Below are 55,146 nucleotides of genomic sequence, written 5' to 3' on the forward strand. Positions count from 1 at the left end.
CTCGCAGCGCCGATGGTACTGCAGGGGCGACCCTGTGGGAGAGTAGGACACCGCCGGACAACCTTCACAGAAGAGCCGCCCAGAGCTGGGCGGCTCTTCTGCATTTAACGCACCACCCGACGGACCGGGTGCATAGGCTGGATCGATGGCGAATCGACTTGCCGACGCCCTGAGCCCGTACCTGCGTGCGCACGCCGACAACCCGGTCGACTGGTACCCGTGGGGCGAGGACGCCTTCGCCGAGGCGCTGCGCCGCGACGTCCCGGTCATGGTGTCGATCGGCTACGCCACGTGCCATTGGTGCCACGTCATGGCGCGCGAGAGCTTCAGCGACCCGGCCATCGCGGAGATCCTCAGTCGAGACTTCGTGGCCGTCAAGGTCGACCGGGAGGAGCATCCGGAGGTCGACGCGAGCTACCTCGCCGCGGCATCCGCCTTCACCAGGCAGCTGGGCTGGCCGCTCACCGTCTTCGCGCGACCCGACGGGCGCGCGTTCTACGCGGGCACGTACTTCCCGCCGCGGGCGCAGCAGGGCATCCCGTCCTTCCGCGAGGTGCTCGCGGCCGTCGGCGAGGCGTGGAACGAGCGTCGCGAGGACCTCGATCGCACCGCGGATGCCGTCGGGGAGGCGATCGCCGCGGCATCCGTGGCCCGGACCGACGCCGACCTGCCGGATCGTGCGGCGCTCGACGAGGCGGTCCACCGGCTCGCCGGCGACGAGGACGCGCTGCACGGCGGATTCGGCGCGGCGCCCAAGTTCCCGGTCGCGCCCGTGCTCGGCTTCCTGGCCGCGGCCGGCGGCGACGGGCGCGAACTCGCGACACGCACGCTGCGGAAGATGGGCGCGTCGCCGCTCCGCGACCCGGTTGAGGGCGGCTTCTTCCGCTACGCGACGCGGGCGGACTGGAGCGAGCCGCACTACGAGCGCATGCTCACCGACAACGCGCTGCTCCTCGACGTCGCCGCTGACCTCGCGACGGGCGACGATCGGCCCGCGTTCCTCGATGCGCTCGCGTCGGGCGCCGTCTCCTTCCTCACCGAGCGGATGCAGCTGCCCGACGGCGGCTTCGCCGCGGCGCAGGACTCCGAGAGCACCATCGACGGCCGTCGCGACGAGGGCGGCTACTACCGGCGGGATGCGGCCGGGCGAGCCGAGCTCGAACCGCCCGCTCTCGACGCGAAGCTCCTCACCGGGTGGAACGGCCTCGCCGTCGGCGCACTCGCGCGCGGCGGGCAGGTGCTCGGCGACCGCCGCGCGATCGAGTCCGCGAGACGCGCGGCCGATCGGCTGCTCGCCGAGCACGTACGCCCCGACGGTGCGCTCGTTCGGGCCTCGCTCGACGGTCGGGCGTCGAGCGCACCCGCGACCCTCGAGGACACCGGCATGCTCGCCGGCGGGCTCGTGCGGCTCGCCGCGGCCACCGGTGAGGTGGACTACGCGGTCGCGGCCCGTGCACTCGTGGACGCCGCAGCCGAGGCCGCCACGGCGGCGCGGTCGCGGCCCGGCGAGCCGGGCAGCCGGTCAACCGGATCGTCCGACGACGACGGCGACGACGACGGCGGTGCCCGCGCACCGTTCGCGGCCCCCGGCGGTGGCGACCCGGTGCTCGCCGCGCGCGGACTCGGCTTCGCCGACGACCCCGCCGAAGGGGCGGCACCGTCGGGGCTCACCGCGTGCGCGGATGCCGCGTGGCGGCTCGCCGCGCTCGGCGCGGGCGATCGGTACCGCGAACTCGCCGTAGCGGCCGTGCGCGTGGTCGCCGGCATCGCGCCGGCGCGGCCGATCGCGTTCGGCGGGGCGCTGGGCGTCATGGCGCGGCTCGCCGGACCGCTCGTCCAGCTCGTCGTCGTCATCCCCGACGATGAGGCCTCCGATGGCCGTGCCGGCGACGACGACCGGCAGGAGCTCATCGAGGTGGCGCGTCGGCAGGAGGCATCCGTCACCGCCGTCGTGACCGAGTCGCAGGCGGCGGCGTTCGCCGACGCCGGGTTCGAGCTCTTCGAGGGCCGCCTCGCGCGGAACGGCCGCGCGACCGCCTACCGGTGCCGGTCATTCGTGTGCGCGCTGCCCGTGACCACGGCGGCCGACCTGCGGCAGCTCGCCGTCGGGTGACGCGCGCGCGGCGACCTACGATGGACGCATGCCCGCCCCCGCATCCGTCCCGCGCGCGACGGCGATCCTCGCCGGTGCGGTCGACGTCGTCCTGGTCATCGTCTTCGCAGGGATCGGACGCGCGAGCCACGGCGTCGTCGATGCCGCCGGCGTGTGGGAGACGGCGTGGCCGTTCCTCGTCGGCCTGGCGGTCGGATGGCTCGTGGTGCGCGGGTGGCGCCATCCGCTCGCCGTCTGGCCGACGGGTATCGTCGCGTGGGTGTCGGCCGTCGTCGTCGGAATGCTGCTCCGGCTCGCGACGGGATCCGGCGCGGCGCTCGCCTTCGTGGTCGTCGCGACGGCGACCCTCGCGCTCTTCCTGCTTGGCTGGCGCGCCGTCGTCGCGCTGATCCGGCGCATGCGGCGGGCGCGATCGACCGAGCACGGGGACCCGGCGGTCGCACCGTGAACCCCATCGCGTGGCTCTTCGACGCGCAGCTGGTGATCGGCGACCAGGTGATCCTGTGGCGCGAGATCGTCGGCAACGCGTTCGGCCTCGCGTCGGCGCTCGGCGGGCTCCGTCGCAAGGTGTGGGCGTGGCCGGTCGGCATCATCGGCAATGCGCTGCTCTTCACGGTCTTCCTCGGTGCCGTGTTCGGCACGCCGAACCCGGTGAACCTGCTCGGGCAAGCGGCCAGGCAGGTCATGTTCATCATCGTGTCGATCTACGGGTGGATCCAGTGGTCGCGCAACCGCCACGGCGACGCGTCGGCGCCCGCCGTGACACCGCGTTGGGCGACGGGGCGCGAGCGCGTGCTCCTCGTCGTGCTCCTCGTCGGCGGAACGCTCGCGCTGACCCCGATCTTCCGAGCGCTCGGATCGTTCGAGCCGGTCTGGGCGGACGCGTGGATCTTCGTCGGCTCGCTCCTCGCCACATGGGGCATGGCGCGCGGCTGGACGGAGTTCTGGCTGATCTGGGTCGCGGTCGACATCGTCGGCGTGCCGCTGCTCGTCAGCGCCGGCTACTACGCCTCCGCGCTGCTGTACCTGTTCTACGGCGTGTTCACGCTCATCGGCTTCGTGACCTGGATGCGCGTGCAGCGGCGAGCGGATGCCGCGAGCGAACCGACCGCGACCTGACGCGGTCACGTCGGGCCATGACGGCCCGGGCAGCGGTCACCAGGCGGTCGGGACCCGGCCGAGCAGGCTCCACACGGCGGTGCTCAGCTCGGGGTGGTCGAGCGCGATGTCGCGGAGGACCTCGAACTCGAACCGTTCCGCGGCGCCGCGGCGCGCGGTCGGGTGATAGGCCCGGGCGCGAGCGGGGCTCCAGCGCTCGGAGTGCAGGCGCTCCTCGCGGAGCGTCGCGACGACCTGCTCGTCGACCGACGGGAGCTCGGGCAGGAAGGCCCACGGGTCTTCGCCGAGGCGGCACCGCAGTTCGATGAGTGCGGCGAGCTCGTCTCGCGCGTCCTGTCGCAGGCGCTCGAGCGTGGTCGGTTCTGCCATGTGCGACCTCCCCTCGCTCGTCCGATCGTAACCGACGGTACTTGGCGCGTGTGTCGTCCGGGTTACACGCGCCCGCGGTGCATGGACGGCCGGTGACGGGCGGGTGTCGAACGGACGACGCGGCGGCGGCACGGCGGCGACGCGGCTGGTTGAATACCACCGTGAGCACCGCAGCCGAGCCCGAGGACACCCACGACGCCGAGTCGATCGATGCGCTCGCGGCCGATCTCGACGCCGCCGGGTACGCGGTCGCCCGCATCGAGGCGCTGTGGGAGCGCGGCGCCGCCGCGACGTCCACCCACCCGGGAGCGGCGCTCCGCCGCGGGCACCGCGTTCCCGCGCTGCAGGCGCTCGCGCGCGTCGAGCCCGACGAGCGCCCGCTCGCGACCCTCGTGCGGTGCTTCGTGCTCGGCGTGCCCGTGGCATCCGCCGACCTCGCCGAAGCGCTGCCGGTCCTCGGAATCGAGCGCGCCGACGCGCTCGGCCTGGTGCGCCTCGACGGCGACCGCGCGGTACCGCGCATGGACCTGCGACCGTACGCGTTCACCGATGCCGCAGGTCCGGGGGAGTGGTGGATCGCGTCCGACCCGGGCGAGCTGGCGACCGGCGGGGCGCTCCCCGAGGAGTACGTGCTCGGGGTCGGCGGCGCGTCGCTGACGCTCAGCGGACTGCTGCTGCAGCGGCCGATCGCGACCGCCTTCGACCTCGGCACCGGCTGCGGGATCCAGGCGATGCACGCGTCACGGTTCAGCGAGCGCGTCATCGCCAGCGACATCTCCGAACGCGCGCTGCGGTTCGCCCGGCTCAACGCCCGGCTCAACCGCATCGACGGCGTGGAGTTCCGCCTCGGCAGCCTGTACGAGCCGCTCGCCGACGAGCGCGTGGACCGCGTGGTCTCGAACCCGCCGTTCGTGATCACGCCTCGCCGCGACGGCGTCCCGGCGTACGACTACCGCGACGGCGGCATGGTGGGCGACGCCATCGTCGAGGCGGTCGTGCGCGGCGCGGCCGATCGCCTGACGCCGGGCGGCATCGCACAGTTGCTCGGCAACTGGGAGTACCGGCGGGAGGGCGACGACCTCGCCGACGGCATCGAGCGCGTCGCCGGGTGGGCCGCCGAGGCGGGCCTCGAGTACTGGGTCGTCGAGCGCGAGCGCCAGGACCCGAGCGAGTACGCCGAGACGTGGATCCGCGACGGCGGGACCAGGCCCGGCACGCTGGAGTTCGAGGCGCTGCACGGTGCGTGGCTCGAGGACTTCGCCGACCGCGGGGTCGAGTCGGTGGGCTTCGGCTACGTGCTCCTGCGCCGCCCGGTCGGCGGGAGTGCGCCGGTGCTCGCGCGCGCCGAACGACTGCACGGGCCGCTGGGTGACGTGGCGGGGGGCCTCGCCGCGCACCTCGAGGCGTGCCTCGCGGCATCCGACCTCGTCGGCGCGCTCGACGACGACGCGCTCCGAGCCACCCGCCTCGCGGTCGCCGGGGACGTGACCGAGGAACGCCACCACTGGCCCGGCGCCGAGCAGCCGACGGTGATCCTCCTCCGGCAGGGCGGCGGATTCGGCCGGGTCGTCGACGCGGGCACCGGGCTCGCCGCGCTCGTCGGGGCATCGGACGGCGAACTGCCGCTCGGCGTGCTCGTCGACGCGATCGCCGACCTGCTCGAGGTCGATCGCGCCGAACTCTGGGACGAACTCGCACCGGCGACGCGCGAGCTCGTCGCGGGCGGCCTGCTCCACCCCGTCGGCGACTGACCGGCAGGCTCTGAGGCCGCGCACGGCGAGATCCCCGATGGCGACGGTATCCTCGTGGCTGCCACCGAAAGCGAGCCCATGCCCGACTCCCCACTGTCCGATTCGCCCTACGAGGTGCTCGACGTCTCCTCCGACGCGGATGCCGCGGCGCTGCGCCTCGCGTATCGTCGGGCGCTCCGGCACGCGCACCCCGACACGGGTGGGGATGCCACGCGGTTCCACGCCGTCCAGCGGGCCTGGGAACTCGTCGGAACGCCGGAGGCACGCGCGGCGTTCGATCGCGGGGCGGGCGGAGGGATGGCCGAACCCCAGCACGAGGCGTGGGCGCCCGCCGCACCCCGGCCGCGACGCGATTCGCGGCCGATGGCGCGCGCCTACGGGCACCCGGGCGGCTGGACGCGCGAGCGCTACCTCGATCTCATCCGCGAATGGGCGGGCCGCGGCGTGACCGTGGACGACCCGTACGACCCGTCGCTCGTGCGGTCGGCGCCGCGCGACATCCGTCACGTGCTCGCCGACGCGCTCGCCGAGGAGGAGACCGCCCGCGCGCTCGCGACGCTCGGCATCGCCTACACGGTCTGGCACGACATCGCGACGGATGCCGGAGGCCCCGGCTTCCCGCCCAAGCTCGACCACCTCGTGCTCGGCCCGACCGGCCTCATCGCCATCCAGTCCGAGGACTGGGGCGGTCCCGTCGCCTTCAAGCGGGGCGAGCTGATCGGCGAGGCGCTCGCGGGGGAGCGGCCCATCCGGTTGCTCGCGGCGCGCGCGAAGGCCGTCACCCGGCCGGCGCGCGTGAAGCCGACCGCCCTCGTCGTGGTCGTGCCCGACGAGGACGCGAGCGTGCCGCTCGAGGTCGGCGGCTCGGTGCGCGGCGCCGCGGCCGTGCTCGTGCGGCGGTCGCGGCTCGCGAGCGCGATCCGCGAGGGCATCCCGGGCTCGCCCGTGCTCGGCGGCGCGGACGTCATGGAGATCCGCGCCCGACTGCAGGCGACCATCCGGTTCGCCTGAGGTCCCGAGCCGCGGTGCGGGGCCGCGCCGGACGTGGGCGGCGGTCCGGGGGAACCGCCGGGGTTTGCCAAGATGGAGGGATGGGCACCCCTGACGTCGACGCGTACATCGAGGACTTCACCGCGTTCGTGACGGCATCGCCGTCGTCGTACCACGCGGCCGAGGAGGCGGCCCGCCGCCTCGAGGCGGCCGGGTTCGAACGCCTCGACGAGCGCGACGCCTGGCCGACCGGGCCGGGCCGCCGGGTCGTCGTGCGCGACGGCGCGGTGATCGCGTGGGTCCAGCCCGAGGGAGCGGAGGCGACGACGCCGTTCCGGATCCTCGGCGCGCACACCGACTCGCCGTCGTTCAAGCTCAAGCCGAACCCGTCGAGCGCCGCCGCCGGGCTCTCGCAGGCGAACGTCGAGGTCTACGGCGGCCCGCTGCTGAACTCGTGGCTCGACCGCGAGCTGCGACTCGCCGGCCGCCTCGCGACGCGCGACGGCGCAACCCACCTCGTCGCCACCGGACCGCTCCTGCGGATCCCGCAGCTCGCGGTGCACCTCGACCGCGGGGTGAACAACGACGGCCTCACACTCGACAAGCAGCGTCACGTGCAGCCGATCTGGGGTGTCGAGACGATGGGCGAGCCGGCCGACGTCGTCGCCCACCTCGCCGGGATCGCCGGCATCGACGCCGAGGAGGTGGTCGGCCACGACGTGCACGTGGTCGACGCCGCGGCGCCCGCCCGATTCGGCCGGGGCGATGTCTTCCTCGCCTCCGGCCGGATGGACAACCTCACCTCGGTGCACGCGGGGCTCACTGCGATCCTCGAGGCGCCCGCGGAGGCCGGCCACGTCAGCGTGCTCGCCGCGTTCGACCACGAGGAGCTCGGCTCCGAGTCGCGGTCGGGCGCGAGCGGGCCGTTCCTCGCGGACGTGCTGGCCCGCATCGGCGCCGGGCTCGGCGCGGGCGTCGAGGATCGCCGCCGCGCGTTCGCCGCGTCGTGGCACGTCTCAAGCGACGCCGGCCACGCCGTGCACCCCAACTACCCCGAGCGGCACGACCCCGTGAACCGTCCGGTGCTCGGTGGCGGGCCGTTGCTCAAGCTGAACGCGAACCAGCGCTATGCGACGGATGCCGCGGGCGCGGCGCTCTGGGCCGCCGCGTGCCGTGCGGCCGGCGTGCCGACCCAGGAGTTCGTCTCGAACAACGCGATCCCCTGCGGCTCGACCATCGGGCCGCTCACCGCGACCCGGCTCGGTATCCGCACCGTCGACGTCGGGCCGCCGCTGCTGTCGATGCACTCGGCTCGCGAGCTCGCGCACGTCGAGGACCTCGCCGCGCTCGGCGCGGCGATCGGGGCGTTCTTCCGCGGCGCCTGAGCTCGGTGCCGACGGGCGGTCGCGTCCGAGCCGTCGTCCCGGCCCGGCGTTCCGATCCGGCGCGTTCCACTCCGGCATCCGATCCGGTGCTCCGATCCGGCGCTCCGATCTGGCGGGATGTCGCGCATCGTGGTCCGGATTCGCGCCCGCCACCCGGCGCACCCGGTGCGAGCATCGGAGCATGACGAACGCGACCGCTCCCGTGCCCGCCGCTGCCGCGGCATCCGTCGACGGGCTCTTCGCCCACGTCGCCTCGCCGGAGGAGGCCGTGCGCCACTTCCGCGCACGACTCGGGTTCGAGACCGACGTGTCCGACGTCGCGGCCGCACTCGGGTCAGCCGACCCCGGCTTCGTGCTCGTCGACACGCGCAGCGAGGCCGCGTGGGCGGCCGGCCGCATTCCCGGCGCAGTGCACCTGCCGGGGCGACGCATCGCGGAGGTCGCGCCGGCGCGGTTCGCGCCGGGCACGCCCGTCGTCGTGTACTGCTGGGGTCCGGGGTGCAACGGGGCCACGCGCGCGGCGCTCGCGTTCGCGAGCCTGGGGCACCCAGTGAAGGAGATGCTCGGCGGGTTCGAGTACTGGGTGCGCGAGGGGTTCGAGCTCGAGCGCGACGGCGGTCGCGAGCGGCTGGCGGTCGACACGCTGACCAACGTCGAGACCGGTGCGCCGGTCGTCGAGTGCGCCTGTTAGGGGGACACGGGCATCGGGGGACGCGGCGCGAACGAGCGAGCTCGCCACCGCTGCGTCGGTCGCGCCGACCGGCTCAGCGCAGCGGCCCGCGCCGCTGCTCGAGCCAGAGCGTGTGCTCGCGGAGGCCGTTGCGCACCGCCGCCTTGATGATCAGGTAGCCGATCCAGAGGCTCAGCGCGATGAGCGCCAGGTAGATGAGCGAGCCGATGATGAGGGCTGCGGCGCTCAGGCCGCCCAGCATTCCGGGGTCGATGTTCGGGTCCACCCGGCTACCTTCCCAGAATCGCGGGTCGCGCCGGAAGCGACCCATCCGGGGGACACGGCCCGGTTCAGCACTCGATGACGTTCACCGCGAGACCGCCCTCGCTCGTCTCCTTGTACTTCGACATCATGTCGATCCCGGTCTGGCGCATCGTCTCGATGACGGTGTCGAGCGAGACGACGTGCGTGCCGTCGCCGTGCAGGGCGAGCCGCGCGGCCGAGACCGCGGTCGAGGCCGCGATGGCGTTGCGCTCGATGCACGGCACCTGCACGAGCCCGGCGACCGGGTCGCACGTGAGCCCGAGATGGTGCTCCATTGCGATCTCCGCAGCGTTCTCGATCTGCGCCGGCGTGCCGCCGAGCACCGCGCACAGCGCACCCGCGGCCATCGCGCACGCGGAACCGACCTCGGCCTGGCATCCGCCCTCGGCACCTGAGATCGACGCGTTCTTCTTGACGAGGCTCGCGATGGCCGACGCGGTGAGCAGGTAGCGGCGGATGCCCTCGCGGTCGGCGCCCGGCACGTACTTGAGGTAGTAGTGGCCGACCGCGGGGATGATGCCGGCCGCACCGTTCGTCGGCGCAGTGACCACGCGGCCGCCCGACGCGTTCTCCTCGTTGACGGCGAGCGCGAACGCGTGCAGCCACTCGGTCGAGGTGTCGCGCACGTGCTCGTCGCGGTCGTACTCCTCGAGGCGGCGTCGCACCTCGGGCGCGCGCCGCTTCACGCGGAGGCCCCCGGGCAGCGTGCCCTCGGTCGCGAGGCCGTGCGCCACGCACTCGGCCATGGCGTCCCAGATCGCGTCGAGACCCGCGACGATGCCGTCTTCGCCGTGCACCGCGACCTCGTTGCGCCACGAGATGTCGCAGAGGCTCACGCCGTGCTCCTCGCAGAGGGCGAGCAGCTCGGCCGCGCTCGAGTAGGGCAGCGGATGGCGCAGCGCCTCCGCCTGCTCGGGAGCATCGCCGTCGCGGCGGATGAACCCGCCGCCGACCGAGTAGTACGTCTCCTCGGCGAGGGGGAGGGCGTCGTCGTCGCCCCACGCCTGGAGCGTGAGTGCGTTGGGGTGTCCGGGGAGCCGCGTGCGCGGCTCGAGGCTGACGTCGGCCTGCGACATCCGGACCGGGTGGCGACCGGCGAGGAGGACCTCGGCGCCGTCGCCGAGCCGGGTCCACGCACTGCGGACGTCGTCGGGATCGCAGTCGTGCGGTGCGAGCCCGCCGAGGCCGGCGACCACGGCGTCGGGCGTGCCGTGACCGAGCCCGGTCGCGCCGAGCGAGCCGTAGAGCGAACAGGTGATGCGGCGCACGCGATCGAGGCGGCCGTCGTCGGCCAGTCCGTCGACGAACATCCGTGCGGCCCGCATGGGTCCGACCGTGTGCGAACTCGAGGGGCCGACGCCGATCGAGAACAGGTCGAGGGCTGAGACGAACGCTGTCACCCTTCAAGGCTACGTCGCAGCACGCGCAGGCATTCGCCGTCGCGTCGAAGGATCGTGCGCGTGACCGGCCCCCGCCCGCCGGAATGCACCGCTTCGGCCGGCTTCGGCGCTTTTAACGGCTGATTTGCAAAAGATGCACGTGCCGCGCGCAAGTATCAACGAAAGGGATTGACAACCTCCGGCCTCGGCGCCTAGTGTCGGACACGCAATATGTCGCCCATCGCAACATATTCGACGCGGTGCGGCGCACCTGAACGGTCCACTCGAAGGGGAGAACGACCCATGAAGCAACCTGCCAAGCTCGCCGTCACGGGGCTCTGCGCCGCCGGCCTCACGCTCGGCCTCGGCATCGCCGCGGCACCCGCCCAGGCGGACGACGACTACGAGGTGCTCGTCGTCGGCGAGACCCTCGGGTTCCGCCACTCGCACATCGACGACACCACCAACGCCATCATCGCCCTCGGCGCCGAGCACGGCTTCGCCGTGGACGTGTGGGACCCGCCGCAGGGCAACTCGCCCGGCCAGCCCGCGCTGACGCTCCCGACCTCGCCCTTCACCACCGCCGATGATCTGTCGAAGTACGCCACGATCATCTTCGCCTCGCCGGTCGACGCGACGAACAACCTCGACCCGACCCGCCCGCGCCTGCTGAACGACACCGAGCTCGCGGCGTTCCAGGGCTACATCCGCGGCGGGGGTGGCTACGTGGGCCTGCACGCGGCCACCGACTCGATGCACACCGTGCCCTGGTACAGCGAGCTGACCGGAGGCAGCGCCCGGTTCCGCAACCACCCCGCCCAGCAGACGGCGACCATGCGGGTCGAGAGCCCGACGCATCCGTCGACCGAGATGCTGCCGACGGAGTGGGTGCGCTTCGACGAGTGGTACAACTTCACGACCAACCCGCGCGACGACGTGCACGTGCTGCTCACGCTCGACGAGTCCACGTACAACCCCGGCAGCGGAGCCATGGGCGCCGACCACCCCATCGCGTGGTGCCACAACTTCGAAGGCGGCCGCTCCTGGTACGAGGGCGCCGGGCACGTGGATGCCGCGTGGTCCGACCCGCTCTTCCTCAGCCACATCCTCGGCGGCATCGAGTGGACCGCCGGCGTCGTCGAGGGCGGCGGCGACTGCGTGACGTTCGGCGAGGTCGGGGGCGTCCTCGACGGGCTCGCGGACGGCTCGATGCGGGCGCAGATGCTCGGCGGCGACATGAGCGAGTACCTCGCCGACGCCGAAGCCGCGGCCGACGCCGGCGACCACGCCGGGGCGGCGGCCATCCTCCGCCAGGCCCAGGGGAAGGCCCACGGCCTGCAGGACGACGTGCTCGTCGCGAAGATCGGCGACCTCATCGAGTGGCAGGTCGGCCTGACCGGCTGACCTCGTCGCAACGTGCGACGGCCGGGGATGGCACCATCCCCGGCCGTCGCCGTGCGCGCCATTCGGCGGGGGCACAGCCGGCGACGCGTAGGCTGGCTCGGATGCCCACCACCGAATCGATCCCGACGTTCCGCATGCCCGCCTCGACCGCCGACGGGGTGGCGATGCGACGCATGCGCGACGACGAGATCCCGCTGGTCGGACGACTCGTGCGCAACGCGTACTCGGGCGACTACGAGCTGACCGAGGCCTACCTCGACGAGATCGAGGCCGTCGGCGAGCGTGCGCGCGAGCACGAGGTCTGGGTCGCCGCCGACACGGTGACCGGCGAACTGCTCGGCACCGTGACGCTCCCGCGACCGGGCCGGCGCATGTCCGCCGTCGCGCGGCACGAGGACGAACTCGACTTCCGGTTCCTCGGCGTCGCGGCGGCCGCGCGCGGGCGCGGCGTCGGCGAGGCCATGGTGCGGCACGTGCTCGCGCTCGCCGCGAGCCGCGGCATCCGTCGCGTCGTGCTCAACACGGGCGAGCAGATGCGCCCGGCCCGCCGGCTCTACGAGCGGATGGGCTTCGAGCGGCTCGCGGACCGCGAGTTCACGTTCGAGCGGCCGGACGGCACGCCCGTGCACATCCTCGCCTACGGGATCGACGTGCCCGGCTCGAGCAGCGGCCCGGGCGTCGCCACCGCGCCCGCGGCCTGACGGGCGTCGGTCCGCCTGACGGTGGGGCGGCGTAGCGTCGTGACGTGGCCACCCTCGACGACCTCCGACACGTTGCCGCAGCGCTGCCCGGCAGTGAGGAGCGCGCGATGACCGGCGGCGCCGCCTGGTTCGTCCGCCGCAAGCCCTACGCGTGGGAGTGCCATCCGTGGCCCAGCATCCCGGCCGACATGCGCGAGATCATCGCGGCCGAGCTCGTCGTCGGGGTCAAGGTCGCCGACCGTGTCGATGCGCTCGCGCTCGTGCAGATGGCGCCCGACGTGTTCCTCCGCACGACCACGAGTTGGGGCGAGCCCAAGGTCGCGTTCCGGATGGCTCGGATCGATCGCGACCATCTCGACGAGCTCGTCACCGAGGCGTGGCGCGTGCAGGCGCCGAAGTACCTGCGCGCCGAGTTCGATGCGGGCGGGAGCCCCGCGCGGGCGGAGAGCCCGGCCGGCCTCAGCGACCGCCGCGACGGCTCGTGATCTGGCCGGTGTCGAAGCCGAGCAGGTGCAGCCCGCCGTGGAAGCGCGCGTGCTCCACCTTGATGCAGCGGTCCATGACGACCGTGAGGCCCTGCTCCTCGCCGTAGTACGCGGCCTGCTCGTTCCAGATGCCGAGCTGCACCCAGATGGTCTTCGCGCCTGCCGCGGCGACCTCGTCGACGACCGACGGGATGTCGCTGCCGCGCCGGAACACCACGACGATGTCGGGCACCTCGGGGAGGTCCGTGAGGCTCGCGTATGCCGGCTGGCCGAGGATCTCGGTCTCGTTCGGGTTCACGAAGTACACGCGGTAGTCGCTCGACTGCTGCAGGTACGTGCCGACGAAGTAGCTCGAGCGCTGCGGCTTCGGCGAGGCGCCGACGATCGCGACCGACTTCGCCGCGTTCAGGATCCGGAGGCGCGCCTTGGCGTCGGGCCCGATCCAGGTGCGCTGCGACTTCAGCAGCTTCGCCAGCGGCGAGCTCGCCGGGAGCTCGCAGGAGAGCCCGTTGACGAGACGGACGGTCTCGATGTCGGATGCCGCGGCATCCGTCGACGCGCTCTCGGTCTCGGACGCGGTGGTCGTCTCGATCGTGCTCATCGGTCTGCTCCGATCGTCGCGCCGGCCACGGCCAGGCCCTGGGTCGCCGCGGAGAGCGCCTGGTCGAGGTCGGCGATGATGTCCTCCACATCCTCGATGCCGACGGAGAGGCGCACAACCCCCGGCAGCACGCCCGCGTCGACGAGCTGCTGGTCGGTGAGCTGCGCATGCGTGGTCGACGCGGGGTGGATGATGAGCGTCTTCGCGTCGCCGATGTTGGCGAGGTGCGAGGCGAGGTTCACGTTCTCGATGAGCTTCTGGCCCACCTCGCGGCCGCCCTTGACCTCGAAGCTGAAGACCGAGCCTGGCCCCTTCGGCAGGTACTTCGCCGCGCGCTCGAAGTGCGGGTGGTCGGGCAGGCCCGCCCAGTACACGCGCTCGATCCGCGGGTCGTCGTCGAGCCACTCGGCGACCTGGCGCGCGTTGTCGATGTGCGCCTGGATGCGGTACGGCAGCGTCTCGACGCCCTGCGCGAGCAGGAACGCCGAGTGCGGCGCGAGCGCCGGCCCGATGTCGCGCAGCTGCTCGGCGCGGAGGCGCGTGAGGAACGCGTACTCGCCGAAGTTGCCAGACCACTGCAGGCCGCCGTAGCTCGGCACCGGCTCGCCGAACAGCGGGAACTTCTCAGAGTGCCAGTCGAATCGACCCGACTCGACGACCACGCCGCCGAGCGTCGTGCCGTGCCCGCCGAGGAACTTCGTCGCCGAGTGCGTGACGAGGTCGGCGCCCCACTCGATCGGGCGGTTGAGGTACGGCGTCGCGATCGTCGAGTCGACGATGAGCGGGATGCCGTGCGCGTGCGCGACGTCGGCGAGGCCCTCGAGGTCGGCGATCTCGCCCGAGGGGTTCGCGATGGTCTCGACGAAGATCGCCTTGGTGCGCTCGGTGATCGCGGGCGCGTAGTCGGCCGGGTCGGAAGAGCGCACGAACGTCGTCTCGACGCCGAAGCGGCGGAGCGTGACATCCAGCTGCGTGATCGAGCCGCCGTAGAGGTTGGCGGAGGCGACGATGTGGTCGCCCGTGCCCGCGAGGCTCGCAAAGGTGATGTACTGCGCCGAGAGTCCGCTCGCGGTCGCGACGGCGCCGAGGCCGCCCTCGAGGCTCGCCACGCGCTCCTCGAACGCCGCGACCGTCGGGTTCGCCAGGCGCGAGTAGATGTTGCCGTACTTCTGCAGCGCGAAACGTGCCGCGGCATCGGCCGTGTCGTCGAAGACGAACGCGCTCGACTGGTAGATGGGGAGCGCGCGGGCGCCCGCCTCGGCGTCGGGGATGTTGCCCGCGTGGATGGCGCGGGTCTTGAAGCCGTATTCGCGGTCTGCCATGGGGACACGCTAGTCCGGTCCGCCGCGGCATCCGCTCGCGCCCGTAACGCGGGGCAACGGATGCCGCGGCGCGGCCGGCTACGCCCCGAGCACGTCGTCGGTCGCGACGACGCGTGCGAAGCCGCCGCCGTCGAGGTTCACCGCGGTCGCGCGCGCGAGTTCCGCCGCAGTGAGGCGGATGCCGCCGGGGCCCGCCATCTCGAACGTGTGCGTCGCGTCGATCGGCAGCACGACGTCGTAGCCGAGGTTGCCCGCCATGCGGGCCGTGGTCTCGACGCACTGGTTGGTCTGGATGCCGCACACCACGAGCTGGCGGATGCCGCGCCCGCCGAGCCAGGCGTGCAGGTCGGGCTCGCCGTAGAACGCCGAGTTGACGTTCTTCGTCACGAACAGGTCGTGCGGGGCGTCGGCGACGACGGGCTTCAGGGCGTTGCCGGGGGTGCCGGCGGCCAGCGGGGAGCCGGGCTCGCGCGAGTCGTGGCGGACGAGCACGATCGGCCGCGAGGCATCCGCCCAGGCCTCGACGAGCCGGCCGATGTTCGCCTCTGCGTCGGGGTTGTCGCGTTCGCCCCAGCAGTCGGGGTCGTCGAAGCCCTGCTGCACGTCGATCACGATGAGGGCGGCGGTGTCGTCGAGGTCCATGCGTCCATCGTCGCCGGGCGGCGGCGCCGGTGCGGCCGCGCCCCCTGCCGATCTTGCGCGAACGACTGCCATGCTCGGCGCGGGTAGCGTGGGACGGGTGATCCTCGAGCACGCGATCCTGCCCGTCGTCCCAGGCCGCGAGGCGGCCTTCGAAGCCGCGTTCGCCGAGGCGCGGCCGATCATCTCGTCGATGCCGGGCTTCGTCGACCTGACCCTCTCGCGCTCGGTCGAGACGCCGAACGAGTACCTCCTGCTCGTGCACTGGGAGCGCCTCGCGGACCACGACCCCGGCTTCCGCGGGTCGCCCGGGTACGCGCGCTGGCGCGAGCTGCTGCACGGGTTCTACGAGCCGTTCCCCGTGGTCGAGCACTTCCGGGAGGTGGCTTCGATCGGGTTGTCGTCAGGATCGGCGGGTGCGCGATCGTCGGCACCCGCCGATCCTGACGACAACCGCCCGGCCTCCGCGACGGCGGCATCGCGATGAGCGGCGTCACGCACGTCGAGACCGTCGTCGTCGGCGGCGGCGCGATGGGCGCCGCGGCCGCATGGCAGCTCGCGCGGCGCGGGCGCGACGTCGCGCTGCTCGAACGGTACGAGCCGGGTCACCGCAACGGCGCCTCCCACGGCGCCTCGCGGAACTTCAACGTCGGGTACGCCGACCCCGCGTACGTGGCGATGCTCGTCGAGGCCCTGCCGCTCTGGCGCGAGCTCGAGGCGGAGTCGGGAACGCCGCTCCTCGAGCTCGTCGGAGTCGCGAACCACGGACCGGCCGCGCACTTCGATGCCGTCCACGCAGCCCTCGCCGCGGCCGGGATCCCCGCCGAGTTCCTGCCGGTCGAGGAGGCGTCGCGCCGCTGGCCCGGCATCCGCTTCGACACCCGGGTGCTGTTCAACGAGCGGGCGGGCCGGGCGAACGCGGATGCCACGATCGCGGCGCTGCACGCGACGGCGGCCGCCGCCGGCGCCGACGTCCGGCACCGCACGCGGGCGACGCGGATCGAGCCGCTCGGCGCGGACCGCGTGCGCGTGGCATCCGTCACCGAGGAGGGCGTCGAGGACGTGTTCGAGGCCCGGACGGCGGTCGTGACGCTCGGTGCCTGGACGACGAAGTTCGTCGGCGGCCTCGCGCTGCCGCCGCTCGTCGTCACCCAGGAGGGGCCCGCGCACTTCGCGGTGCGCGACGAGGCGATGCCGTGGCCGAGCTACAACCACTTCCCGGGCCCGGCGGCCGACGGGTACGGTTACTGGCGTTCGCCCGTCTACGGCATGCTGACGCCCGGCGAGGGCGTGAAGGCCGGATGGCACGGGGTCGGCCCCGTCGTCGACCCCGACGCACGCGACTTCCTGCCCGTGCCCGACCAGCTCGCCGACCTGCAGCGCTACGCGCGCGACTGGCTGCCCGGCGTCGACGCCGACGCGGTGACGCCGATCAGCTGCACGTACACGACCACCCCCGACGAGCACTTCGTGCTCGACCGGATCGGGCCGATCGTCGTGGGCGCGGGCTTCTCGGGGCACGGGTTCAAGTTCACGCCCGTCGTCGGGCGGATCCTCGCCGACCTCGCCGACGGGGCGGGGCCCGCGCCGTCGCGGTTCTCGGCCGATCGCGTGATCGCCGGCGGCGGCGGATCGCCGACGGGTCTCGCCGGCCGCTGATCATCGCCGTCAGCCGGGTCGCGTCGGGGGAACGTAGGCCGACGGCCGGAATGCAGGGCTGAAGCGGGGCAGGGCCACGCCGCACGCGCCGGGCTGCACAGGGCCTGATCAGGCTCGATTGCTAGCCTGAGGGCAGGTCGCCCGACGGCGGCCCCCGGACGAGGGAACCCAGTACCCGGAACGCGACAAGACTGGCCGAAGGAGTGCCGTCATGTCGTGGATCGTCCTCATCGCCTCAGGTGTGCTCGAGGCCGTCTGGGCCACCGCCCTCGGCAAGTCCGAGGGGTTCACCAAGCTCTGGCCGTCGGTCGTGTTCGGCGTCGCGCTCGTCGTCTCGATGGGCGGACTCGCGTGGGCCATGCGCGGCATCCCGGTCGGCACCGCGTACGCGGTGTGGGTCGGCATCGGCGCGGCCCTCACCGTGATCTGGGCCATGATCACGGGCGAGACGGAGGTCTCGTGGGCGCGCCTCGCACTCATCGCGGGCCTCGTCGGCTGCGTCGTCGGCCTGAAGCTCGTCGGCGGCGCCGACCACTAGTCGGGCGCCCGCCCCGGGCCGCGCCCGCCCCGGGCCGCGCTGCACCCTCGCGTGCGGCGCGGGCCCGCGACATCCGCCATGTAAAGAATGCTTGACACGGTGTCGAGAATGGTTGACACTGGCCATGTCAAACATTCTTCACATCAGGAGGAAGAGGCAGCGGATGTCGTACGAGGAGAAGGGCACGTGGTCGTTCCTCGTGGTCACGATCGTGGTCTACGGGGTCTACCTGTGGCTCGTGCTCGCGCAGCTCGCCGCAGGCACGCCGGTCGACGAGGTCGACTACGTGGCGCCCATGCTCTGGACCATCGGCGGCGCGATCGTCGCCGGCATCGTCGGGCGGATCCTGCTCGAGATCATCACGCCGAGCGAGAGCCGCCGCGCCGACGTGCGCGACAAGCAGATCGACCGGGCCGGCGAGCAGGTGGGCAACTCGCTCGTCGTGATCGCGGGCCTCGGCGCGCTGATCCTCGCGATGCTCCAGGTGCACTGGTTCTGGATCGCGAACACCATCTACCTCGGGTTCGTGCTCGCCGGCATCCTGTCGAGCCTCGCCAAGCTCGGCATGTACCGACGGGGGCTGCCCGAATGGTGAAGCCGACCCTGGTCACGAACGACATCCGTTCGCTGCGCTTCCGCCACGGCGAGATGACGCAGGCCGAGCTCGCGGAGCGGCTCGGCGTGACCCGCCAGACCGTCATCGCCATCGAGCAGGGCCGCTACTCGCCCTCGCTCGAGATGGCCTTCCAGATCGCTCGGGTGTTCGGGGTGCCGCTCGACGACGTCTTCCAGTACCCCCATGAGGAGGTGTCGGCATGATGAGGATCGCCGCCTATCACCGCTACGGCGCACCCGAGGTCGTCGGGGTGGAGGAATGCGAGCGGCCTGAGCCCGGTCCCGGCGAGGTCCGCGTGCGGGTGCACGCGGCGTCGGTGGGGGCAGCGGATGCCGCGGGCCGATCGGGTTCGCCCTGGTTCGCGCGGCTCGCCTTCGGGCTGCGCCGCCCGCGCAACGCCGTGCTCGGGTCCGACTTCGCGGGCGTCGTCGACGCCGTCGGCGCGGGGGTCACGCGATTCGCCGTGGGCGACCGCGTGTTCGGCGCCACGGGTGCCGACGGCGGCGCGCACGCCGAGGCCGTGGTCGTCCGCGAGGACGGCGCCGTCGTGCCCCTGCCCGACGGTGTGTCGGTCGAGGCGGCCGTGGCGATCTGCGACGGGGCCATGACGGCGCTGCCGTTCCTCCGCGACGGCGGCCGCGTCGGCGCGGGCAGCCGGGTGCTGGTCAACGGCGCATCGGGCGCGGTCGGCGCGGCAGCGGTGCAGCTCGCCGTGCGGCTCGGCGCCGAGGTCACCGCGGTGTGCGGGCCCGCGCACGTCGAACTCGTCGCAGGGCTAGGCGCCACGAGGGTGATCGACTACACGCACGAGGACCCGATCCGTCACGGTGCTCCCGGCGCGCCCTTCGACGTCGTCTTCGACGCCGTCGGGAAGTCGACCTTCCGGCGGGCCCGCGCCGTGCTCGCCCCGGGCGGCCGGTACCTGACGACCGTCCCGTCGTGGGCGATCATGGCCCAGCAGCTGACGTCCCGGATCGGTCGCCGCCGAGCGGTGATCATGTTCACCGGGCTGCGCTCTGTCGAGGCGAAGCGACCCGACCTCGAGGAACTCGCGGCGCTCGCCGCGTCCGGCGCGTTCGCGCCCGTCATCGAACGCGTCGTCCCGCTCGACGCGATCGCCGAGGCGCACCGCCTCGTCGACACCGGACACAAGGCCGGCACGGTCGTCGTCACGCCCGTGCCCGAATACCAGGAGGCATGATGCGCGCACTCGTCCAGAACGGCTACGGCGGCCCCGAGATGCTGGCCGTCACCGACGTCCCCGAGCCGGGCCCGCCCGGCCCCGGTCGTGTCGCGATCGCGGTGCACGCCGCGGGCGTGCACGCCGGAGACGTGTGGATCATGCGCGGCGAGCCGCTGGTACTGCGCGCCGCGTTCGGCTGGAAGCGCCCGAAGAAGCCGGTCGGGCGCGACGTCGCCGGCGTCGTCAGCGCGGTCGGCGACGGCGTCACGAACGTCGCGGTCGGCGACCGCGTCTTCGCGGAGTCCGACCAGGCCGGTTTCGCCGAGACCGCGGTCATCGACGCGCGCTTCGTGCGACGTGCGCCCGCGAACCTCGACGACGTGCACGCGGCCGTCATCCCGGTCTCCGGGACGACCGCGCTCCAGGCGCTCCGGCTCGCCGGCGTCTCGCCCGGCGACCGGGTGCTCGTCATCGGCGCGTCGGGCGGAGTCGGCACGTACGTCGTGCAGCTCGCGGCGGCGATGGGAGCGACCGTCACGGGCGTCGCGAGCGGAGCCAAGGCCGACCACGTGCGAGCGGCCGGCGCGACGCGCGTGATCGACCACCGCACCGAGGACGTCACGGCGGACGGTGCGACGTACGACGTCGTGATCGACCTCGTCGCCGCGCAGTCGCTCGGCGCGCTCACGCGCATCCTGGCGCCGCGCGGCACGCTCGTGTTGTCGGCCGGCACCGGTTCGCGCACGTTCGGACCGCTGCCGCGCATGGCCGCCGCGATGCTCCGTTCCCCCTTCACGCGGCGCCGCCTCGTGTCGCTCGCAGCCCGGCGCAACGGCGACGACCTCGACGCGCTCCGCGCGTATGCCGAGGCGGGGGAGCTGCGGCCCGTGGTCGACGAGGTGTTCCCGCTCGACCGGGCGCCCGAGGCGCTCGCACAGCTCGCGTCGGGCCGCGTGCGGGGCAAGGTCGCGATCCGCCTGCGCGGCGGCGACGACGAGACGGATGTCGCGGAGGCGACCGCTCAGCCGAGCAGCACCGCCCCGTAGGCGAGCGCCGCGACGAGCGCCCACGACGCCAGCCCGGTGACGAGCGCCCGCCAGCCGGTGTGCAGCAGCGCCGCGACGCGGATCGACGCACCGAGCGCGAACAGCGCCATCGCGAGCAGCGTGGTCTGCACCAGATCGGCCGCCTCGAGGACCGCCTCGGGCACGGGCAGGAACGTGCGCACCAGCACCGCGACGAGGAAGCCCACGATGAAGAGGGGCACGATCGCCGGGCGTGGGCCGGCGGCATCCGTCGCCCGTCGTCGCTCGACGCCCGCGGCGATCGCGACCATCGGGGCGAGCAGCAGCACGCGCGTGAGCTTCACGACGACCGCCACGGCGAGCGCCGACGCGCCCGCGATCTGCGCGGTCGCGACGACCTGGCCGACGTCGTGCACGCCCGCGCCGACCCAGTGACCGAACTGCGTCGCCGAGAGGCCGAGCGGATGCCACAGCGCAGGCAGCACCGCGATCGCGAGCGTGCCGCACAGCGTCACGAGCGCGACCGGGCGGGCCTGCTCGTCGTCGCGCGCCCGCACGCTGGCCGCCATCGCGCCGATCGCGGAGGCGCCGCAGATCGCGAACCCGCTCGCGACGAGGAGCGGCTCGTGGCCGGGCAGCCGCATCGCCCGGCCGAGCGCCACCGTGCCGAAGAACGTGAGGACGACCACCGCGACCGTGGTGCCGATCGTGATCCAGCCGAGCCCGGCGATGTCGGCGAGGCTCAGCTTCAGGCCGAGGAGCACGATGCCGGCGCGGAGGAGCGTCCGCGCGGAGAAGCCGAGGCCCGGCTTCAGCACGCCGTCGAGGGCGGGGCGAAACGGCGGGAGCTGCCCGGCGACGATGCCCGCCGCGACGGCGACCGTGAGGAGCGGCACGGCCGGGACCGCGAGGTGGACCAGCCACGCGAGCGCGGCGGCCGCCGCTGCGACGGCGAGGCCCGGCATCCGCTCACCCCACCGGCGCGACGCGCCGCCCGGCCGCCGGCCGCCGTCCGCGCCCTCCCCGCCGCCGGGCTCAGCGCGTGCGCCGCCCGGCTCCTCGGGGCCGCTCATCCCCAGCCCGGCAGCCAGAAGTGCAGCTGCCGGAAGTCTGGCGTGACAGGCACGGCCGTCCAGAGGGGGAGGAAGAAGATCGAGACCGCGACCGCGACGCCGAGGAACACGCCGACCGTCGCGATGCCCTGCTGCCGTCGCCATCGCGGATCGTCCGGCCGTCCGAGCACGAGGCCGATCACCGCGGCGAGCGCGAGCAGCACGTAGGGCTCGTAGGCGATGGTGTAGAACTGGAACACCGTGCGGCCGAGGTACATGAGCCACGGCAGGTACCCGGCGGCGACCCCGACGAGGATCAGGCCCGACGTCCACTCGCGGTACCGGGCGAACCGGTAGACGAGGTACCCGGTCGCGAGCGTCGCCGCCCACCAGATGATCGGGTTCGGGATGCCCATGATCGACGACCAGCACTCGGCCTGGCCGCAGCCGCCCGACCCGTCGGTCGTCGAGGCGAAGTACATGTTCGTCGGACGCCACGCGATCGGCCACGTCAGCGGGTTCGCCTGCCACGGGTGCGGCGAGGCCACGCCGACGTGGTACCCGTAGGCGGCCTGATGGTAGTGCCAGAGGCTCTGCAGCGAGTGGGGCACCCACGACCAGAAGCCGGTCGCCGCGTTGCCCGGCTCGTCGGCCCACGCGCGGTAGTAGCCGCCGTCGGTCACGAGCCATCCGGTCCACGACGCCAGGTAGACCACGAACGCGACCGGCACGAGCAGGACGAAGGTCGCGGGCGCCTGCTTGAACAGCGCGCCCTCGACCCAGAAGCCGAGGCCGGCCCGGCGCCGGGCCATGGCGTCGACGAGCACGAGGTAGATGCCGAAGGCGGCGATGAAGTAGAGCCCCGACCACTTCACGGCGGTCGCGGCGCCGAACGCGACGCCCGCGGCGACGACCCACGGCCTGGCCCAGATCACCGGCCCCCAGTGCGGGTCGCCACCGCCCGCGCGCAGTGCGTCGAGGCGTTCGCGCAGTCGCGACTCGGCCCCCGCCCGGTCGAGCAGCACGAACCAGAAGCCGATCAGGCAGAAGAGCATGACCCAGTTGTCGAGCAGCGCGACCCGGCTCATGACGATCGCGTTGCCGTCGATCGCGAGCAGGAATCCCGCGATCACGGCGACGAGCGTCGAGCGGAACAGGCGCGTGCCGATCATGGTCATGAGGAAGACCGCGACCGTTCCGGCGAGCGCCGTCGTCGCGCGCCACCAGAACGCGTTGTCGGCGCCGAAGAACGCCATGCCGAGCCCGATCATCCACTTGCCGAGCGGCGGGTGCACAACGTACGCGGGGTCGTCTGAGAACACGTCGGTGTCGCCGCGCTCGAAGTCCTCGTTCGCGCCCTCGGGCCACGCCGACTCGTAGCCGTTCGCGAGCAGCGTCCAGGCGTCCTTCACGTAGTACGTCTCGTCGAAGAAGATGTCGTGCGGGTGCCCGAGGTTCCAGAACCGCAGCACCGCGGCCAGGAGGGTCACGGCGATCGGCCCGCCCCAGGTCCAGAGCGCACGGCGGCGCGGGGTGCGCAGCAGGTTCGACCACCACGCGTCGAGGCGCGTGCCGACCGGCGCGGGTGCGGCGGGGCTCGTGGGTGCGGGCGCCGGCGAGGCGACGGATGCCTCCGGCTCGCCGCCTGGCGTGCGGCGGTCGCCGTCGCTCCCGGTGGGGGCCGCCTCGTGCTCGTCGCGCGCGCCGGCGTCGACCCCGTGCAGACCCATGCGCTCCACCCTAATCGCGCGCCCCGGCGGACCCGTGCGCCAGACTGGAGCGGTGATCATCCTCGCGGCGACGCCCATCGGCAACCTCGGCGACGCGTCGACCCGGCTGCGGCAGGCGCTCGAGGAGGCCGACGTCGTGGCCTCGGAGGACACGCGCGTCACGCAGCGCCTGCTCGCGGCGCTCGGCATCGCCAACCGCCCCCGGCTCATCGCGCTGCACGAGCACAACGAGCGCGCACGGGCCGGCGACCTCGTCGAGCTCGCGAGCGAGGGCGACGTGCTCGTGCTGAGCGACGCCGGCATGCCGACGGTGTCCGACCCGGGCTTCCCGCTCGTGCAGGCCGCGGTCGCCGCGGGCGTCGACGTCACGGCGATCCCGGGGCCGAGCGCGGTGGTGACCGCGCTCGCCGTGTCGGGGCTGCCGACCGACCGCTTCGCGTTCGAGGGCTTCCTGCCCCGCAAGGCGGGGGAGCGCTCGCGCCGGCTCGTCGAACTCGCGGGCGACCGGCGCACGCTCGTCTTCTTCGAGGCGCCGTCGCGGCTGGCCGCGAGCCTCGGCGCGCTCGCAGAGGCCTTCGGCGCCGATCGGCCGGCCGCGGTCTGCCGCGAGCTCACGAAGCTCCACGAGGAGGTCCGGCGCGGGCCGCTCGCCGAGCTCGCGGAGTGGGCCGAGGGCGGCGTGCGCGGCGAGATCTGCGTCGTGGTCGGGGGTTCGGGCGAGGCGCCCGCCGCCGATGCCGGCGAGGCGGTCGCGAGGGTCGTCGCGCTCGCGGCATCCGGCACCCGCTTGAAGGATGCCGCCGCGCTCGTCGCCGGCGAGACGGGCCTCGGCAAGCGCGATCTGTACGAGGCCGCCCTCGCGGCCAGGGCCGAGCGGTAGCCCGACCGGCGCGACGCACGGGCCATCGGCGGCCCTTCCGATTCTCCATGCATACGCATGCATAGAAGTCACAGGCAGCTCCCATCCGGCTCCCATTCGACGGGAGGACCCTGAGAGGACAGGACCGACGCGGGGGTGGGGACGATGGCAAGGGCAGTGGTGTTCGAGTCGTTCGGCGGGCCGGAAGTGCTCGAGGTCGTCGAGGTCGCCGTCCCGAAGCCCGGACCGGGCGAGGTGCTCGTCGAGGTATTCGCGAGCGGCATCTCGCCCGTCGAGACCGCGGTGCGGCGCGGCGACCACCAGGACCGCTGGCCGGTCGAGTTCCCGTCCGGCCAGGGTCGCGACCTCGCGGGCGTCGTCGACGCCGTCGGCGAGGGCGTCACGCGGTTCCGTCGCGGCGACGAGGTCATGGGCTACGTCGCGCGCGGCGCGCAGGCGGCCTACGTGCTCGTGCCGGAGGCGCAGCTCCTTCCGAAGCCCATCTCGCTCTCGTGGGAGGTCGCCGGATCGCTCTACGTCGCGGGCACGACCGCGCTCGGTGCCGTCGACGGGCTGAACCTCGGCCCGCGCGACCTCGTCGTGGTGACCGCCGCCGCCGGCGGCATCGGATGCCTCGCGGCCCAGCTGGCTCGGGCGCGCGGTGCCGAGGTCATCGGCACGACCGCCGAGTCCAGGTTCGACTTCGTCCGCCAGTTCGGCATCGAGCCGCTCGCCTACGGTCCGGACCTCGCTGCGCGGGTGCGGGCGCTGACGGACCGTCAGGTCACCGCATTCCTCGACTTCCTCGGCGGGCAGACCGCGGAGGCCGCGGAGCTCGGCGTGCCGGCGTCCCGCGTGTTCACGACGACCGACTGGGCCGCGGTCGAGGACCACGACGCCGTCAAGCTCTGGGCGGGCGACACGATCGCGCTCGGGCGCATCGCGCAGCTCGTCGCCGACCGTCAGGTGCGCCTGCCGATCGCCGACGTGTTCCCGCTCGCCGACGTCGCCGACGCGTACCGGGAGCTCGACCACCGCGACTCGGCGGGCAAGATCGTGATCGGCATGAAGGTCGTCGACTACCCGGGGCAGAAGGTGCGCGCCGTCAAGGGGCTGCGCCAGCAGGACCTGACGATCGGCGTGCCGACCCCGCACGAGCGGATGCAGGTCGAGGAGCAGATCCCGCCGGTGCTCGCCGACGGCCGGGCGCGGCAGCGCCGCGCGGAGGCCCACGCCGCCCACGGCCCGCGGGGCGGCAGGGAAGGCGGGGCCGCCGACGGCGGCTGACGCCCGCCGACGGCGAGCGGAGGGCGGCATCCGCTCGGGCGTAGTGGGCGCGTGCGCGCCCGTAGGATTGTCGGCATGGCCGACGCCTCCTCGTTCTACATCACGACCCCCATCTTCTACGTCAACGACGTGCCCCACATCGGGCACGCGTACACGGAGGTGGCCGCCGACGTGCTCGCGCGGTGGAACCGCCAGGCGGGTCGCGACACGTGGATGCTCACCGGGACCGACGAGCACGGCCAGAAGATCCTCCGCACCGCGACCGCGAACGGCGTGAGCCCGCAGGAGTGGGCCGACAAGCTCGTCGCCGAGGCGTGGAAGCCGCTGCTCGACACCGTCGACGTCGCCAACGACGACTTCATCCGCACGACCGACGAGCGCCACGAGCGCAACGTGCAGAAGTTCCTCCAGCACCTCTTCGACGAGGGCTGGATCTACACGGGCGAATACGAGGGCTACTACTGCGTGGGCTGCGAGGAGTACAAGCAGCAGTCCGAGCTCGTCGACGGCACGGGCGAGTACGAGGGGCAGCTCGTCTGCGCCATCCACTCGAAGCCCGTCGAGCTGCTGCACGAGAAGAACTACTTCTTCCGCATGTCGGCGTTCGCCGACAAGCTGCTCGAGCTGTACGAGACCCGTCCCGACTTCGTGCAGCCCGAGTCGGCGCGCAACGAGGTGGTGAGCTTCGTGCGGCGCGGCCTCGACGACCTCTCGATCTCGCGGTCGACGTTCGACTGGGGCGTGAAGGTCCCGTGGGACGAGACGCACGTCGTCTACGTCTGGTTCGATGCGCTGCTCAACTACATCACCGCGGTCGGCTACGGCGAGGACGACGAGCGGTTCGCGGAGCGTTGGCCCGCGCAGCACCTCGTCGGCAAGGACATCCTCCGATTCCACGCCGTCATCTGGCCGGCCATGCTCATGGCCGCCGGGCTCGACGTGCCGACCGGTGTGTTCGGCCACGGCTGGCTGCTCGTCGGCGGCGAGAAGATGTCGAAGTCGAAGCTCACGGGCATCGCGCCGTCGCAGATCACCGACACGTTCGGCTCCGACGCCTTCCGGTACTACTTCCTCTCGGCGATCTCGTTCGGACAGGACGGCTCGTTCTCGTGGGAGGACCTCGCCGCGCGCTACCAGGCCGAGCTCGCCAACGGCTTCGGCAACCTCGCCTCGCGCGTCATCGCCATGATCGGGCGGTACTGCGGCGGCGAGGTGCCCACGGGCACCGAGGCGGCACGCACCGACGCCGACGAGGCGATCCGGCGCATCGAGGCCGAGGCGACGGATGCCGCGTGGCAGGCGATCGAGCGGCTGCAGATCCACGACGCGATCGCCGCGACGTGGAAGCTCGTCGACGCCCTGAACGGGTACATCACCGAGCAGGAGCCGTGGGCCCTCGCGAAGGACGAGACGAAGCGCGCGCGCCTCGAGGCCGTGCTCGAGACCGCCTACCACGGCGTCGGCACGCTCGCCGTGCTGCTCTCGCCGGTGCTGCCGAAGGCGACCGCGAAGCTCTGGACCGCGCTCGGCGCGCCCGGCACCGTGCAGGAGCAGCGCATCGACCGCGCCCACGAGTGGAGCGTCGGCACGCGGACCTCCGCGCTCGAGCCGCTGTTCCCGCGCGTGGAGGCGACCGAGTGACGGCTGGCGCCGACCACCTCCGCACCCGGTCCGACGGCGGCCGTGCCGCCGAGTACCCGCCGCTGCCCGAGCCGCTCCGGGTGCCCGTCTACGACAACCACACGCACCTCGAGATCGCCGACGGCGCGCTGCCGCTCTCCGCGCACGAGCACCTCGAGCGCGCGGCATCCGTCGGCGTCGCGGGTGCCGTGCAGGTCGGCACGGATGTCGCGACGAGCCGCTGGTCGGCCGAGCTCGCCGCGCGCGAGCCCCGCCTGCTGGCCGCGGTCGCCCTGCACCCGAACGAGGCGCCCGAGCTCGACGAGCGCGGCGAGCTCGACGCGGCGATCGCCGTCATCGACGAGCTCGCCGGGCAGCCGCGCGTGCGCGCGGTCGGCGAGACCGGCCTCGACTTCTACCGCACGGGCGACGACGGCCGCGACGCGCAGTTCCGGTCGTTCGAGGCGCACATCGACATCGCGAAGCGCCACGGCGTCGCGCTGCAGATCCACGACCGCGACGCGCACGACGAGGTGGTCGCGACCCTCCGCCGCGTGGGGGCGCCCGAGACGACGATCTTCCACTGCTTCTCGGGCGGCGAGGAGCTCGCGCGGCTCGCCGGCGACGCCGGATGGTACTGCTCGTTCGCGGGCAACGTGACGTTCAAGAACGCCGAGAACCTTCGCGAGGCCCTCCGGGTCGTGCCGCGCGAGCGGATCCTCGTCGAGACCGACGCGCCGTACCTCACGCCCGCGCCGCTCCGCGGCCGGCCGAACGCGCCGTACCTCGTGCCGCACACCATGCGGTTCATGGCCGAGACGCTCGGCGCCGACCTCGATGAGCTGTGCGCCGAGGTCGCCGCGAACACCGAACGCGCGTACGGCTCGTGGGCCGACGGGCTCGAGGCGGGTTCGGCGTGATGCGGCGCGCCGTGCGCGCGGCCGGCGCCGACTGCCCCAGCATCGGGAGCGTGCGGGGGAGCAGGGCGTGAACGCGCATCGCCACGAGGCCGACGGCGGCGGCGCCGTCACGCCGCGCCTGCTCGGCCCGGCCGAGATCCGCGACCTCGCCGAACTCCTCGACGTCACGCCGACGAAGAAGCTCGGCCAGAACTTCGTGCACGACGCCAACACGGTCCGCCGCATCGTGCAGACCGCGGGCGTGCAGCGCGGCGAGACCGTGCTCGAGATCGGACCGGGGCTCGGATCGCTCACGCTCGGCCTCCTGGAGGCGGGCGCCGAGGTGATCGCCGTCGAGATCGACTCACGCCTGGCCGCCCAGCTGCCGCACACCGTCCGGCTCATGCAGCCCGGCACCTCGCTCACGGTCGTCCGCGAGGACGCGCTGCGCGTGACGGAGCTTCCCGGCGAGCCGACGCGGCTCGTCGCGAACCTGCCCTACAACGTCTCCGTGCCCGTGCTGCTGCACCTGCTCGAGCACGTCCCGTCCCTGACCTCGGGGATCGTCATGGTGCAGGCGGAGGTCGGACACCGGCTCGCCGCCGAGCCCGGCTCGAAGGTCTACGGAGCCCCGAGCGTGAAGGCGGGCTGGTACGGCGACTGGCGCACGGCCGGACAGGTGTCGCGCATGGTGTTCTGGCCCGTCCCGAACGTCGACTCCGTGCTCGTCGGGTTCGAGCGCGGCGACGCACCCGGCGATCCGCCCGGCACCGAGGAGGAGCGCATCGCCGTGTTCGCGATCGTCGACGCCGCGTTCCAGCAGCGCCGCAAGATGCTCCGCCAGTCGCTCGCCGGTGTGCTCGGCGGCTCCGCCGCGACCGCGAGTGCCGTGCTCCAGGCCGCGGGCGTCGACCCGCAGGCGCGAGGCGAGCAGCTGACCGTCGAGGACTTCCTGCGGATCGCCCGCGCCGCGGCATCCGTCGCCTGATTCGACGCCCGACGCTGCGCGCCCGCCCGGCGCGCGTCGGCTAGCGTGGGTCGCATGACCTTCCCGGCGACCGACGCGGCAGTGCACGTCCGAGCCCCCGGCAAGATCAACCTCTTCATGCGGGTCGGCGCGCTCGACGACGACGGCTACCACGACGTCGCGACCGCGTACCAGGCGGTCTCGCTCTACGAGGACGTACGGGCCTGGCCCGACGACGAGTTCTCGGTCGCGTTCGGCGGTTCGGTCGACACGTCGGGCCTGCCGACGGATGCCTCGAACCTCGCGATCCGCGCCGCGAAGCTGCTCGCACGCCACGCGGGCGTGCCCGGCGGCGTGCGCCTCGAGATCGACAAGCACGTCCCGATCGCGGGCGGCATGGGCGGCGGGTCGGCGGATGCCGCCGGAACGCTCGTCGCGTGCGACGCGCTCTGGGGCACGGCGCTGCCGAAGGAGGAGCTGCACGCGCTCGCCGCCTCGCTCGGCGCCGACGTGCCGTTCGCGCTCACGGGCGGTACGGCGATCGGCACCGGGCGCGGCGATCGGCTGAGCCCGGCGCTGGCGACGGGCTCGTTCCACTGGGTGCTCGCGATCGCCGGCTTCGGGCTCTCGACGCCGGCCGTGTACGGCGAGCTCGACCGCCGCCGCGACGCCGGCCTCGACCCCGAGTGGCGCGACGGCCACCACGGCGCGCGGTCGGCGCTCGACTCGCCGACGGTCGACGCGGCCGTGCTGCACGCGCTCCGCGCGGGCGACCCGCGGCAACTGGCCGCGGCGCTCCACAACGACCTGCAGTCGGCGGCGGTCGGGCTCGCCGGCCGGCTCGCGCAGGTGATCGACCTCGGCGAGCAGAACGGCGCCCTCGCGGGACTCGTCTCGGGTTCGGGGCCGACCGTCGCGTTCCTCGTCGACGACGCCGACAGTGCGCTCGAGCTTCAGGTCGCGCTCTCCGCGGCGGGCCTCACCGCCCTGCACGTGCACGGACCGGTGCACGGCGCGCGCGTGCTGCCCTTCTGACCCGCGCCTCGGCCGCGCCGCGCGCGGCGAAGTAGGGTTGAGCGCGACATGGCACACCTCCTCGGCGCCGAGCGCCTGCACCTCGAGTTCCCCACGCGCACCGTCTTCGACGAGGTCACCCTCGGCATCGACGAGGGCGACCGGATCGGCATCGTGGGGCGCAACGGCGACGGCAAGTCGACGCTGCTGAAGCTGCTCGCCGGGCGGCTCGAGCCCGACGGGGGCCGCGTCACCGTGCGGCGCGGCGTGCGCATCGGCATGCTCGACCAAACCGACACCATCGACCCCGACCTGACGGTCGCCGAGGCCGTCGTCGGCGGCATCGAGGAGCACGTGTGGGCCGGCGACGCGAAGGTGCGCGACGTCATCGCGGGCCTCCTCGCCGACGTGCCGTGGCAGGGCCGGGTGGGCGACCTGTCGGGCGGCCAGCGCCGCAGGGTCGGGCTCGCGGCGCTCCTCGTCGGCGACTGGGACGTGCTCTTCCTCGACGAGCCCACGAACCACCTCGACGTCGAGGGCATCGCATGGCTCGCACGCCACGTGAAGGGCCGCTGGGCGGCCAACGACGGCGCGCTCGTCGTCGTCACGCACGACCGCTGGTTCCTCGACGAGGTGTGCACCGCCACCTGGGAGGTGCACGACCGCATCGTGGAGCCCTTCGAGGGCGGGTACGCCGCATACGTGCTGCAGCGGGTCGAGCGCGACCGCATGGCCGCGGCATCCGAGGCCAAGCGCCAGAACCTCATGCGCAAGGAGCTCGCGTGGCTGCGCCGCGGTGCGCCCGCGCGCACGTCGAAGCCGAAGTTCCGCATCGAGGCCGCGAACCAGCTCATCGAGGACGAGCCGCCCGTGCGCAACCCCGTCGAGCTGAACCGCCTCGCGGTCTCGCGGCTCGGCAAGGACGTCGTCGACCTGCTCGACGTGACCGTCGAGTACCCGGTTCGGGATGCCGCGCCCGGCGCGCCGGCGACCCGGACCGTGCTGCACGAGCTCGAGTGGCGCATCGCTCCGGGGGAGCGCACGGGCATCCTCGGCGTGAACGGCGCCGGCAAGTCGACGCTGCTGAAGCTCGTCACGGGCGAGGTCGAGCCGACCACCGGGCGGGTCAAGCGCGGGAAGACCGTGAAGATCGCCGTGCTGAGCCAGGAGCTCGCCGAGCTCGCCGAGTGGACCGATGAGCGCGTGAGCGCGGTCGTCGCCGCGCAGAGGACGAGCTACGTGTTCGGCTCGGGCTCGAAGGCCGTCGAACTCACGCCCGGCCAGTTGCTCGAGCGGCTCGGCTTCACGAGCCAGCAGCTCGCGACGCCGGTGCGCGACCTCTCGGGCGGCCAGAAGCGCCGCCTGCAGCTCCTGCTGATCCTGCTGCAGGAGCCGAACGTGCTGATCCTCGACGAGCCGACCAACGACCTCGACACCGACATGCTCGCCGCGATCGAGGACCTGCTCGACGCCTGGCCGGGCACGCTGCTGGTGGTCTCGCACGACCGCTACCTCGTCGAGCGCGTCACCGATCGGCAGGTCGCGATCCTCGACGGGCACCTCCGCGACCTGCCGCGCGGCGTCGAGCAGTACCTCGAGCTGCGTCGGCAGGGTCTCGATACGCGCCCGGCTTCGCCGGGTGCTGCTCGACCACCGGGGAGCCCGGCTTCGCCGGGTGCTACTCGACCACCGGAGGCGACCGTTGGTCGAGTAGCAGCCGAAGGCAGCGTATCGAGACCCGCCCCCGCCCTCACGGGCGCAGACCGGCGCACCGCCGAGAAGGAGCTCTCGTCGATCGACCGACGCCTGGAGAAGCTGCAGGCGCAGATCGCCGAGCAGCACGAGAAGCTCGCCCGCCACGACCAGTCCGACTACGTCGGGCTCGGCACGCTCGGCGACGAGTTGCGGACGTTCGAGGACTCCGTCGCGGAGCTCGAGACCCGATGGCTCGAAGTTTCCGAGCAGCTCGAGGGGTGAGGTCGCAGGATCTGTGACACTCGATGACCGTGTGGTCAATCGAGCGCAGATCCTTCGCCTACCGTTGGAATGCGCCCGCGATCGCGGCAACGAGGCCCCACCGCCACCAGCGGTGGGGTTCGTCATGTCCAGGCACCACCGCCACCAGCACCTGATCGCGCGCGCCGATCGCGAAAAGGAACCCCGCCATGCCCAGCACCACCACCAAGCTCATCGCCGCGCTCGCCGCAGCCCCGCTCGTCATCGGCCTCGCGGCCTGCTCGTCGGCGGGCGCCGCCGAGGGCGACGACGTCGTCCGCATCGGCGTCGTCGGCAAGTCCGACCCCCAGTGGCCCGCCTTCGAGGAGGCCGCCGCCGAGGCCGGCATCGAGATCGAGCTCGTCGACTTCGCCGACTACACGCAGCCGAACCCGGCGCTCACCGAGGGCGAGCTCGACCTCAACCAGTTCCAGCACATCGTGTACCTCGCCGACTACAACGTCTCGGCCGACGCCGACCTCGCGCCCATCGGCGCGACCGCGATCTACCCGCTCGGCCTCTACTCGTTGGAGTACGACTCGGTCGACGACATCCCCGCCGGCGAGACCGTCGCCGTGCCCGACGACCCCTCGAACCTGGCCCGCGCGCTCCTCGTGCTGCAGTCGGCCGGGCTGATCGAGCTCGAGGACGGCGGGTCCATCTTCTCGACGGTCGACGACATCGACGAGGCGAGCTCCAAGGTGAAGGTCACGCCCCTCGAGGCGTCGCTCACGCCGACGAGCCTGCCCGACGTCGCCGCAGCGGTCATCAACAACGACTTCGTGCAGGATGCCGGCCTCACCTTCGCCGACGCGATCGCGCAGGACGACCCGAGCGACCCCACCGCGCTGCCGTACGTGAACATCTTCGCCGCACGCGCCGAGGACGCCGACGACGAGACGTACCTGAAGCTCGTCGAGATCTTCCAGTCCGACCCCGAGGTGCAGGCGGGCCTCGCCGAGGCATCCGGCGACACGGCGGTGGCGCTGACCACCCCGGTCGACGAGCTCGTCGACGCGCTCGCCACGGTCGAGGACGACACCCGCGCCCAGGGCTGAGACGACGACGGCCCCGGTGGTCGAGTAGGCCGCGCCCGTATCGAGACCCGTGCGAGGTCTCGATACGCGCCTCCGGCGCGACTCGACCATCGGGGACTGCTCATGCAAGGAGGTACCGCATGGCGCTCGTGACCCTCGAGCACGTCAGCAAGTCCTATCCCGCAGCCGGCCGCGCGGCCGAGGCGGTCGTCGCCGTCGACGACGTCTCCCTCGAGATCGAGGCGGGCGACGTCTACGGCATCATCGGCTACTCGGGCGCCGGCAAGTCCACGCTCGTGCGGCTCGTCAACGCGCTCGAGCCCGCGACGAGCGGGTCCATCCGCATCGACGGCCAGGAGATCACGAGTCTCCGCGAGCGCGAGCTCCGCGGCATCCGCCTCGGCATCGGCATGATCTTCCAGCAGTTCGAGCTCTTCGAGGCGAAGACCGTGCGTGCCAACGTCGCCTATCCGCTCAAGGTCGCCGGATGGTCCAAGGCCGACATCCGGGCCCGCGTCGACGAACTGCTCGCCTTCGTGGGCCTCTCAGACAAGGCCGGCGCGCGCCCCGACCAGCTCTCGGGCGGACAGAAGCAGCGCGTCGGCATCGCGCGCGCGCTCGCGACCCGGCCGCGGATCCTCCTCGCCGACGAGGCGACGAGCGCGCTCGACCCCGAGACGACGCAGGAGGTGCTCGCGCTCCTGAAACGCGTGAACGAGGAGCAGGGCGTCACGATCATCGTCATCACGCACGAGATGGACGTGATCCAGTCGATCGCGACGAAGGTCGCCGTGATGGACCGGGGGAGGGTCATCGAGCACGGCGACGTCTTCGACGTGTTCTCCGCCCCGCGGCATCCGTCGTCGCAGCGATTCGTCGGCACGGTGGTCAAGGGCGTGCCCTCGCCGGCCGAGCTCGCGGTGCTCAGGGAGCGGCACGAGGGCCGCATCGTGACGTGCTCGTTCCGCGACGGGGATGCCTCGCAGGCGCGCGTCTTCCTCGACCTCGCCGAGGCCGGGCTCGAGTTCGAGCTCGTCTACGGCGGCATCAACGACATCCGAGGTCGTGCGTTCGGCCACCTGACCCTCGCCGTGCGCGGCGACGACACCGCGATCGACCGCGCGCTCGCTGCGGTGGCGCAGCACGCCGACGTCACGGAGGTGCGCTGATGGATCGTCTCCTCGAACTGGGCCCCGAGTTCTGGGCCGCCGCGGGCGAGACCCTCTACATGGTCGCGCTCACGATGCTCTTCGGCGGCGCGGGCGGGTTCCTCCTCGGCATCGGCCTCTACGCCACGCGGCGCGGCGGCCTGCTGCCGAACTCGGTCGTGAACAACGTGCTGAACGTCGTCATCAACTTCTTCCGGCCCATCCCGTTCATCATCTTCATCGCGGCCGTGCAGCCGCTCACGCGCGCGGTCATCGGCGTGGGCATCGGCACGGATGCCGCGATCTTCGCGCTCTCGCTCGCCGCGGCGTTCGCCATCGGGCGCATCGTCGAGCAGAACCTGCTGACCGTGCGCCCCGGCGTCATCGAGGCGGCGCGATCGATGGGCGCGGGTCCGTTGCGGATCCTCGGCACGGTCGTCGTGCCCGAGGCGCTCGGCCCGCTGATCCTCGGCTACACGTTCATCGTCATCGCGGTCATCGACATGTCGGCGATGGCGGGCCTCATCGGCGGCGGCGGCCTCGGCTACTTCGCGCAGCTCTACGGCTTCCGGCAGTTCGAGCCGGTCGTGACGTGGGCGGCGGTGCTGCTGATCGTCGTCTTCGTGCAGGTCGTGCAGTACGTGGGCAACTGGCTCGCGCGGCGGGTGCTCCGGCGGTAGGCGCGGGCGGGCCCGCGACGTCGGTGCGTCGCGGGCCCGCCTGCTTCCGGGCTCAGACGGATCCGATGCCCACTCGGGCGCGGCTCCGGATCTCACCGAGCGCCGCCGACGCGGCCTCGGCCTCGGCGGCGCCGAGGACGGCCGAGCGGGCGACGCGACGCGCCGCGACCCGCCGCGGCCACAGGACGAGCGCCGCCACGGCGCCGATCGCCGCGAGTGCACCGAGGATGGGCCAGGCCACCACGACACCGGCGCTCGTGCCGACCCACCCGGCGATCGGGTAGGTGACGAGCCACGCCAGGTGCGACAGCGAGAACTGGGCAGCGAATGCGGCGGGCAGCCCCTCCGGCGTCGCCGACGCGCGGATCACGCGCCCGGTCGGCGTGATGACCATGGCCATGCCGGCGCCGATCGTCGCCCAGATCGCGGCCATGACGCCCCAGAGGGCGAGGCCGGTGGCGGTCATCGTGATCGCGGCGGCCACCCCGGCGACCAGCACGGCGGCGCCGGTCATCATGACGTGGCGTTCGGCGATGCGGTCGAGCACCCGCGGCAGGAGGAGGGCGACGAGCAGCGTGCCTCCGCCGGAGGCGGCGAGCATCCACGCGACGTCGGCCTGCGTGCCGCCGAGTTCGTCGCGCACGAGGTTGACGGTGCTGACGACGACGATCGAGCCGGCCGCCGCGACGACGACGTTGAGGGCGAGGATGCCGCGGAGACGCGGCGTCCGGGCGAACAGCGTGACGCCCGACGCGACGCGCGCCCAGACCCGGCGCTCGCCGGTGGGACGGGCGTTCGGGACGCGCGTCGAGAGCACGAGCACCGCGGACACGACGAACCCGATCGAGGTGCCGATGAACAGCCAGCTGAAGCTCATGAACGTCAGGGCGATGGCGGCGAGCACCGGGCTCAGCAGGCTCTCCATCGTGTAGGCGACCTGCGATGCCGACAGCGCTCGCGTGTACTGGTTGCCGTCGGTCACGATGTCGGGGATGACGGCCTGGAACGTCGGGGTGAAGGCGGCGGATGCCGCCTGCAGGAGCCCGATGAGCAGGTAGATGTGCCAGATCTCGGTGACGAAGGGGAGCGCGAGCACGACGCCCGCCCGGACCGCGTCGAGCAGCGTGAGGAAGGCGCGGCGCGGCAGGCGGTCGGCGTAGGCCGCGGCGATGGGTGCGACGACGACGTAGAGGACCATCTTGATGGTCAGGGCGGTCGCGAGGACCGCGGCCGCGTCGGAGCCGGCGAGGTCGTAGGCGAGGAGGCCCAGCGCGACCGTCGCGAGCCCCGTGCCGAAGAGTGCGATGACCTGCGCGCTGAACAGGTGACGGTAGTCGCGGATGGCGAACAGTCGCATGATGTCACTCCTTTGCTTCGGGCCGTTGATGACCACAACCTAATACCCCTAGGGGGTATTCCGGGATGCGCAGGAATTCCCGTCGATCCGCCGCGGCCGGCGCTCAGGGGCTGCCGGCCACGACCGTTCGGCCGGTTCAGGCGAAGCCGAGCGAGAGCTTCCGAAGCAGTGCCGCGAGCCGCCGCTGCTCGGCGGGCGGCAGGCCGGCGAGCAGTTCGGCCTCCGCGTCGACGAGCCGGGTGATCGCCGCGTCGACGCGCGTGACACCGGCCGGGGTCATCTCCACGAGGATCCCGCGCCCGTCGTGCGGATCGGTCTGCCGGGTCACGAGGCCCCGCGCGACGAGCCGGTCGATCCGGTTCGTCATCGTTCCGCTCGAGACGAGCGTCTGCGCGAGCAGCGCCTTCGGCGGCAGCCGGAACGGCGCGCCCGCACGGCGGAGCGCCGAAAGCACGTCGAACTCCCACGACTCGAGCTCGGAGCGCTCGAACGCCTGCTTCCGCGCCCGGTCGAGGAGCTTCGCGAGCCGCCCGACGCGCGAGAACACCTGGAGCGGCGCGAAGTCGAGGTCGGGGCGCTCGCGCTCCCAGTCGTCGACGATCCGGTCCACCTCGTCCTGGTCGCCGGTCGTCATGCCGCCAGTATCCCACCGCCGTGCGCACCGGCTCCGACGGTCGCCCGGCCCGATCGCCGCGGGGGCACGGGCGTTCGGGTCGACGGATGCCGCGTGGCAGACTTGGGGGCGGCGTCCGCGGGCCTCGCAGCCTGAGCCGGGCGCGGTCCGCCATGGTGTAACGGCAGCACGACAGCCTTTGGAGCTGTGAGGACCAGGTTCGAATCCTGGTGGCGGAGCATGGACGAGAACCTCGCGATCATCGTGCTCGCCGCGGGTCAGGGCACCCGCATGAAGTCGACCACGCCGAAGATCCTGCACCCGCTCGCAGGGGCCCCGATCATCGCCCACGTGCTCGCCACGGCGCGTGCGCTCGATGCGAAGTACGTGGTGGCCGTCGTCCGCCACGAGCGCGACCTCGTCGCGGGCGCGATCCAGGCCGAGCTGCCCGAAGCCGTCATCGTCGACCAGGACGAGATCGCCGGGACGGGGCGCGCGGTCGAGCAGGCGATCGCCGCACTGCCCGACGACTTCGAGGGCGACGTCCTTGTCCTGAACGGCGACGTGCCGCTCCTCAACGCCTCGACGCTCTCCGAGATGCTCGAGCGGCACCGGGCCGACGGGCTCGCGGCATCCGTCCTCTCGGCGCGCTACGACGACCCGAGCGGGTACGGTCGCATCGTCCGCAGCGCCGAGGGCGCGTTCGACCGCATCGTCGAGCAGAAGGACGCCACGGAGGACGAGCTCGCCATCGACGAGATCAACGCCGGCGTCTACGCGTTCGGCGCGGGCGCGCTGCGCGACCAGCTCGCGAACCTCACGACCGACAACGCGCAGGGCGAGAAGTACCTCACCGACCTCATCGCGCTGCTCCGCGAGGCGGGCTCCGAGGTGAAGGCGCGTCCGGTCTCCGAGGCGTGGCTCGTCGCGGGCGTCAACGACCGCGCGCAGCTCTCCGAGACCGCGGCGCGGCTCAACGCGCTCATCGTGCGCGGCTGGCAGCTGAACGGCGTGACCATCGAGGACCCGACGACGACCTGGATCGACCTCGCCGTGCGCATCGAGCCCGACGTCACCATCCGCCCGGGTACCCAGCTCAAGGGCGCGACCGCCATCGCGACCGGCGCGATCGTGGGGCCAGATACGACGCTCGTCGACTGCGAGGTCGGCGAACGCGCCGAGGTCAAGCGAACGGATGCCACGCTGGCCGTGATCGGCGCCGACGCGTCGGTCGGCCCGTTCGCGTACCTCCGCCCCGACACGGTGCTCGACGCCGACGGCAAGATCGGCACCTTCGTCGAGACGAAGAACGCGCACATCGGCCCGGGCAGCAAGGTGCCGCACCTGTCGTACATCGGCGACACCGAGATCGGCGAGGGGTCGAATGTCGGCGCCGGATCGATCACCGCGAACTACGACGGCGTGGACAAGCACCGCACGACCATCGGCTCGCACGTGCGGACCGGGTCGCACGGCGTGTTCGTCGCGCCCGTTACGATTGGGGACGGGGCGTACACGGGGGCAGGCACGGTCGTCCGCAAGGACGTGCCGGCCGGTGCGCTCGGCGTGAACGTCGCCCCGCAACGCAACATCGACGGTTGGGTCCAGCAGCACCGTGCCGGAACCGCGGCCGCGCAGGCGGCCGAGGCCGCGCGCGACGCGGGCGAGGCCGACGGCGACGGACCTGAAGCTGAATAGGACCCGGCCAGGCCGGTGGGAAGGACTGTGACCATGTCGGGAATCGAGACCACCGGATCCAAGCGGCTCGTCCTCGTGTCGGGGCGTGCCCATCCGGCGCTCGCGAAGCACATCGCCGCCGAGCTCGGCAGCGAGCTGGTCCCGACCGATGCACGCACCTTCGCCAACGGCGAGCTCTACGCGCGCTACGACGAGAGCGTGCGCGGGTCCGACGCGTTCGTGATCCAGTCGCACGCGGCGCCGATCAACGAGTGGCTCATGGAGCAGCTCATCATGGTCGACGCCCTGAAGCGCGCGTCGGCGAAGCGCATCACCGTCGTCTCGCCGTTCTATCCGTACGCTCGGCAGGACAAGAAGGGGCGCGGCCGCGAGCCGATCTCGGCCCGTCTCGTCGCCGACCTCTACAAGGCGGCCGGCGCCGACCGGATCATGTCGATCGACCTGCACGCGGCGCAGATCCAGGGCTTCTTCGACGGACCCGTCGATCACCTCTTCGCGATGCCGGTGCTGCTCGAGGAGTTCAAGAACTCGCTCGATCCCGAGACCCTGACGGTCGTCTCGCCCGACATGGGTCGCGTGCGCGTCGCCGACATCTGGTCCGACAAGCTCGGCGTGCCGCTCGCGATCATCCACAAGCGCCGCGACCCGCTGGTGCCGAACCAGGTCTCGGTGCACGAGATCGTCGGCGACGTCGCCGGCCGGGTGTGCCTCCTCGTCGACGACCTCATCGACACCGGCCGCACGATCGTGAAGGCCGCCGAGGCGCTCAAGGCCAACGGCGCCACCGGCGTCGTCGTCGCGGCCACCCACGCGGTGTTCTCCAACCCGGCGACCGAGATCCTCCAGTCCGACTTCATCGACCGCGTCGTCGTCACCGACACGCTGCCGCTGCCCGAGGAGAAGCGGTGGGACCGGCTCACGGTCCTGCCGATCGCGCCGCTGCTGGCCCGCGCCATCCACGAGGTCTTCGAGGACGGCTCGGTCACGAGCATGTTCGACGGGGCCGCCTGATGACGGATGCCGCGGCCAGGCCCTGGCTCGCGAGCTACGCCCCCGGCGTCCCGCACACGCTCCCCGCGCCCGATGGGTCGCTGATCGACCTGATCCACCGCACGGTCGAGCAGTACCCGGATCGACCCGCGCTGGAGTTCTTCGGTCGCGTCACGTCGTACGCCGAGCTCGGCGAAGAGATCGACCGCGCCGCGGAGGGGCTGCGCCGGCTCGGCGTGCAGGCCGGCGACCCGGTCGCGATCGTGCTGCCGAACTGCCCCCAGCACATTGTGGCGTTCTACGCCGTGCTGCGGCTCGGCGCCATCGTCGTCGAGCACAACCCGCTGTACACGCCGCGCGAGCTCCGCCACCAGTTCGAGGACCACGGTGCCAGGGTCGTGATCGCGTGGGACAAGGTCGTCAGGGCGATCCAGGACTTCCCCGACGACCTCGCGATGCGCCACATCGTGTCGGTCGACCTCACCCGGGCGATGCCGTTCGCGACGCGCGTGGCGCTCCGGCTGCCGATCGCGAAGGCCCGCGAGTCGCGGGCGGCGCTCACCACGAGCGTGCAGGGCACGGTGCCGTGGCGCGAGCTCGTGGCATCCGACCGCATCGCACCGCACATCCACGCGCCGCGCGTCGGCGACGTCGCGCTCATCCAGTACACGAGCGGCACGACGGGCAGCCCGAAGGGTGCGGCGCTCACGCACGCCAACCTGCTCGCGAACGCCGCGCAGGCGCGCGCGTGGGTTCCCGACATCGAACGCGGCACGTCGGTCGTCTACGCGGTGCTGCCGATGTTCCACGCCTACGGGCTGACGCTGTGCCTGACCTTCGCGATGAGCATGGGCTCGCGACTCGTGCTGTTCCCGCGGTTCGACCCCGACCTCGTGCTGAAGGTCGTGAAGAAGCATCCGCCGACGTTCCTGCCGGCCGTGCCGCCGATCTACGAGCGCCTCACGACCGCCGCCGCCGAGCAGGGCGTCTCGCTCGAGGGCATCAGCATCGCGATCTCGGGAGCCATGCCGCTGTCGGCATCCGTCGTCGAACCGTGGGAGGAGAAGACCGGCGGCTACCTCGTCGAGGGCTACGGGCTGTCGGAGTGCTCGCCGGTGCTCATGGCGAACCCGGTCGCGCCGACCCGCAAGGCGGGCACCGTGGGGCTGCCGCTGCCCGACACCGAGTGCCGGGTCGTCGACCCCGACGCGCCGACGAACGACGTGCCGGCCGGTGAGCGCGGCGAACTCGTCGTGCGCGGACCGCAGGTGTTCGGCGGCTACTGGAACAAGCCCGAGGAGACGGCGGCGGTCTTCGTCGACGATCCCGCCGGCGGCGCGCCGTGGTTCCGCACCGGCGACATCGTCACGATCGACGACGACGGCTTCGTGCGCATCGTCGACCGCATCAAGGAGCTCATCATCACGGGCGGCTTCAACGTCGCGCCGAGCGAGGTGGAGGACGCGATCCGCCAGCATCCGGATGTCGCGGACTGCGCGGTCGTCGGGATGCCCGACGAGCGCTCGGGCGAGGAGGTCGTCGCCGCCGTCGTGCTCCAACCGGGCGCCACGCTCGACGCCGAGGGGATCCGCGCCGCGGTGCGCGACCGCCTGACGCCCTACAAGGTGCCCCGGCGCGTCGTCGCGGTCGACGACCTGCCGCGCTCGCTCATCGGCAAGGTGATCCGCCGACAGGTGCGCGAGCGCTTGCAGGCCGAGTCGGCGCAGTCCGGCGGGCCCGAGGCCGTCCGCCCCGAGGCGGGCGAGGCGTCGGCCGACTAGGCGTCGCGGCCCGGCGCCGCCGGCTTCGGGAACGCGGGCATCGGCCCGAGGTTGCCGAGCACCGTGCTCGCGCCCGACGGGGCGACCGCGATGCACAGCCAGCCCGGCCCGCCCCGCGCGAAGAGGTCGAACTCGACGCGCGACTCGTCGAGCAGGCTGAGGTCGGCGACGTACGCTGCGCAGGCGTTCGCGGCGGCCGAGCGGGCCACGCCGAACGCCGAGAGCACGAGCGGCAGCACCATCGCGCCGAGCGCGAGGACCACGGCGATGCGGATCGCGCGCCTGCGGCGTGCACCGACGACCGGTCCGTCGTCGAGGCTGTCGGACTCCTCCCACCCGCTCGCGGGCTCGTGGTTCACCATGGCGAACTCGCGAGCATCGACCAGGCCGCCGCGGCGCAGGCGAGAAGCGTCGCGCCGAGCACGGTCCACGCCATGGGGAGCGGGAGCGGCAACGGGGTGCCCGCAGCGGCGAGCGACCGCCTCCGGTGCCAGCCGACGGCGAGGATGGCGGCGGCGCCCGCCAGGAGGACGACGGATGCGGCGACCAGCAAGCTCTTGTCGCCGATCAGCCCCTCGCGGAGGACGAGGAGCGCGTTCACGGCGACGGCGAACGACGTGCGCGACCACGCGAGCGCGGTCCGCTCGGGCTGCAGGCCCGGGTCGCGCGCCGTGGCATCCGTCATGAGGTCACCACGAAGAGCACCGCGAGCACGGCCGCGGCCAGCAGGCCGATGGCCGAGATCAGCGGCAGCACCCAGCTGAAGGGGAGCGGACCGTTCCGGCGCATCGCGATCTCGTTGGCGCGCCAGCGCGTGTACGCGCCGACGCTGAGCACCGCGGCCGCGATCGCGAGCACGACCGCGAGGACCAGCACCGCCACGCGCGGCTCGAGCGCGGTGGCGAACTGGTCGAGGAGCACCGCGCCCGCGAGCAGCGCGAGCGCCGTGCGGATCCACGCGAGGAAGGTGCGTTCGTTGGCGAGGGTGAACCGGTAGTCCGGGTCTTCGCCGTCACGGCGCCACGATGGTTCGCGCACCGGCCCTCCTTCCTCGCGTGGGATCCGTTCCTCCAGTATCGGTCAGTGCGAGGAAGGCGTGGTCTCGATCTCGCTGCGGTCGCCCGACCACAGGGTGTGGAACACGCCCGACCGGTCGACGCGCTTGTAGGTGTGCGCGCCGAAGAAGTCGCGCTGGCCCTGCACGAGGGCCGCGGGGAGCCGGTCGGCGCGAAGGCCGTCGTAGTAGGCGAGCGACGACGAGAACGCGGGCGTGGGGATGCCGGCCTGCGCGGCGGTCGCCACGACGCGGCGCCACGACGACTGCCCGCCCGCGATCGCGTCGCGGAAGTACGGCGCGACGGCGAGCGCGACGAGCGTCGGGTCCTCCGCGTAGGCGTCGGCGATGCGGTTCAGGAATCGGGCGCGGATGATGCAGCCCGCGCGCCAGATCTTCGCGACCTCGCCCTTGTGCACGTTCCAGCCGTACTGCTCGGCGCCGGCGATGATCTCGTCGAAGCCCTGCGAGTACGCGATGATCTTGGACGCGTAGAGCGCCTTGCGGACGTCCTCGATGAACGCGTCGGCGTCCTCCGGGGCGACCGACCAGGCCTCGTCGGGCCCGGGCAGGTCGACCGCGGCCTCGCGCTGCGCGCGCTTGGAGCTGAGGGAACGCGCGAAGACGGCCTCGGCGATCCCGGAGACGGGCACGCCCAGGTCGAGGGCGTTCTGGACGGTCCACGCGCCCGTGCCCTTGGCGCCGGCCTCGTCGAGGATGACGTCGACGAGCGGCTGCCCGGTCGCGGCATCCGTCTGGCGGAGCACCTCGGCGGTGATCTCGATGAGGTAGCTCTCGAGTTCGCCGGTGTTCCACTCGGCGAACACGTCGGCGATCTCGGCGGGGGTCTTGCCCGTGCCGCGGCGGATGAGGTCGTAGGCCTCGGCGATGAGCTGCATGTCGGCGTACTCGATGCCGTTGTGCACCATCTTCACGAAGTGGCCGGCGCCGTCGGTACCGATGTGGGTCACGCACGGCTCGCCCTCGGCGACCGCGGCGATCGAGGCGAGGATCGGGCCGAGGGTCTCGTACGACTCGGCCGACCCGCCGGGCATGATCGAGGGCCCGTGGAGTGCGCCCTCCTCGCCGCCGGAGATGCCGGCGCCGACGAAGTGGATGCCGGTCGGCTTGATCTCGGCCTCGCGGCGGATCGTGTCGTGGAAGTTCGCGTTGCCGCCGTCGACGATGATGTCGCCGGGCTCGAAGCGCGAGACGAGTTCGGAGATGACCGCGTCGGTGCCCCGGCCCGCCTGGACCATGATGATCGCCGTGCGGGGCTTGGCGAGGGAGGCCACGAAGTCGTCGTAGCTCTCGGAGGCGACGAAGCCGGCCTCGGGGTGCTCGCCGGTGAGCGTGTGCGTGCGCTCGGGGGAGCGGTTGAAGACCGCGACAGTGTTGCCCTCGCGGCTGGCGAGGTTGCGGGCCAGGTTGGAGCCCATGACGGCGAGGCCGACGACTCCGATGTTGGCGCTGGCGGGGGTGGTGCTCTCGGGCATGCTCATGGCTCCTGCGTCGGTGCGGTTTCCGGGGACCACGCTAGCAGCGAGGTCGGCGTCAAGAATCAGACGACAATCAGTATCGCATCGAATACGTATGATTTAAAACGGATGGCGCGGTGTGACGCCCCTCGACCGGCGCATGGTCGACAGCGCCGTGCTCAGGTCGCCGGCTGGGCTCTCGGGATGTCGCGCCAGGTGCGCTCGACGTCGTCGGCCGTGCGGCCCAGCACGCGGAGCATGGCCTCGCGCGCGGCATCCGCTCGACCCGCGAGGACGGCGTCGGCGACGTCGACGTGCCACTGCATCGCCTCTTCGCTCGGGTGCGCGGGCATGAGCCCGCTCGACGTGCGCCCCCGCAGCACCTCGCCGACCGCGTCGCCCAGCGCGGCGAACATCTCGTTGCCCGACGCCCGCAGCACCGCCCGGTGGAACTCGACGTCGTGGGCGAGGAACGCGTCGGCGTCGCCGTCGCGCCCCGCCGCACGCATGGCCGCCGCGATGCCCATGAGCTCGGCGCCCTGCTCGGGCGGGGCGAACCGCGCGGCGAGCTCGGCCGCGACGGGCTCGACGGCCGTGCGGAGCTCGGTGAGTGAGCGCAGCTGCGCGCCCTTGCGCTCGGACTCGAGCCGCCAGCGGATCACCGACGGATCGAACAGGTTCCACGACGCCATCGGGAGGACCCGGATCCCGACGCGGCGCACCGACTCGACGAGCCCGAGCGACTGCGCGACCCGCACGGCCTCGCGCACGACCGACCGGGAGACCTGGAGATCGGCCTCGAGCACCTCGGTGCGCAGCACCGCACCCGGCTCGAGCTCGCCCGACACGATGCGCGAGCCGAGGTGCTCGACGGCGAGGTCGTGCAGTCGGGAAGCCATGCGGCGAGCATAACGGCGGGCTCCGCGGACGATCACGTCGACGCGGTGCCGTGGCCCAGCTCCCACCGCCGCGCGGCGCGGGCCCTCCGGGTCAGCACGCGATCCAGCCGGCGGAAGTCGCCCGCGAGGATCCAGTGCGTCGCCCATCGCGGGAGCCACCCGGCCTGCCAGCGCAGCGCGCCGCCGAGGTCGCCCCGGTAGTCCGCCCTGATCCGCGTCGCCGCCCCGGAGGCCGTGCACGCGTACTCGACGCGCGCATTCCAGGGGTCCGACGAGAGCCAGACCACGCGCCGGCCCTCCTCGAGGAGCTCGAGCGTGTCGATGAAGTGCGCCCGGAACGGCCCGATCCGATCCGTCGACATCCACCTCGTGCCGACCCGGACGGGCCCGTCGTCGAGCTGTCGTCGGAACGCGACCGCCGGTGCGAACTCGTGCCACCGCATCGGGTCGGCGAGGTAGGGGAACACCGCCTCGATCGGGTGATGCACCGTCGCGTCCACGACGACGTGACGCTCCCACCGACGCCGTCGGGCGCGGGCCCCCGCCCGACCCCCGTCGGTCGCGTCCCTCGGCTCGGGAGCTTCCCCCTCCACGCGCGTGAGTGTATTTCGGCCGGCCCGGCACCCGCAATCGCCCGGCCTCGCGGCGGCCCCTCGCCCCCGGGGCGGGCGACCGCCCGGGTGTAGAATCCGGGTGTTCGCCGCGGGCTGCGGCATCCACCCGTTCCTCCGTGGCGAGATCGGGGTGAAGATGGCCGAGAAGCTGCCGTCGTCCGGTTCCCTTCCCGACGGCCAGGTCGCGGGCTGCGACACGTCGGGCATGATCCTCGTCCATCGCATCTTCCGATGGCTGTACCGCGAGCTCCCGCTGCTGGTCCGCGACGTGCAGGCCGGCGACGTCGAACGCGCCGGAGTCGTCGGGATCTACGCGAAGCTCGACTTCTTCGCCCTGCACCTGCACCACCGCACCGAGGACACCATCCTGTGGGACCGCCTGGCCGCACGCGATCCGGCCTGCGCCGTGCACGTCGACCTCATGCGCGCGCAGCACGCCGAGGTCGCGTCGCAGCTCGCCCGGATCGAGCCCCAGCTCGACCCCTGGCTCGAGACCGCCGATGCCGGGCTCCGCGACGCGTTCGCCGGCGACATCGAGTTCCTCCGCGACACGCTCCTCGTGCACCTCGGCCGGGAGGAGGACGACATCCTCCCGGTCGCCGGCGCGGTGATGTCGCAGCAGGAATGGGACCAGCTCGAAGCGCACACGCGGAAGACCCTCCTGGCGCGTCGCAGGGACTTCCCGAGGGACGTGCTCTCGCTGCAGCTCGGCCTGCTCCTCGCGAGCGTTCCCGAGGCCGAGCGCGAGGAGTGGTACCACGCGAACGTCCCCGCCCCGATCCGCCTGCTCCACCTGCTCCTGATGAAGCGGAGGTACGACCGCGCGATGCAGGAGCTCTACCCCGACCGGCCCGTCCCCTCGATGTTCTGAGCGACGGCGGCGAGCCCGATCGGATCAGGTCGCGAGCACCCGGCCGGCCGCGAGGACCTCCGCGGCCATGAGCAGCGCGGCCAGCATGACGAGCCGGAAGAGCGTGCGCGACGGCGGTCGCAGGAACGCCGTGGTGAGCGCCGTCGTCGCGACCACGACGACCCCGGCGAAGCAGGCCCACGAGAGCGGAGCGACGTTCGAGAGCTCACCGCCCGACGAGCCGACGAGGGCGACGCCGGCGCCCACGACGACGGCGCCGGCGGCGACCGACGTGGCCACCCTCGGCCCCCAGCGGTGCGGCAGGCCACGGACCCCGGTCGCGGCGTCCTGCTCGAGGTCGGGCAGCACGTTCGTCAGGTGCACGGCCGCGCCGAACGCGGCGCCGGCGATCCAGGCCCACGCCGGGGCGACGGCGGGCTCGGGCGCCGAGAGCGTCGCCAGGCTCGGGAAGATCCCGAAGCTCACGAGGAACGGCACGATCGAGGCCGCCGTCGACTTCAGCCACGCGTTGTACGCCCACGCCGACCCCAGCGCGAGGGCGTGCGCGGCGAGCGTCGCCCAGCCGAGCAGCGCCGAGAGCACGAGGGCGGATGCCAGTGCGGCGAGGGCCGCACCCCAGGCGACGCGGAGTCCGACCTCGCCGCGCGCGATCGGCTTGTCCGGTCGCGACGCGAGCCGATCCCGTGGGGCGTCGATCGCGTCGTTGGAGATCCCGACCGAGAGCTGGCCCGCGAACACCGCGAGCGCGAGCAGCCCGATGCGGGCCGGATCGAGCCCGGCCGACCAGCCGAGCGCCAAGGCGAGCGCGGTGACGACCGAGGTCGGTCCGGGGTGCGACGACCGCCACAAGGCCCCCGGGGTGCTCACAGGCACGATGCTCTCACATCGCATCGAGCCGGCCGCGGCATCCGGTAGACTGACCCATTGAACTTCGGCGAGGGATGCCGCCGGAGCCGGGCCAGCCCCGGTGCGGCATCCGTTATCGACGCGGTGGAATCAGACTCACGGCTGTTCCTCACGCTGGCTGCGCGCGCAGCCCCGGGCGTTCGAGTTGACACAACGGAAAACCCCAATCTGGGCCGCGAGCCCGCAAGGAGCCATCACCATGGACGAAGACAACAAGGTCGTCGCCGAACTGCGCGAGTCGTTCGGCAAGGGCGCTGCCCGCAAGATCCGCGCCCTCGACAAGATCCCCGCCGTGCTCTACGGCCACGGCACCGACCCCAAGCACGTCACGCTGCCCGGCCACCAGACCGCGCTGCTGATCCGCAAGGCGAACGCCGTGCTCGACCTCCAGATCGAGGGCAAGAGCCAGCTCGCGCTCGTCAAGGACGTGCAGAAGGACCCGGTGCACCAGATCATCGAGCACATCGACCTCATCGTCGTCAAGCGCGGCGAGAAGGTCCAGGTCGAGGTCCCCGTGCACGTCGAGGGTGAGCCCGCCGCCGGCACGATCGCCGACCTCGACGCGGTCACGCTGTCGCTCGAGGTCGAGGCGACCCACATCCCCGAGAACGTCGTCGTGAGCGTCGAGGGCCTCGAGGAGGGCACCAAGGTGCTCGCGGGCGAGGTCGAGCTGCCCAAGGGTGCGACCCTGGTCAGCGACCCCGAGGCGCTCGTCATCAACGTGCACGTGCCGCAGAAGGTCGACCTGGGCGAGGAGCCCGAGGCCGCCGAGGGCGAGGAGGCCGTCGAGGCCGCTCCCGCCGAGGAAGCTGCAGAGGGCGAGTCGGCCGAGTAGTCGATCCCGCTTCGTCGCGAGGGTCCGCGGCGCCGCATCCGGGTACGCTCGGATCGCGGGGCCGCGGGCCCTCCGCCGTTCCCACCAACCCCAGCCCGGAGGCATCCGTGAACCTCATCGACCGCCTCCTGCACCGCCGGAAGGACGAGGTCGTGTCCGACAACACCTGGCTCGTGGTCGGCCTCGGCAATCCCGGCGCGCAGTACGCCGGCAACCGGCACAACGTCGGCCAGATGGTCGCCGACGAGCTCGCCTCGCGCATCGGCGCGACCTTCAAGAGCCACAAGACGCCCTCGCGCGTCGCCGAGGGCTTCCTCGGCCCCGGCCGGCCCAAGCTTGTGCTCGCGAAGCCCAACAGCTACATGAACACCTCGGGCGGCCCGGTCTCGGCGCTGCTCAAGTTCTACTCGCTCGGCGCAGACCGCCTGATCGTGGTGCACGACGAGCTCGACATCCCGTTCGACACCGTGCGCCTGAAGCGCGGCGGCGGCCACGGCGGCCACAACGGCCTGCGCGACATCCAGAAGGCGGCCGGCTCACCCGACTTCACGCGCGTACGCGTCGGCATCGGCCGCCCGCCGGGCCGCATGGATGCCGCCGACTACGTGCTGCGCGACTTCGCCGGGCCCGAGCGCGAGGCGCTCCCGAACCTGCTGTCGGATGCCGCCGACGCGGTCGAGGCGGTCGTCGAGCACGGCCTCGTGGCCGCGCAGCAGCGCTTCCACTCGCCGGCGTAGGGCGTCGGACTTGACCCTGCACCGTGGTGCAGGGTCGAGCATGACGGCATGACCTCTGAAACCGTCTCCACGCGTCCGCCCGCCGAATCGCCCGCGCCGGGTGCGCCAGCCTCCCCGCGAAGCGAGCGCCGCGTCCCGCTCGGCCGCGGCGGAGCGATCTACGACCTCGTCGTGACCATCGGTTTCGCGACCCCGTGGACCGCGGCCGCCGCGCTCGGATCGATGCATGCCGTGCACGTGGCACTGGGGCTCCCCGGCAGCCCGCCGCCCGTGCTCGGACCGTTCGAACTCATGCTCACGGCGATGATGGGCACGGCCGTCGCGATGTGGGCGCTCGCGCGGATCCGGTACCCGTTCGCGTCGCTCATCGCGATCGACACCGTCGGGCGCGTAGCCTTCTCGACGTGGATGGTGACGGCGCTCGTCGCCGGGGCGAGCCCCGTGATCGTGGTGTTCCTCGTGCCGGAGGCGATCTGGGCCGTCCTGCAGGCGATCGGAGTCAAGAGGGCGGTGCGGTGATGCACACGTCGGAGTTGGCCGCTGCCGCGGGTGTGCCCGTCAGCACCGTCCGCTTCTACGAACGTCGCGGCCTCATCGCCGAACCGGAGCGCAGTCGCGCGGGGTACCGACGGTACGCCGCCTCCACCGCGGCGCGCGTGCGGTTCATCGGGCGCGCGAAGGCGCTCGGCTTCACCCTCACCGACATCGCCGGGTTCCTCGAGCTCTCGGATCGAGGCACGCCGCCCGAGGTGCCAGCGCTCGTCGCGGCGCAGATCGACGACCTCGACCGCCGCGTCGCGGACCTGCTGCGCGTGCGCGCCGCGCTCGTCGGCCTCGCCGACCGGCCGCCCGAGCCCGGCCGATGCCCGGTCATCGACGCGCTCGGCGCATCGCCGCCCGGCGAGTTCACGACCGGGAGTCGATGACGCTGCTACCGTGAGCGCAGTTCGAGGGAGGCGTCGATGGAGATGATCGTCGCGGGCGTGATCGGCGCCTTGGTGATCACCGCGCTCGTGGTGGTCGTGGCCGTCCGTGATCGCCGTGCCGGCACCGCGTCGGAGATTCGCGCGACGGAGGGCGGCGCCGCGCACCCCGACGCCCAGGCACGCGCCTACGGCACCGATGCGGCTCGCGATGCGGGCGCGGGCGCGGTGTGACCTGATCGCCGAACTCCGGCATCGATGCCGCACGGGCGCCTAGATGAGTCCGCGCAGGAACTCCTCCGGCGTGAGGCCGGCGGCGCGGGCGCGCTCGACGAGGCGGGTGTGCTCCTCGGTGGTCAGCTCGAGCGGCAGCGTGCGCCAGTCCGCCTCGGGCTCGTCGAAGTCGAAGAGCGCGGCGTCCTCGGTCTCGCGGTCGGCGAGCGCGGCCGCGGCCGGTACCGCCGGCTCGGATGGTGCCGACTCGACGGGGAGCGCGGCGTCCGCGGCATCCGTCGCCGGCTCGCACTCGCCGACCCAGCCGGGCCCGCTCGGGATGTCGCCACCGCGGCGATACGCCTCGGCGACGGCGCGTGCCCGCTCGTCGGCGGCCTCGTTCATGGGGTGACCGACATGGCCGCGGACCCATTCGAAGCGGTAGCGGCGCCCGGCGAGCGCGTCGTCGAGTTGCTCGAGCAGCTCGCGGTTCAGGACGGGGGAGCCGTCGGCCTTGCGCCAGCCCTTGCGCTTCCAGCCGGCCATCCACTTGGTGACCGAGTTGATCACGTACTGGCTGTCGCACTGCACGAGCAGCTCGTCGTCGAGGTGCGCGGTCGCGCGGAACAGCTCGAGCACCGCGGTCAGCTCGCCCTGGTTGTTCGTCGCGCGGGGCCACCCGCCCGCCGCCCAGCAGTCGTCGGAGACGTACCAGGCCCAGCCCGCCGGGCCGGGATTGCCGAGGGCCGAGCCGTCGGCGGCGGCGATGATCATGCGGTGGTCCTTCCGGTGGGGGCGGGCGGCGACCATGCTATCGGCGGCCGCCGACCGCTCCGTCCTCCCGGCCGCCGTGTCAGGGGGCGCGCGTAGACTGCTCCGGTGATCCTGCAGGGCTTGAACACGGCGCTTTCGCGCGCCTCCACGATCGATCGAGCCCTCGCGGAGGCCGAGCGGAACGCCGACTTCTCGGCGCCCTCCGGGCTCGATGCGCCGCTCCTCGCGGGCCTCCTCGGCCGCCGCGCCGCGAGCGGCCACCCGCCCGTGCTCTTCGTCGTCACCGCCACGAGCCGCGAGGGCGAATCGCTCCGCACGGCGCTCGCGCCGTACCTCGACGAGGCCGAGGTCCTCGAGTTCCCCGCGTGGGAGACCCTGCCGCACGAGCGGCTCAGCCCGAGCGCCGAGACGGTCGGGCGCCGCCTCCACGCGATCCGGCGGATGGCCGCGTGGAGCGCCGAGGGCACGAGGCATCCGCTCGTCGTCGTCGCCTCGGTGCGCGCCGCCCTGCAGCCCGTCGCCGACAACCTCGCCGACCTCGCGCCGATCGAGCTCGCCGCAGGCGGGCGCGGGCACGACCTCTCCGACATCGCGGTGCGACTCGTCGACCTGGCCTACGCGCGCGTCGACATGGTCTCGCGTCGCGGCGAGTTCGCCGTGCGCGGCGGCATCCTCGACGTCTTCCCGCCGACGGCCGACCACCCCGTCCGCGTCGACTTCTTCGGCGACGAGGTCGAAGAGCTGAGGGCCTTCTCGGTCGCCGACCAGCGCTCGCTGCCCGACAAGGTCGAGCGGGTGCTCCTCGCGCCGAGCCGCGAGCTGCTGCTCACCGAGCCGGTGCGCCAGCGCGCTCGCGAGATGGTGCACGAGTTCCCCAACCTGTCGAGCATGCTCGAGCGCATCGCCGAGGGCATCCCCGTCGAGGGCATGGAGTCGCTCGCGCCCGCGCTGCTCGAGCGCCTCGTGCCCGTCACCTCGTACCTGCCCGAAGGTGCAGCGGTCGCGGTGGTCGGCCCCGAGCGCGTCGCCGGCCGTGCGGTGAGCCTCGGCGAGACGAACCGCGAGTTCCTCGCGGCGGCGTGGGATGCCGCGACCGCGGGCGCCGCAGCCCCGATCGACCTCGCCGCGGGCGACTTCCTGACCCTCCGCGCGCTCCGCGAGTCGGTGCTGTTCAGCGCACCCGGGGAGCCCGACCCCGACCGCGTGTGGTGGACCTTCTCGAGCTTCGACCAGGGCGACGCGGCCGAGGCGGTCGGCGAGACCGCGGGCGGGGCGGATGCCTCGTACGTGCGCGTCGCGGCGACGACCGTGCCGAGCTTCCAGGGCAACGTCGAGGGCGCCGTGGCGCACGTCGGCGATCGGCTGCGCGACGGCTGGAGCCTCGTCGTCGCGGCCGCCGGGCACGGGCTCGTCGAGCGCGCCCGCGACGTGCTCGCCGAGCACGGGCTCGCCGGTCGCATCGTCGAATCGGTACCGGAGCAGCTCGAGCCGGGGGTCGCGTTCCTCGTGCAGGCGCAGGCCGCAGCCGGGTTCGAGGTGCCCGAGGCGAAGCTCGGACTGATCGCCGAGGCCGAGTTCTACGGGCGATCGGCCGGGTACGACACGCGTCAGGTGAAGAAGCTCGCGAGCCGTCGCCGCAACGTCGTCGACCCGCTGCAGCTCAAGGCCGGCGACCACGTCGTGCACTCCACCCACGGCATCGGGCGCTTCGTCGAACTCGTGCAGCGCGAGGTCGCCGCCGGCGCCCGGCCGACCGGGCCGAGCCGCACCGCGGGCATCCAGCAGGCGCCGAAGACCGTGCGCGAGTACGTCGTGCTCGAGTACGCGCCATCCAAGCGCGGGCAGGCCGGCGACCGCCTGTACGTGCCGATGGACCAGCTCGACCTGCTGAGCCGCTACGTCGGCGGCGAGGCGCCGAGCCTGTCGAAGATGGGCGGCAGCGACTGGTCGCAGGCGAAGTCGCGCGCGCGCAAGGCCGTGCGCGACATCGCCGTCGAACTCGTGAAGCTCTACTCGGCGCGGATGGCGGCCAAGGGCCACGCGTTCGGCCAGGACACGCCGTGGCAGCACGAGCTGGAGGAGGCGTTCCCGTATGCCGAGACCCCCGACCAGCTGCAGACCATCGACGAGGTCAAGGCCGACATGGAGCGGCCCATCCCGATGGACCGCCTGCTCGCGGGCGACGTCGGCTTCGGCAAGACCGAGGTCGCCGTGCGCGCCGCGTTCAAGGCCATCCAAGACGGCAAGCAGGTCGCCATGCTCGTGCCGACGACCCTGCTCGTCCGGCAGCACCTCGAGACGTTCTCGGAGCGGTTCGCCGGATTCCCCGTGCACGTGCGCGCGCTCAGCCGGTTCCAGACTGACAAGGAGGTGCGCGAGACCCTCGCGGGCCTCGCCGACGGCACCGTCGACATGGTCATCGGCACCCACCGCATCCTCACCGAGAAGGTCTCGTTCAAGGACCTCGGCCTCATGATCATCGACGAGGAGCAGCGCTTCGGCGTCGAGCACAAGGACCAGCTGAAGAAGCTGAAGACCAACGTCGACATCCTCGCGATGAGCGCGACGCCGATCCCGCGCACGCTCGAGATGGCCGTCACGGGAATCCGCGAGATGTCGACCCTCGCGACCCCGCCCGAGGATCGGCACCCGATCCTCACGTTCGTCGGTCCGCACTCCGACCAGCAGGTGGCCGCCGCCATCCGTCGTGAGATGTTGCGCGAGGGCCAGGTGTTCTTCGTGCACAACCGCGTCTCGTCGATCAACCGCGTCGCGGCGCAGCTCGCCGAACTCGTGCCCGAGGCCCGCATCGCGGTCGCGCACGGCCAGCTGAACGAGCACGTGCTCGAGCAGATCGTCGTCGACTTCTGGGAGCGCAAGTTCGACGTGCTCGTCTCGACGACGATCATCGAGACGGGCCTCGACATCTCCAACGCGAACACGATCATCATCGACCGGGCCGACAAGTACGGCCTCTCGCAGCTGCACCAGCTGCGCGGGCGCGTCGGTCGCGGTCGTGAGCGGGCCTACGCCTACTTCCTCTACGACCCGGCCAAGCCGCTCTCCGAGACCGCGCACGACCGGCTGTCGACGATCGCGGCGAACAACGAGCTCGGCAGCGGCATGCAGGTCGCCCTGAAAGACCTCGAGATCCGCGGCGCGGGCAACCTGCTCGGCGCCGAGCAGGCCGGGCACATCGCGGGCGTCGGCTTCGACCTCTACCTGCGCATGATCGGCGAGGCCGTGAACGCCTTCCGCGGCGACGTCGCCGAGGGGCAGACCGAGCTCCGGCTCGAGCTGCCGGTCGACGCGCACATCCCCGAGGACTACGTCGACAGCGAGCGGCTGCGGCTCGAGGCGTACCAGAAGCTCTCGGCCGCGAGCGGACCCGCCGCGAAAAACGGCCAGATCGACCTCGTCGTGGAAGAGCTGATCGACCGGTACGGCGAGCTTCCCGAGTCGGTCGAGCACCTCGTCGCGGTCTCGCGCCTGCGCCGGACGGCGCAGCTGGCCGGACTCTCCGACGTCATCGCGACGGGGTCGAAGCTGCGCATCGCGCCCGCGAAGCTGCCCGACTCGCGTCGCGTGCGACTCGAGCGCATGTACCCGGGCGCGAAGCTGTTCCCGCAGAACGACGTGATCCTCGTGCCGTTCCCGACGCCCGGCGGCGAGGCGCCGGGCGACGCCGACCTCATCCAGTGGGTGTCGAACCTGATCGGCGTGATCTTCCCGGCGGAGCAGCCGGCCGCGGCATCCGCCGCCCCCGCGAGCTGACGCCGCCGGCGGGCGAAGGCGTCCGTACGCGAGCGAGTCAGTACGCGAGCGAGTCGGTGGGCGCCCGAGTCAGTGCGCGAGCGGTCCGCCGACGCCCTCCGCGGCGCCGCTGCGTCGGTACGCGCGCGACTTCAGGCTGACGAAGACCGCGGAGATCGCGATCGCGATCCCGGAGCCGATGAGCACGGCGACGACGCCCTGGTCGGCGACCTCGGGGTACTCGCGGAATGCGAGCTCGTTCATCAGCAGCGACACCGTGAAGCCGATGCCGCCGAGTGCGCCGACCATCGCGACATCCGACCAGGTGAGCGGCTTGATGCCCGTCCGGCGATGCACGAACAGCGTCGCGATGCCACCGATGAGCGTGATGCCGACGATCTTCCCGACCGGCAGGCCGACGAGGATGCCCCAGAACGCCGGGTCGAGCTCGCTCGGCCGCACCGCGGGGATCGCGACGAGCGCGGCGGAGAACGCGAACAGCGGGAGGATCACGGCGTTCGACACGGGCTCGAGCGAGTGCACCGCGCGACCGGCCGGTCGACGCGACATCACGAGGCCGAGCATGACGCCCGCGATGGTCGCGTGCACGCCCGACAGGTAGACGAACGACCAGGTGAGCACGGCGAGCGTCCAGAGCGCGACCATGACCGGCCACTGGGCGCGGCGCGCGAGGACGTACGGCGATCGCGGCGCGAGCAGGCGGCTCATCATGCCGAAGAGGGTGACCGTGATGGCGGCGAACCCGAGGTAGGCGAGGTCGGCGTCGCTCGTGAAGAAGAACGCGATGATGAGGATCGCGATGAGGTCGTCGAGCACGGCGAGCGCGAGCAGGAAGACGCGCACGCGCGTCGGGATGAACCGGCCGAACATCGCGAGCACGCCGAGCGCGAAGGCGATGTCGGTCGCGGTCGGGATGGGCCAGCCGTCGGCGGTCGGCCCGGCTCCGGCGAAGGCCAGGAAGACGAGCGCGGGCGCCACGACGCCGCCGAGCGCCGCGATCGCCGGCAGCGCCGCCTTGGAGAAGCTGTTCAGTTCGCCGATGACGAGCTCGCGTCGGAGTTCGACCGC

Annotated in this window: 56 protein-coding genes, 1 tRNA gene and 1 riboswitch (1 of these 58 only partly in view); of the genes, 38 read left to right on the forward strand and 19 right to left on the reverse strand. The window is 72.8% G+C overall.

The annotated features are described in order from the left end of the window. Positions 1-145: 145 nt before the first annotated feature. Genes GJ743_RS08435 through pnuC form a run of 3 tightly spaced genes read left to right on the forward strand, consistent with a single transcriptional unit; the run spans position 146 to position 3,232 of the window. Positions 146-2,113 (forward strand): thioredoxin domain-containing protein, encoded by a 1,968-nt coding sequence (locus GJ743_RS08435; protein ID WP_155051474.1) that lies wholly within the window; start codon positions 146-148, stop codon positions 2,111-2,113. Positions 2,114-2,141: 28 nt separating this feature from the next. Then, on the forward strand, positions 2,142-2,561 hold the full coding sequence (locus tag GJ743_RS08440) for a DUF3054 domain-containing protein (protein ID WP_155051475.1): 420 nt from the start codon (positions 2,142-2,144) through the stop codon (positions 2,559-2,561). Next, on the forward strand, positions 2,558-3,232 hold the full coding sequence (pnuC, locus tag GJ743_RS08445) for a nicotinamide riboside transporter PnuC (RefSeq protein ID WP_328288965.1): 675 nt from the start codon (positions 2,558-2,560) through the stop codon (positions 3,230-3,232). Before GJ743_RS08440 ends, pnuC begins: the two co-directional genes overlap by 4 nt. Positions 3,233-3,268: 36 nt before the next feature. Here pnuC and GJ743_RS08450 read toward each other — a convergent pair whose 3' ends face one another. Then, positions 3,269-3,601 (reverse strand): hypothetical protein, encoded by a 333-nt coding sequence (locus tag GJ743_RS08450; RefSeq protein ID WP_155051476.1) that lies wholly within the window; start codon positions 3,599-3,601, stop codon positions 3,269-3,271. A gap of 161 nt (positions 3,602-3,762) precedes the next feature. Between GJ743_RS08450 and GJ743_RS08455 the strand changes: the two genes are divergently transcribed. From GJ743_RS08455 to GJ743_RS08470, 4 genes are all read left to right on the forward strand, one after another. Further along, the gene (locus tag GJ743_RS08455) at positions 3,763-5,352 is read left to right on the forward strand and encodes a DUF7059 domain-containing protein (protein WP_328288966.1); all 1,590 of its coding nucleotides are present in this window, start codon (positions 3,763-3,765) and stop codon (positions 5,350-5,352) included. Positions 5,353-5,430: 78 nt separating this feature from the next. Continuing rightward, positions 5,431-6,363, forward strand: a complete 933-nt coding sequence (locus tag GJ743_RS08460; protein WP_155051672.1) for a DnaJ domain-containing protein — start codon at positions 5,431-5,433, stop codon at positions 6,361-6,363. An 80-nt stretch (positions 6,364-6,443) separates the two neighbouring features. Next, entirely contained in the window at positions 6,444-7,727 is a 1,284-nt protein-coding gene (locus tag GJ743_RS08465; protein WP_155051478.1) for a M18 family aminopeptidase, read from the forward strand. A gap of 181 nt (positions 7,728-7,908) precedes the next feature. After that, positions 7,909-8,418 carry a rhodanese-like domain-containing protein gene (locus GJ743_RS08470; RefSeq protein ID WP_155051479.1) on the forward strand — a complete coding sequence of 170 codons (510 nt, stop codon included), beginning with the start codon at positions 7,909-7,911 and terminating at the stop codon, positions 8,416-8,418. Between the two features lie 73 nt (positions 8,419-8,491). Here GJ743_RS08470 and GJ743_RS08475 read toward each other — a convergent pair whose 3' ends face one another. Continuing rightward, on the reverse strand, positions 8,492-8,683 hold the full coding sequence (locus GJ743_RS08475) for a hypothetical protein (protein ID WP_155051480.1): 192 nt from the start codon (positions 8,681-8,683) through the stop codon (positions 8,492-8,494). A 64-nt stretch (positions 8,684-8,747) separates the two neighbouring features. After that, positions 8,748-10,121, reverse strand: a complete 1,374-nt coding sequence (locus GJ743_RS08480) for an L-serine ammonia-lyase (protein WP_328288968.1) — start codon at positions 10,119-10,121, stop codon at positions 8,748-8,750. A gap of 282 nt (positions 10,122-10,403) precedes the next feature. Between GJ743_RS08480 and GJ743_RS08485 the strand changes: the two genes are divergently transcribed. The 3 genes from GJ743_RS08485 (at position 10,404) to GJ743_RS08495 (ending at position 12,690) form a co-directional block, all read left to right on the forward strand. Continuing rightward, positions 10,404-11,504: a ThuA domain-containing protein gene (locus tag GJ743_RS08485; RefSeq protein ID WP_196216956.1), complete on the forward strand. Its 1,101-nt coding sequence runs from the start codon at positions 10,404-10,406 to the stop codon at positions 11,502-11,504. Between the two features lie 101 nt (positions 11,505-11,605). Next, positions 11,606-12,205, forward strand: coding sequence for a GNAT family N-acetyltransferase (locus tag GJ743_RS08490; RefSeq protein WP_155051482.1), 600 nt, complete (start codon positions 11,606-11,608; stop codon positions 12,203-12,205). 44 nt (positions 12,206-12,249) lie between these two features. Next, on the forward strand, positions 12,250-12,690 hold the full coding sequence (locus tag GJ743_RS08495) for an MmcQ/YjbR family DNA-binding protein (protein ID WP_328288969.1): 441 nt from the start codon (positions 12,250-12,252) through the stop codon (positions 12,688-12,690). Here GJ743_RS08495 and GJ743_RS08500 read toward each other — a convergent pair. The 3 genes from GJ743_RS08500 to GJ743_RS08510 all read right to left on the reverse strand — a co-directional run bounded on the left by GJ743_RS08500 (position 12,665) and on the right by GJ743_RS08510 (position 15,255). Beyond that, positions 12,665-13,291 (reverse strand): CoA-binding protein, encoded by a 627-nt coding sequence (locus tag GJ743_RS08500; RefSeq protein ID WP_155051483.1) that lies wholly within the window; start codon positions 13,289-13,291, stop codon positions 12,665-12,667. The genes GJ743_RS08495 and GJ743_RS08500 overlap by 26 nt on opposite strands. Beyond that, positions 13,288-14,613: an O-acetylhomoserine aminocarboxypropyltransferase/cysteine synthase family protein gene (locus GJ743_RS08505; RefSeq protein ID WP_155051484.1), complete on the reverse strand. Its 1,326-nt coding sequence runs from the start codon at positions 14,611-14,613 to the stop codon at positions 13,288-13,290. The genes GJ743_RS08500 and GJ743_RS08505 overlap by 4 nt, the downstream gene beginning before the upstream one ends. Before the next feature lie 78 nt (positions 14,614-14,691). Continuing rightward, the gene (locus tag GJ743_RS08510) at positions 14,692-15,255 is read right to left on the reverse strand and encodes a cysteine hydrolase family protein (protein WP_155051485.1); all 564 of its coding nucleotides are present in this window, start codon (positions 15,253-15,255) and stop codon (positions 14,692-14,694) included. Positions 15,256-15,352: 97 nt separating this feature from the next. On the opposite strand from GJ743_RS08510, the gene GJ743_RS08515 reads away from it, so the two are divergent. The 7 genes from GJ743_RS08515 to GJ743_RS08545 all read left to right on the forward strand — a co-directional run bounded on the left by GJ743_RS08515 (position 15,353) and on the right by GJ743_RS08545 (position 20,294). Beyond that, complete coding sequence (locus GJ743_RS08515; protein ID WP_328288970.1) at positions 15,353-15,739, forward strand: antibiotic biosynthesis monooxygenase family protein; 387 nt, start codon at positions 15,353-15,355, stop codon at positions 15,737-15,739. Then, on the forward strand, positions 15,736-16,911 hold the full coding sequence (locus tag GJ743_RS08520; protein WP_155051487.1) for an FAD-dependent oxidoreductase: 1,176 nt from the start codon (positions 15,736-15,738) through the stop codon (positions 16,909-16,911). The genes GJ743_RS08515 and GJ743_RS08520 overlap by 4 nt, the downstream gene beginning before the upstream one ends. A gap of 132 nt (positions 16,912-17,043) precedes the next feature. Further along, positions 17,044-17,111, forward strand: a riboswitch (guanidine-III (ykkC-III) riboswitch). An 11-nt stretch (positions 17,112-17,122) separates the two neighbouring features. Then, positions 17,123-17,449, forward strand: a complete 327-nt coding sequence (locus GJ743_RS08525) for a DMT family transporter (RefSeq protein ID WP_155051488.1) — start codon at positions 17,123-17,125, stop codon at positions 17,447-17,449. 163 nt (positions 17,450-17,612) lie between these two features. Further along, positions 17,613-18,044, forward strand: a complete 432-nt coding sequence (locus tag GJ743_RS08530) for a hypothetical protein (RefSeq protein WP_155051489.1) — start codon at positions 17,613-17,615, stop codon at positions 18,042-18,044. Further along, a complete protein-coding gene (locus GJ743_RS08535; RefSeq protein WP_155051490.1) occupies positions 18,038-18,268 on the forward strand; it encodes a helix-turn-helix transcriptional regulator in 231 nt (76 codons plus the stop codon). Before GJ743_RS08530 ends, GJ743_RS08535 begins: the two co-directional genes overlap by 7 nt. Continuing rightward, positions 18,265-19,266, forward strand: a complete 1,002-nt coding sequence (locus GJ743_RS08540; RefSeq protein ID WP_155051491.1) for an NAD(P)-dependent alcohol dehydrogenase — start codon at positions 18,265-18,267, stop codon at positions 19,264-19,266. Before GJ743_RS08535 ends, GJ743_RS08540 begins: the two co-directional genes overlap by 4 nt. Further along, complete coding sequence (locus GJ743_RS08545; RefSeq protein ID WP_155051492.1) at positions 19,266-20,294, forward strand: NAD(P)-dependent alcohol dehydrogenase; 1,029 nt, start codon at positions 19,266-19,268, stop codon at positions 20,292-20,294. The genes GJ743_RS08540 and GJ743_RS08545 overlap by 1 nt, the downstream gene beginning before the upstream one ends. Here the strand turns inward: GJ743_RS08545 and GJ743_RS08550 are convergent. Together GJ743_RS08550 and GJ743_RS08555 are read right to left on the reverse strand one after the other, a co-directional pair. Beyond that, complete coding sequence (locus GJ743_RS08550; RefSeq protein WP_155051675.1) at positions 20,270-21,238, reverse strand: YeiH family protein; 969 nt, start codon at positions 21,236-21,238, stop codon at positions 20,270-20,272. The two genes, GJ743_RS08545 and GJ743_RS08550, sit on opposite strands and share 25 nt — an antisense overlap. Before the next feature lie 104 nt (positions 21,239-21,342). Next, positions 21,343-23,055, reverse strand: coding sequence for a dolichyl-phosphate-mannose--protein mannosyltransferase (locus GJ743_RS08555; protein ID WP_155051493.1), 1,713 nt, complete (start codon positions 23,053-23,055; stop codon positions 21,343-21,345). A 52-nt stretch (positions 23,056-23,107) separates the two neighbouring features. Between GJ743_RS08555 and rsmI the strand changes: the two genes are divergently transcribed. The 10 genes from rsmI (at position 23,108) to GJ743_RS08605 (ending at position 34,561) form a co-directional block, all read left to right on the forward strand. Beyond that, on the forward strand, positions 23,108-23,935 hold the full coding sequence (rsmI, locus tag GJ743_RS08560) for a 16S rRNA (cytidine(1402)-2'-O)-methyltransferase (RefSeq protein ID WP_328288971.1): 828 nt from the start codon (positions 23,108-23,110) through the stop codon (positions 23,933-23,935). Positions 23,936-24,079: 144 nt separating this feature from the next. Then, positions 24,080-25,201, forward strand: a complete 1,122-nt coding sequence (locus GJ743_RS08565) for an NADP-dependent oxidoreductase (RefSeq protein WP_155051495.1) — start codon at positions 24,080-24,082, stop codon at positions 25,199-25,201. Between the two features lie 75 nt (positions 25,202-25,276). Next, positions 25,277-26,842 (forward strand): methionine--tRNA ligase, encoded by a 1,566-nt coding sequence (gene metG / locus GJ743_RS08570; protein ID WP_155051496.1) that lies wholly within the window; start codon positions 25,277-25,279, stop codon positions 26,840-26,842. Further along, on the forward strand, positions 26,839-27,741 hold the full coding sequence (locus GJ743_RS08575) for a TatD family hydrolase (protein ID WP_328288972.1): 903 nt from the start codon (positions 26,839-26,841) through the stop codon (positions 27,739-27,741). The genes metG and GJ743_RS08575 overlap by 4 nt, the downstream gene beginning before the upstream one ends. A gap of 67 nt (positions 27,742-27,808) precedes the next feature. Beyond that, complete coding sequence (rsmA, locus tag GJ743_RS08580) at positions 27,809-28,708, forward strand: 16S rRNA (adenine(1518)-N(6)/adenine(1519)-N(6))-dimethyltransferase RsmA (RefSeq protein WP_328288973.1); 900 nt, start codon at positions 27,809-27,811, stop codon at positions 28,706-28,708. 54 nt (positions 28,709-28,762) lie between these two features. Next, positions 28,763-29,722 carry a 4-(cytidine 5'-diphospho)-2-C-methyl-D-erythritol kinase gene (locus GJ743_RS08585; RefSeq protein ID WP_155051498.1) on the forward strand — a complete coding sequence of 320 codons (960 nt, stop codon included), beginning with the start codon at positions 28,763-28,765 and terminating at the stop codon, positions 29,720-29,722. Between the two features lie 48 nt (positions 29,723-29,770). Continuing rightward, the gene (locus GJ743_RS08590; protein ID WP_155051499.1) at positions 29,771-31,678 is read left to right on the forward strand and encodes an ABC-F family ATP-binding cassette domain-containing protein; all 1,908 of its coding nucleotides are present in this window, start codon (positions 29,771-29,773) and stop codon (positions 31,676-31,678) included. A gap of 188 nt (positions 31,679-31,866) precedes the next feature. Further along, the gene (locus GJ743_RS08595) at positions 31,867-32,754 is read left to right on the forward strand and encodes a MetQ/NlpA family ABC transporter substrate-binding protein (RefSeq protein ID WP_155051500.1); all 888 of its coding nucleotides are present in this window, start codon (positions 31,867-31,869) and stop codon (positions 32,752-32,754) included. Positions 32,755-32,873: 119 nt separating this feature from the next. Beyond that, entirely contained in the window at positions 32,874-33,902 is a 1,029-nt protein-coding gene (locus tag GJ743_RS08600; RefSeq protein WP_155051501.1) for a methionine ABC transporter ATP-binding protein, read from the forward strand. Next, complete coding sequence (locus GJ743_RS08605) at positions 33,902-34,561, forward strand: methionine ABC transporter permease (protein ID WP_155051502.1); 660 nt, start codon at positions 33,902-33,904, stop codon at positions 34,559-34,561. The genes GJ743_RS08600 and GJ743_RS08605 overlap by 1 nt, the downstream gene beginning before the upstream one ends. A 52-nt stretch (positions 34,562-34,613) precedes the next feature. On the opposite strand, the gene GJ743_RS08610 is transcribed toward GJ743_RS08605, so the two are convergent. Both GJ743_RS08610 and GJ743_RS08615 read right to left on the reverse strand, forming a co-directional pair. Beyond that, positions 34,614-35,918, reverse strand: a complete 1,305-nt coding sequence (locus GJ743_RS08610; RefSeq protein WP_155051503.1) for an MFS transporter — start codon at positions 35,916-35,918, stop codon at positions 34,614-34,616. 136 nt (positions 35,919-36,054) lie between these two features. Further along, positions 36,055-36,552 (reverse strand): MarR family winged helix-turn-helix transcriptional regulator, encoded by a 498-nt coding sequence (locus GJ743_RS08615; RefSeq protein ID WP_129234422.1) that lies wholly within the window; start codon positions 36,550-36,552, stop codon positions 36,055-36,057. A 146-nt stretch (positions 36,553-36,698) separates the two neighbouring features. Between GJ743_RS08615 and GJ743_RS08620 the strand changes: the two genes are divergently transcribed. The 4 genes from GJ743_RS08620 (at position 36,699) to GJ743_RS08635 (ending at position 41,000) form a co-directional block, all read left to right on the forward strand. Continuing rightward, positions 36,699-36,770, forward strand: a tRNA-Gln gene (locus tag GJ743_RS08620). 1 nt (position 36,771) lies between these two features. After that, on the forward strand, positions 36,772-38,229 hold the full coding sequence (gene glmU / locus GJ743_RS08625) for a bifunctional UDP-N-acetylglucosamine diphosphorylase/glucosamine-1-phosphate N-acetyltransferase GlmU (RefSeq protein ID WP_155051677.1): 1,458 nt from the start codon (positions 36,772-36,774) through the stop codon (positions 38,227-38,229). Between the two features lie 33 nt (positions 38,230-38,262). Continuing rightward, positions 38,263-39,240, forward strand: a complete 978-nt coding sequence (locus GJ743_RS08630; RefSeq protein ID WP_155051504.1) for a ribose-phosphate diphosphokinase — start codon at positions 38,263-38,265, stop codon at positions 39,238-39,240. Next, on the forward strand, positions 39,240-41,000 hold the full coding sequence (locus GJ743_RS08635) for a long-chain-fatty-acid--CoA ligase (protein ID WP_155051505.1): 1,761 nt from the start codon (positions 39,240-39,242) through the stop codon (positions 40,998-41,000). Before GJ743_RS08630 ends, GJ743_RS08635 begins: the two co-directional genes overlap by 1 nt. Here GJ743_RS08635 and GJ743_RS08640 read toward each other — a convergent pair. The 6 genes from GJ743_RS08640 to GJ743_RS08665 form a co-directional block, all read right to left on the reverse strand. Further along, positions 40,997-41,362 (reverse strand): hypothetical protein, encoded by a 366-nt coding sequence (locus GJ743_RS08640; RefSeq protein ID WP_155051506.1) that lies wholly within the window; start codon positions 41,360-41,362, stop codon positions 40,997-40,999. The two genes, GJ743_RS08635 and GJ743_RS08640, sit on opposite strands and share 4 nt — an antisense overlap. Next, positions 41,356-41,685, reverse strand: coding sequence for a DUF202 domain-containing protein (locus tag GJ743_RS08645; RefSeq protein WP_155051507.1), 330 nt, complete (start codon positions 41,683-41,685; stop codon positions 41,356-41,358). The genes GJ743_RS08640 and GJ743_RS08645 overlap by 7 nt, the downstream gene beginning before the upstream one ends. Next, positions 41,682-42,038 carry a YidH family protein gene (locus tag GJ743_RS19970; RefSeq protein ID WP_328288974.1) on the reverse strand — a complete coding sequence of 119 codons (357 nt, stop codon included), beginning with the start codon at positions 42,036-42,038 and terminating at the stop codon, positions 41,682-41,684. Before GJ743_RS19970 ends, GJ743_RS08645 begins: the two co-directional genes overlap by 4 nt. A 42-nt stretch (positions 42,039-42,080) precedes the next feature. Beyond that, positions 42,081-43,550 carry an NADP-dependent phosphogluconate dehydrogenase gene (gndA, locus tag GJ743_RS08655; RefSeq protein ID WP_155051509.1) on the reverse strand — a complete coding sequence of 490 codons (1,470 nt, stop codon included), beginning with the start codon at positions 43,548-43,550 and terminating at the stop codon, positions 42,081-42,083. A gap of 161 nt (positions 43,551-43,711) precedes the next feature. After that, positions 43,712-44,431 (reverse strand): FadR/GntR family transcriptional regulator, encoded by a 720-nt coding sequence (locus GJ743_RS08660; RefSeq protein WP_155051510.1) that lies wholly within the window; start codon positions 44,429-44,431, stop codon positions 43,712-43,714. A gap of 32 nt (positions 44,432-44,463) precedes the next feature. Then, positions 44,464-45,024: an SRPBCC family protein gene (locus tag GJ743_RS08665; RefSeq protein WP_196216959.1), complete on the reverse strand. Its 561-nt coding sequence runs from the start codon at positions 45,022-45,024 to the stop codon at positions 44,464-44,466. A 100-nt stretch (positions 45,025-45,124) separates the two neighbouring features. Here GJ743_RS08665 and GJ743_RS08670 point away from each other — a divergent pair, with 100 nt between their 5' ends. Beyond that, the gene (locus GJ743_RS08670; protein ID WP_196216960.1) at positions 45,125-45,916 is read left to right on the forward strand and encodes a hemerythrin domain-containing protein; all 792 of its coding nucleotides are present in this window, start codon (positions 45,125-45,127) and stop codon (positions 45,914-45,916) included. A gap of 24 nt (positions 45,917-45,940) precedes the next feature. On the opposite strand, the gene GJ743_RS08675 is transcribed toward GJ743_RS08670, so the two are convergent. Further along, on the reverse strand, positions 45,941-46,783 hold the full coding sequence (locus GJ743_RS08675) for a UbiA family prenyltransferase (RefSeq protein WP_328288975.1): 843 nt from the start codon (positions 46,781-46,783) through the stop codon (positions 45,941-45,943). Between the two features lie 238 nt (positions 46,784-47,021). Here GJ743_RS08675 and GJ743_RS08680 point away from each other — a divergent pair, with 238 nt between their 5' ends. The 5 genes from GJ743_RS08680 to GJ743_RS08700 all read left to right on the forward strand — a co-directional run bounded on the left by GJ743_RS08680 (position 47,022) and on the right by GJ743_RS08700 (position 49,551). Further along, entirely contained in the window at positions 47,022-47,657 is a 636-nt protein-coding gene (locus GJ743_RS08680; protein ID WP_155051514.1) for a 50S ribosomal protein L25/general stress protein Ctc, read from the forward strand. Between the two features lie 152 nt (positions 47,658-47,809). Next, the gene (gene pth, locus GJ743_RS08685) at positions 47,810-48,394 is read left to right on the forward strand and encodes an aminoacyl-tRNA hydrolase (protein ID WP_328289009.1); all 585 of its coding nucleotides are present in this window, start codon (positions 47,810-47,812) and stop codon (positions 48,392-48,394) included. A gap of 48 nt (positions 48,395-48,442) precedes the next feature. After that, positions 48,443-48,913, forward strand: coding sequence for a hypothetical protein (locus GJ743_RS08690; RefSeq protein ID WP_196216961.1), 471 nt, complete (start codon positions 48,443-48,445; stop codon positions 48,911-48,913). Further along, on the forward strand, positions 48,913-49,320 hold the full coding sequence (locus tag GJ743_RS08695; protein WP_155051679.1) for a MerR family transcriptional regulator: 408 nt from the start codon (positions 48,913-48,915) through the stop codon (positions 49,318-49,320). Before GJ743_RS08690 ends, GJ743_RS08695 begins: the two co-directional genes overlap by 1 nt. Positions 49,321-49,356: 36 nt before the next feature. After that, a complete protein-coding gene (locus GJ743_RS08700) occupies positions 49,357-49,551 on the forward strand; it encodes a hypothetical protein (protein ID WP_155051515.1) in 195 nt (64 codons plus the stop codon). 39 nt (positions 49,552-49,590) lie between these two features. On the opposite strand, the gene GJ743_RS08705 is transcribed toward GJ743_RS08700, so the two are convergent. Continuing rightward, positions 49,591-50,304 carry an RNase H family protein gene (locus GJ743_RS08705; RefSeq protein WP_155051516.1) on the reverse strand — a complete coding sequence of 238 codons (714 nt, stop codon included), beginning with the start codon at positions 50,302-50,304 and terminating at the stop codon, positions 49,591-49,593. A 105-nt stretch (positions 50,305-50,409) separates the two neighbouring features. Here GJ743_RS08705 and mfd point away from each other — a divergent pair, with 105 nt between their 5' ends. Further along, on the forward strand, positions 50,410-54,078 hold the full coding sequence (gene mfd, locus GJ743_RS08710) for a transcription-repair coupling factor (RefSeq protein WP_328288976.1): 3,669 nt from the start codon (positions 50,410-50,412) through the stop codon (positions 54,076-54,078). A gap of 69 nt (positions 54,079-54,147) precedes the next feature. Here mfd and nhaA read toward each other — a convergent pair whose 3' ends face one another. Next, positions 54,148-55,146 carry the 3' portion of a Na+/H+ antiporter NhaA gene (gene nhaA, locus GJ743_RS08715; protein WP_155051517.1) on the reverse strand. It continues 204 nt past the right edge of the window, so only the last 999 of its 1,203 coding nucleotides appear in the window; its start codon lies beyond the right edge, outside the window; its stop codon occupies positions 54,148-54,150.

Source organism: Agromyces bracchium (assembly GCF_009709675.1).
GTDB classification, from domain to species: domain Bacteria; phylum Actinomycetota; class Actinomycetes; order Actinomycetales; family Microbacteriaceae; genus Agromyces; species Agromyces bracchium.

Bases quoted from the DNA above. Each gene is read 5' to 3' on its own strand.
- GJ743_RS08435 (WP_155051474.1), top strand. From the start codon at position 146: ATGGCGAATCGACTTGCCGACGCCCTGAGCCCGTACCTGCGTGCGCAC.
- GJ743_RS08440 (WP_155051475.1), top strand. From the start codon at position 2,142: ATGCCCGCCCCCGCATCCGTCCCGCGCGCGACGGCGATCCTCGCCGGT.
- GJ743_RS08450 (WP_155051476.1), bottom strand. From the start codon at position 3,601: ATGGCAGAACCGACCACGCTCGAGCGCCTGCGACAGGACGCGCGAGAC.
- GJ743_RS08460 (WP_155051672.1), top strand. From the start codon at position 5,431: ATGCCCGACTCCCCACTGTCCGATTCGCCCTACGAGGTGCTCGACGTC.
- GJ743_RS08465 (WP_155051478.1), top strand. From the start codon at position 6,444: ATGGGCACCCCTGACGTCGACGCGTACATCGAGGACTTCACCGCGTTC.
- GJ743_RS08470 (WP_155051479.1), top strand. From the start codon at position 7,909: ATGACGAACGCGACCGCTCCCGTGCCCGCCGCTGCCGCGGCATCCGTC.
- GJ743_RS08485 (WP_196216956.1), top strand. From the start codon at position 10,404: ATGAAGCAACCTGCCAAGCTCGCCGTCACGGGGCTCTGCGCCGCCGGC.
- GJ743_RS08490 (WP_155051482.1), top strand. From the start codon at position 11,606: ATGCCCACCACCGAATCGATCCCGACGTTCCGCATGCCCGCCTCGACC.
- GJ743_RS08500 (WP_155051483.1), bottom strand. From the start codon at position 13,291: ATGAGCACGATCGAGACGACCACCGCGTCCGAGACCGAGAGCGCGTCG.
- GJ743_RS08505 (WP_155051484.1), bottom strand. From the start codon at position 14,613: ATGGCAGACCGCGAATACGGCTTCAAGACCCGCGCCATCCACGCGGGC.
- GJ743_RS08510 (WP_155051485.1), bottom strand. From the start codon at position 15,255: ATGGACCTCGACGACACCGCCGCCCTCATCGTGATCGACGTGCAGCAG.
- GJ743_RS08520 (WP_155051487.1), top strand. From the start codon at position 15,736: ATGAGCGGCGTCACGCACGTCGAGACCGTCGTCGTCGGCGGCGGCGCG.
- GJ743_RS08525 (WP_155051488.1), top strand. From the start codon at position 17,123: ATGTCGTGGATCGTCCTCATCGCCTCAGGTGTGCTCGAGGCCGTCTGG.
- GJ743_RS08530 (WP_155051489.1), top strand. From the start codon at position 17,613: ATGTCGTACGAGGAGAAGGGCACGTGGTCGTTCCTCGTGGTCACGATC.
- GJ743_RS08535 (WP_155051490.1), top strand. From the start codon at position 18,038: ATGGTGAAGCCGACCCTGGTCACGAACGACATCCGTTCGCTGCGCTTC.
- GJ743_RS08540 (WP_155051491.1), top strand. From the start codon at position 18,265: ATGATGAGGATCGCCGCCTATCACCGCTACGGCGCACCCGAGGTCGTC.
- GJ743_RS08545 (WP_155051492.1), top strand. From the start codon at position 19,266: ATGCGCGCACTCGTCCAGAACGGCTACGGCGGCCCCGAGATGCTGGCC.
- GJ743_RS08550 (WP_155051675.1), bottom strand. From the start codon at position 21,238: ATGCCGGGCCTCGCCGTCGCAGCGGCGGCCGCCGCGCTCGCGTGGCTG.
- GJ743_RS08555 (WP_155051493.1), bottom strand. From the start codon at position 23,055: ATGGGTCTGCACGGGGTCGACGCCGGCGCGCGCGACGAGCACGAGGCG.
- GJ743_RS08565 (WP_155051495.1), top strand. From the start codon at position 24,080: ATGGCAAGGGCAGTGGTGTTCGAGTCGTTCGGCGGGCCGGAAGTGCTC.
- metG (WP_155051496.1), top strand. From the start codon at position 25,277: ATGGCCGACGCCTCCTCGTTCTACATCACGACCCCCATCTTCTACGTC.
- GJ743_RS08585 (WP_155051498.1), top strand. From the start codon at position 28,763: ATGACCTTCCCGGCGACCGACGCGGCAGTGCACGTCCGAGCCCCCGGC.
- GJ743_RS08590 (WP_155051499.1), top strand. From the start codon at position 29,771: ATGGCACACCTCCTCGGCGCCGAGCGCCTGCACCTCGAGTTCCCCACG.
- GJ743_RS08595 (WP_155051500.1), top strand. From the start codon at position 31,867: ATGCCCAGCACCACCACCAAGCTCATCGCCGCGCTCGCCGCAGCCCCG.
- GJ743_RS08600 (WP_155051501.1), top strand. From the start codon at position 32,874: ATGGCGCTCGTGACCCTCGAGCACGTCAGCAAGTCCTATCCCGCAGCC.
- GJ743_RS08605 (WP_155051502.1), top strand. From the start codon at position 33,902: ATGGATCGTCTCCTCGAACTGGGCCCCGAGTTCTGGGCCGCCGCGGGC.
- GJ743_RS08610 (WP_155051503.1), bottom strand. From the start codon at position 35,918: ATGCGACTGTTCGCCATCCGCGACTACCGTCACCTGTTCAGCGCGCAG.
- GJ743_RS08615 (WP_129234422.1), bottom strand. From the start codon at position 36,552: ATGACGACCGGCGACCAGGACGAGGTGGACCGGATCGTCGACGACTGG.
- glmU (WP_155051677.1), top strand. From the start codon at position 36,772: ATGGACGAGAACCTCGCGATCATCGTGCTCGCCGCGGGTCAGGGCACC.
- GJ743_RS08630 (WP_155051504.1), top strand. From the start codon at position 38,263: ATGTCGGGAATCGAGACCACCGGATCCAAGCGGCTCGTCCTCGTGTCG.
- GJ743_RS08635 (WP_155051505.1), top strand. From the start codon at position 39,240: ATGACGGATGCCGCGGCCAGGCCCTGGCTCGCGAGCTACGCCCCCGGC.
- GJ743_RS08640 (WP_155051506.1), bottom strand. From the start codon at position 41,362: ATGGTGAACCACGAGCCCGCGAGCGGGTGGGAGGAGTCCGACAGCCTC.
- GJ743_RS08645 (WP_155051507.1), bottom strand. From the start codon at position 41,685: ATGACGGATGCCACGGCGCGCGACCCGGGCCTGCAGCCCGAGCGGACC.
- gndA (WP_155051509.1), bottom strand. From the start codon at position 43,550: ATGCCCGAGAGCACCACCCCCGCCAGCGCCAACATCGGAGTCGTCGGC.
- GJ743_RS08660 (WP_155051510.1), bottom strand. From the start codon at position 44,431: ATGGCTTCCCGACTGCACGACCTCGCCGTCGAGCACCTCGGCTCGCGC.
- GJ743_RS08680 (WP_155051514.1), top strand. From the start codon at position 47,022: ATGGACGAAGACAACAAGGTCGTCGCCGAACTGCGCGAGTCGTTCGGC.
- GJ743_RS08690 (WP_196216961.1), top strand. From the start codon at position 48,443: ATGACCTCTGAAACCGTCTCCACGCGTCCGCCCGCCGAATCGCCCGCG.
- GJ743_RS08695 (WP_155051679.1), top strand. From the start codon at position 48,913: ATGCACACGTCGGAGTTGGCCGCTGCCGCGGGTGTGCCCGTCAGCACC.
- GJ743_RS08700 (WP_155051515.1), top strand. From the start codon at position 49,357: ATGGAGATGATCGTCGCGGGCGTGATCGGCGCCTTGGTGATCACCGCG.
- GJ743_RS08705 (WP_155051516.1), bottom strand. From the start codon at position 50,304: ATGATCATCGCCGCCGCCGACGGCTCGGCCCTCGGCAATCCCGGCCCG.